At 55.6% G+C, this 57,671-nt stretch carries 41 protein-coding genes and 2 tRNA genes (2 of these 43 running past the window's edge); 24 read left to right on the top strand and 19 right to left on the bottom strand.

Annotated elements, in window-relative coordinates; genetic code table 11:
- From addB to trxA (TH468_RS05545), 3 genes are all read left to right on the top strand, one after another.
- Nucleotides 1-1,985 carry the 3' portion of a double-strand break repair protein AddB gene (gene addB, locus TH468_RS05555; protein WP_085642590.1) on the top strand. Its footprint begins 1,150 nt before the window's first position, so 1,985 of the gene's 3,135 nt are visible here — the last part of the coding sequence; the start codon falls outside the window, past its left edge; the stop codon is at nt 1,983-1,985.
- Entirely contained in the window at nt 1,982-5,443 is a 3,462-nt protein-coding gene (gene addA, locus TH468_RS05550) for a double-strand break repair helicase AddA (protein WP_085642589.1), read from the top strand. The genes addB and addA overlap by 4 nt, the downstream gene beginning before the upstream one ends.
- Before the next feature lie 104 nt (nt 5,444-5,547).
- On the top strand, nt 5,548-5,868 hold the full coding sequence (gene trxA / locus TH468_RS05545; protein WP_007088718.1) for a thioredoxin TrxA: 321 nt from the start codon (nt 5,548-5,550) through the stop codon (nt 5,866-5,868).
- A 99-nt stretch (nt 5,869-5,967) separates the two neighbouring features.
- On the opposite strand, the gene TH468_RS05540 is transcribed toward trxA (TH468_RS05545), so the two are convergent.
- The 8 genes from TH468_RS05540 to TH468_RS21575 all read right to left on the bottom strand — a co-directional run bounded on the left by TH468_RS05540 (nt 5,968) and on the right by TH468_RS21575 (nt 17,635).
- A complete protein-coding gene (locus tag TH468_RS05540; RefSeq protein WP_085642987.1) occupies nt 5,968-7,650 on the bottom strand; it encodes a methyl-accepting chemotaxis protein in 1,683 nt (560 codons plus the stop codon).
- A gap of 235 nt (nt 7,651-7,885) precedes the next feature.
- The gene (locus tag TH468_RS05535) at nt 7,886-9,571 is read right to left on the bottom strand and encodes a methyl-accepting chemotaxis protein (RefSeq protein ID WP_085642588.1); all 1,686 of its coding nucleotides are present in this window, start codon (nt 9,569-9,571) and stop codon (nt 7,886-7,888) included.
- A 263-nt stretch (nt 9,572-9,834) separates the two neighbouring features.
- A complete protein-coding gene (locus tag TH468_RS05530) occupies nt 9,835-12,312 on the bottom strand; it encodes a DNA translocase FtsK (RefSeq protein ID WP_085642587.1) in 2,478 nt (825 codons plus the stop codon).
- Between the two features lie 47 nt (nt 12,313-12,359).
- Nucleotides 12,360-13,565 carry an aminotransferase class I/II-fold pyridoxal phosphate-dependent enzyme gene (locus tag TH468_RS05525; RefSeq protein WP_085642586.1) on the bottom strand — a complete coding sequence of 402 codons (1,206 nt, stop codon included), beginning with the start codon at nt 13,563-13,565 and terminating at the stop codon, nt 12,360-12,362.
- Nucleotides 13,566-13,756: 191 nt separating this feature from the next.
- Nucleotides 13,757-14,995, bottom strand: coding sequence for an ammonium transporter (locus TH468_RS05520; protein WP_085642985.1), 1,239 nt, complete (start codon nt 14,993-14,995; stop codon nt 13,757-13,759).
- A gap of 345 nt (nt 14,996-15,340) precedes the next feature.
- Nucleotides 15,341-16,669: an ammonium transporter gene (locus TH468_RS05515; protein WP_051682296.1), complete on the bottom strand. Its 1,329-nt coding sequence runs from the start codon at nt 16,667-16,669 to the stop codon at nt 15,341-15,343.
- Between the two features lie 23 nt (nt 16,670-16,692).
- Nucleotides 16,693-17,031, bottom strand: a complete 339-nt coding sequence (locus TH468_RS05510) for a P-II family nitrogen regulator (RefSeq protein ID WP_007088725.1) — start codon at nt 17,029-17,031, stop codon at nt 16,693-16,695.
- A 127-nt stretch (nt 17,032-17,158) separates the two neighbouring features.
- Nucleotides 17,159-17,635, bottom strand: coding sequence for a hypothetical protein (locus TH468_RS21575; protein ID WP_168177085.1), 477 nt, complete (start codon nt 17,633-17,635; stop codon nt 17,159-17,161).
- On the opposite strand from TH468_RS21575, the gene TH468_RS05505 reads away from it, so the two are divergent.
- Together TH468_RS05505 and TH468_RS05500 are read left to right on the top strand one after the other, a co-directional pair.
- Nucleotides 17,564-18,772 carry a UbiH/UbiF/VisC/COQ6 family ubiquinone biosynthesis hydroxylase gene (locus TH468_RS05505; RefSeq protein WP_246832225.1) on the top strand — a complete coding sequence of 403 codons (1,209 nt, stop codon included), beginning with the start codon at nt 17,564-17,566 and terminating at the stop codon, nt 18,770-18,772. The genes TH468_RS21575 and TH468_RS05505 overlap by 72 nt on opposite strands.
- 203 nt (nt 18,773-18,975) lie before the next feature.
- Entirely contained in the window at nt 18,976-19,635 is a 660-nt protein-coding gene (locus TH468_RS05500) for an OmpW family protein (protein ID WP_085642983.1), read from the top strand.
- 112 nt (nt 19,636-19,747) lie between these two features.
- On the opposite strand, the gene TH468_RS05495 is transcribed toward TH468_RS05500, so the two are convergent.
- The 5 genes from TH468_RS05495 to TH468_RS05475 all read right to left on the bottom strand — a co-directional run bounded on the left by TH468_RS05495 (nt 19,748) and on the right by TH468_RS05475 (nt 22,611).
- On the bottom strand, nt 19,748-20,134 hold the full coding sequence (locus TH468_RS05495) for a gamma-butyrobetaine hydroxylase-like domain-containing protein (protein ID WP_085642584.1): 387 nt from the start codon (nt 20,132-20,134) through the stop codon (nt 19,748-19,750).
- A 14-nt stretch (nt 20,135-20,148) separates the two neighbouring features.
- The gene (locus tag TH468_RS05490) at nt 20,149-20,337 is read right to left on the bottom strand and encodes a Trm112 family protein (protein ID WP_062950936.1); all 189 of its coding nucleotides are present in this window, start codon (nt 20,335-20,337) and stop codon (nt 20,149-20,151) included.
- A 20-nt stretch (nt 20,338-20,357) separates the two neighbouring features.
- On the bottom strand, nt 20,358-21,044 hold the full coding sequence (locus tag TH468_RS05485) for an LON peptidase substrate-binding domain-containing protein (RefSeq protein ID WP_085642583.1): 687 nt from the start codon (nt 21,042-21,044) through the stop codon (nt 20,358-20,360).
- Nucleotides 21,041-21,967: a thioredoxin gene (trxA, locus tag TH468_RS05480; protein ID WP_085642582.1), complete on the bottom strand. Its 927-nt coding sequence runs from the start codon at nt 21,965-21,967 to the stop codon at nt 21,041-21,043. The genes TH468_RS05485 and trxA (TH468_RS05480) overlap by 4 nt, the downstream gene beginning before the upstream one ends.
- A gap of 134 nt (nt 21,968-22,101) precedes the next feature.
- Nucleotides 22,102-22,611: a prolyl-tRNA synthetase associated domain-containing protein gene (locus tag TH468_RS05475; protein WP_085642581.1), complete on the bottom strand. Its 510-nt coding sequence runs from the start codon at nt 22,609-22,611 to the stop codon at nt 22,102-22,104.
- A 217-nt stretch (nt 22,612-22,828) separates the two neighbouring features.
- Here TH468_RS05475 and TH468_RS05470 point away from each other — a divergent pair.
- The 4 genes from TH468_RS05470 (at nt 22,829) to TH468_RS05455 (ending at nt 25,068) form a co-directional block, all read left to right on the top strand.
- Nucleotides 22,829-22,903 (top strand) — tRNA-Gly (locus TH468_RS05470).
- A 35-nt stretch (nt 22,904-22,938) separates the two neighbouring features.
- Nucleotides 22,939-23,013, top strand: a tRNA-Gly gene (locus tag TH468_RS05465).
- A gap of 69 nt (nt 23,014-23,082) precedes the next feature.
- Complete coding sequence (locus TH468_RS05460; protein ID WP_085642580.1) at nt 23,083-23,757, top strand: DUF488 family protein; 675 nt, start codon at nt 23,083-23,085, stop codon at nt 23,755-23,757.
- 153 nt (nt 23,758-23,910) lie between these two features.
- Entirely contained in the window at nt 23,911-25,068 is a 1,158-nt protein-coding gene (locus TH468_RS05455) for a calcium-binding protein (protein ID WP_085642579.1), read from the top strand.
- A gap of 12 nt (nt 25,069-25,080) precedes the next feature.
- Here TH468_RS05455 and fabI read toward each other — a convergent pair whose 3' ends face one another.
- Nucleotides 25,081-25,839, bottom strand: a complete 759-nt coding sequence (gene fabI, locus TH468_RS05450; RefSeq protein ID WP_085642578.1) for an enoyl-ACP reductase FabI — start codon at nt 25,837-25,839, stop codon at nt 25,081-25,083.
- Nucleotides 25,840-26,210: 371 nt separating this feature from the next.
- Between fabI and TH468_RS05445 the strand changes: the two genes are divergently transcribed.
- From TH468_RS05445 to TH468_RS05420, 6 genes are all read left to right on the top strand, one after another.
- The gene (locus tag TH468_RS05445; RefSeq protein WP_085642577.1) at nt 26,211-31,046 is read left to right on the top strand and encodes an NAD-glutamate dehydrogenase; all 4,836 of its coding nucleotides are present in this window, start codon (nt 26,211-26,213) and stop codon (nt 31,044-31,046) included.
- A 284-nt stretch (nt 31,047-31,330) separates the two neighbouring features.
- Nucleotides 31,331-31,984 (top strand): TetR/AcrR family transcriptional regulator, encoded by a 654-nt coding sequence (locus TH468_RS05440; protein WP_085642576.1) that lies wholly within the window; start codon nt 31,331-31,333, stop codon nt 31,982-31,984.
- 123 nt (nt 31,985-32,107) lie between these two features.
- Nucleotides 32,108-33,274: an efflux RND transporter periplasmic adaptor subunit gene (locus TH468_RS05435; protein ID WP_246832223.1), complete on the top strand. Its 1,167-nt coding sequence runs from the start codon at nt 32,108-32,110 to the stop codon at nt 33,272-33,274.
- 38 nt (nt 33,275-33,312) lie between these two features.
- The gene (locus TH468_RS05430) at nt 33,313-36,480 is read left to right on the top strand and encodes an efflux RND transporter permease subunit (RefSeq protein ID WP_085642575.1); all 3,168 of its coding nucleotides are present in this window, start codon (nt 33,313-33,315) and stop codon (nt 36,478-36,480) included.
- 180 nt (nt 36,481-36,660) lie between these two features.
- Nucleotides 36,661-37,602 (top strand): zinc metalloprotease HtpX, encoded by a 942-nt coding sequence (htpX, locus tag TH468_RS05425; RefSeq protein WP_085642574.1) that lies wholly within the window; start codon nt 36,661-36,663, stop codon nt 37,600-37,602.
- Between the two features lie 193 nt (nt 37,603-37,795).
- Nucleotides 37,796-39,373, top strand: a complete 1,578-nt coding sequence (locus TH468_RS05420) for a hypothetical protein (RefSeq protein WP_139834649.1) — start codon at nt 37,796-37,798, stop codon at nt 39,371-39,373.
- Between the two features lie 90 nt (nt 39,374-39,463).
- Here TH468_RS05420 and TH468_RS05415 read toward each other — a convergent pair whose 3' ends face one another.
- Complete coding sequence (locus tag TH468_RS05415) at nt 39,464-40,183, bottom strand: Bax inhibitor-1/YccA family protein (protein WP_063092477.1); 720 nt, start codon at nt 40,181-40,183, stop codon at nt 39,464-39,466.
- Nucleotides 40,184-40,486: 303 nt separating this feature from the next.
- On the opposite strand from TH468_RS05415, the gene TH468_RS05410 reads away from it, so the two are divergent.
- Complete coding sequence (locus TH468_RS05410) at nt 40,487-41,956, top strand: hypothetical protein (RefSeq protein WP_246832222.1); 1,470 nt, start codon at nt 40,487-40,489, stop codon at nt 41,954-41,956.
- A gap of 136 nt (nt 41,957-42,092) precedes the next feature.
- Nucleotides 42,093-43,709, top strand: a complete 1,617-nt coding sequence (locus TH468_RS05405; RefSeq protein WP_085642571.1) for an acyl-CoA synthetase — start codon at nt 42,093-42,095, stop codon at nt 43,707-43,709.
- 76 nt (nt 43,710-43,785) lie between these two features.
- Here the strand turns inward: TH468_RS05405 and TH468_RS05400 are convergent, their stop codons facing one another.
- Together TH468_RS05400 and TH468_RS05395 are read right to left on the bottom strand one after the other, a co-directional pair.
- Nucleotides 43,786-46,344 (bottom strand): ABC transporter permease, encoded by a 2,559-nt coding sequence (locus TH468_RS05400; protein ID WP_085642570.1) that lies wholly within the window; start codon nt 46,342-46,344, stop codon nt 43,786-43,788.
- Nucleotides 46,341-47,087, bottom strand: a complete 747-nt coding sequence (locus tag TH468_RS05395; protein WP_085642569.1) for an ABC transporter ATP-binding protein — start codon at nt 47,085-47,087, stop codon at nt 46,341-46,343. The genes TH468_RS05400 and TH468_RS05395 overlap by 4 nt, the downstream gene beginning before the upstream one ends.
- Nucleotides 47,088-47,270: 183 nt before the next feature.
- Between TH468_RS05395 and TH468_RS05390 the strand changes: the two genes are divergently transcribed.
- From TH468_RS05390 to thpR, 6 genes are all read left to right on the top strand, one after another.
- Nucleotides 47,271-48,029, top strand: a complete 759-nt coding sequence (locus TH468_RS05390; protein WP_246832221.1) for an arylesterase — start codon at nt 47,271-47,273, stop codon at nt 48,027-48,029.
- 913 nt (nt 48,030-48,942) lie between these two features.
- Nucleotides 48,943-49,644, top strand: a complete 702-nt coding sequence (locus TH468_RS05385) for a J domain-containing protein (RefSeq protein ID WP_085642568.1) — start codon at nt 48,943-48,945, stop codon at nt 49,642-49,644.
- A 124-nt stretch (nt 49,645-49,768) separates the two neighbouring features.
- Nucleotides 49,769-50,887, top strand: a complete 1,119-nt coding sequence (locus TH468_RS05380) for an FIST C-terminal domain-containing protein (protein WP_085642567.1) — start codon at nt 49,769-49,771, stop codon at nt 50,885-50,887.
- A 144-nt stretch (nt 50,888-51,031) separates the two neighbouring features.
- A complete protein-coding gene (locus TH468_RS05375; RefSeq protein WP_062950974.1) occupies nt 51,032-52,072 on the top strand; it encodes an NADP(H)-dependent aldo-keto reductase in 1,041 nt (346 codons plus the stop codon).
- Between the two features lie 50 nt (nt 52,073-52,122).
- Complete coding sequence (locus TH468_RS05370; RefSeq protein WP_085642566.1) at nt 52,123-52,989, top strand: pirin family protein; 867 nt, start codon at nt 52,123-52,125, stop codon at nt 52,987-52,989.
- A 68-nt stretch (nt 52,990-53,057) separates the two neighbouring features.
- Nucleotides 53,058-53,603 carry an RNA 2',3'-cyclic phosphodiesterase gene (gene thpR / locus TH468_RS05365; RefSeq protein WP_085642565.1) on the top strand — a complete coding sequence of 182 codons (546 nt, stop codon included), beginning with the start codon at nt 53,058-53,060 and terminating at the stop codon, nt 53,601-53,603.
- Between the two features lie 876 nt (nt 53,604-54,479).
- Here the strand turns inward: thpR and TH468_RS05360 are convergent.
- On the bottom strand, nt 54,480-55,184 hold the full coding sequence (locus TH468_RS05360) for a GntR family transcriptional regulator (RefSeq protein WP_085642564.1): 705 nt from the start codon (nt 55,182-55,184) through the stop codon (nt 54,480-54,482).
- Nucleotides 55,181-56,545: a formimidoylglutamate deiminase gene (locus TH468_RS05355; RefSeq protein WP_085642563.1), complete on the bottom strand. Its 1,365-nt coding sequence runs from the start codon at nt 56,543-56,545 to the stop codon at nt 55,181-55,183. Before TH468_RS05355 ends, TH468_RS05360 begins: the two co-directional genes overlap by 4 nt.
- A gap of 79 nt (nt 56,546-56,624) precedes the next feature.
- Here TH468_RS05355 and hutI point away from each other — a divergent pair, with 79 nt between their 5' ends.
- A protein-coding gene (hutI, locus tag TH468_RS05350; protein ID WP_085642562.1) for an imidazolonepropionase crosses the window boundary here: on the top strand, nt 56,625-57,671 show its 5' portion. The gene runs 180 nt beyond the window's last position; the window shows 1,047 of its 1,227 coding nt (coding positions 1-1,047); it begins with the start codon at nt 56,625-56,627; its stop codon lies beyond the right edge, outside the window.

Below are 57,671 nucleotides of genomic sequence, written 5' to 3'. Positions count from 1 at the left end.
GACTGGCACGGCGCGTGGCAACCGAACTTCGCCGCTGGGAGGTCGAGGTTGATGACTCGGCCGGTATCCCTTTGCACGACACCGCACCAGCCATTTATCTGCGCCTTGTCGTGCGCGCCGTGCAGGAACAGTTTGCCCCGGTGCCCTTGCTGGAGCTTCTGAAACATCCGCTCAGCGCGGCAGGCTTGCCGCCCGAACAGTTCCGTGTCCTGACCCGGCAGATGGAACAATATGTTTTGCGCGGTGCGCGTCCCGGTCCGGGTTTGGACGGGTTGCAGGTGGCGCTGGATGGCTGGCGTGACGAGACGATTGATCGTATCACCGCGTCCGGTGCGGATAATGCGGCCCCGCGGATTGAACGCATCCGCGATGATCATGCGCGACTTTCCGATCTGATTTCCCGGTTTGAAGACAGTCTTGCGCCTTTGCTCGATCTGATGGATGAAAAATCGATCTCGCCGGTGGGGGCCCTGCGCAGTCACATCATGGCCGCCGAAGCCCTTGCCGCAAGCGACGTGCAGGATGGTGTCGAACGGCTTTGGCGTGGCGAGGCGGGCGAAGCCCTGGCTGATTTCGTCCACGAATTATTGCAGGCCCTGACAGATTTCGTTCCGATGCCGGGTATCCGGTATGCAGCCTTTCTGGATGCCTTGATGGCTGATCGTGCGGTGCGTCCGCGTTATGGCAAACATCCGCGCCTGTTTATCTGGGGCACGGTCGAAGCCCAGATGCAACAGGCCGATCTGACCATTCTGGGCGGTTTGAACGAGGGTGTCTGGCCGCCCGAAGCCGGGGCCGATCCATGGATGAGCCGCCCGATGCGGCGTAATTTCGGCCTTCCGGCACCTGAACATCGCGTTGGTCAGTCGGCCCATGATTTTCAGCAGCTATTTTGCGCGCCAGACGTTGTGATGACCCGGGCCCTGCGCGTTGAAGGCACGCCAACTGTGCCGTCCCGCTGGTTGTTACGGATTGAAAACATTCTTCGGAAGTCGGGCGTTTCAATGGAAAAGCCGGATGCCCATGGGTGGCGTGCCTTGGCCGATCTGCTGGATGAACCGCGCGATGACATGCGCCGCAAAATTGGCCGCCCGGCCCCGACACCACCGGTTTCGGTCCGGCCGCAGCGCTTGTCGGTTACCCAGATTGAAACATGGATGCGTGATCCGTATGCGATCTATGCCCGGCATATCCTTGGTTTACTCAAACTTGACGGGGTGGACGAAGATCCCGGCGCGGCGGATTACGGCAACCTGATCCATGATGCCCTTGATCAGTTTATTTCGAGATACCCCGATCATCTGCCACCGGATGGCGAACAGGAATTGATCATGATCGGGCGGGCGGTGTTCAAACCGCTTGCGGCCCGGCCCGGCCTTTGGGCGTTCTGGTGGCCACGGTTCGAGAGGATTGCCCGCTGGTTCATCCAGACGGAAGCCGCGCGCCGGGATCATGTGCGCAGATCCTATACCGAACAATCCGGCACGCTTGAAACCGCGACCGGGTTCGAAGTTTATGCCCGTGCGGACCGGATTGACATGCTGCGCGATGGCGGGATCGCGATCATTGATTATAAAACCGGCATGCCGCCCAGCCAGACAGACGTTGCCAATGGCTTTGCCCCGCAATTGCCGCTTGAGGCCGCGATTGCGCAGGATGGCGGATTTAAGGATGTCCCTGCCGGTCCACCGGCTTCCATGGCGTTCTGGAAGCTTTCCGGTGGCGACCCCGCAGGTGAAATCCGCGAGATTGATACCAAACGCATGAAAACCACCCCGGCGGAGCTTGCACGTGATGCGGTGGCCGGGGTCAATGCACTTGCCACCGCATTTGACGACGAAAACACACCTTATCTGAGTGTGCCGCACCCGGATCATGCGCCAAAATATTCCGATTATGTTCATCTCGCACGCCTGCGCGAATGGATGGGCAGCGAGGATACGGAGCAAGAGGACAGCAAAGATAATGGGGCGCGCGACGCATGACCGAAATTCGCGGCACCGATCCCAATATCCTGCAACGCAATGCGTCCGACCCGATGGCCTCGGTCTGGGTGTCGGCATCGGCCGGTGCGGGCAAGACAAAGGTTCTGTCGGATCGGGTGTTGCGCCTGATGCTGTCGGGGACCGAACCCCATCGTATTCTGTGTCTGACCTTTACCAAGGCTGCGGCGGCGGAAATGGCCAACCGTGTCAATGAACGGCTGGGTCATTGGGCCACCATGGAAGATCGTGAACTTCATGACGATCTTTTCAATCTGGCTGGCACCGCGCCAAGTGGCGATGAAACGCGTCGCGCGCGCCGCCTGTTTGCATCGGTCCTTGATGCGCCGGGCGGGATGAAAATCCAGACGATCCATGCTTTTTGCCAGTCATTGCTGCGTCGCTTCCCGCTTGAGGCCGGTCTGGCACCGCATTTTGAAATCATGGATGACCGGACTGCGGCCGAAACCATGGCCGATGTGCAGGAAGAAGTGCTGGCTTTTGCCCGAAATGGCCGGGACGACGATCTGGCGGATGCCCTGTCGGTCGTGACCGGACAGGTCCGCGAAGGTGCCTTTGGCGAAGTCATGGGGGAACTGGCGCGTGAACGTGGCCGTTTGAAACGCATGCTGGCCCATCATGGTGGTGCCAACCGGATGCGCGATGCGGTCTACGCAGCCCTTGGTGTTCCGGTCGGGCAGGACGAGGATGCTGTATTGCGCAGGGCCCTGTCTGATGATGCGTTTGACCGCGACGGCCTGATGCGCGGGTTGGCCGCGTTGGAGGCCGGGACCAAAACAGATCAGGACCGCGTCCCGGCACTGGCGCAATTCCTTGAAAAAACCGGTATCGAGGATCGGCTGGCGGTATTTTCAGATTATCGCGGTGTTTTCTTTACCGCCGCGGGCGAACCACGTGCCAAGCTGATCACGAAAAAGGCCGCCGAAAATCACCCGATGGGAGCCGACGCACTGGAAGCCGAATGTGCGCGCCTGATCGAAGTCGACCGTTTGCGCAAGGCCGCAGCCCTGGCCGGGGCCACGGCGGCCCTGATCAGCATCGGAAATGCGATGCTGGATCGTTATGCCGCCAAAAAGGCCCTGCATGCCCGCCTTGACTATGATGATCTGATCCTGACAAGCCTGCGGTTGTTGCAACAACAGGCCGGGATTGCCGGGTGGGTTTTGTTCAAACTCGACGAAGGTCTTGACCATATCCTGATTGACGAGGCACAGGACACCAACCCCGAACAATGGGAAGTGGTGCGCATTCTGGCCGAGGAATTCTTTGCTGGTGCCGGGCAGCATGATGAAAAACCACGGACAATCTTTGCCGTTGGGGATGCGAAACAATCGATTTACAGCTTCCAGCGCGCCGATCCCGAAAAATTCACCCAGATGCGGGCCTATTTCCGCGAACGAGCACGCGAAATCGAAGCCGAATGGCGCGAAGTCCCGATGAACATATCCTTCCGTTCGACCGATGCGGTTTTGGGCACGGTAGACCGGGTTTTTGCCGGGATGATCGCGAAGCAGGGGGTCGGCGACGATGGTGCTGATGTCAGCCATAGTCCGTTCCGCGTCGGGCAGGCCGGGCGGATTGAATTATGGCCTGCGGTCGAACCGCAGGAACGTGACGCCGAAGACCCATGGACGCCACCAACCCGCATCGTGCGCCTCGAAGACCCGGAAATCAGGCTGGCACGGGTCATTGCCGGGCGTATCCGCCATGCCATCGATACGGGCGAGAAACTGATATCGCGGGATCGTCCGGTGCGGGCAGGTGATTTCATGATCCTGGTGCGGCGTCGTACCGCCTTTGTCGATGAGGTCGTCAAGGCGCTGAAGGAACGAAACGTTCCGGTCGCCGGTGTGGACCGCATGCAGATCACCGATCAGCTTGCTGTGATGGACCTGATCGCCTTTGGCCGGTTCCTGTTGATGCCCGAAGATGACCTGACGCTGGCCGAGGTGCTCAAAAGCCCGCTGATCGGGTTTGATGATGATCAGCTATTTGCAGTCGCCCATAACCGTCCGCGCACCCTTTGGCTTGCCTTGCGCGAAAAGGCGGGCAGTGATGATGCCAATCCGGCTTTCCTTTCGGCCTATCAATTCCTGTCGAAATGGCTGGGGCGGGTTGATTACGAACGGCCGTTCGAACTGTTTGCCGAACTTCTGGGCGGGCGCGGTGATGATGCGCGCGGGGTGCGCGCACGGTTGGTCGGGCGGCTCGGGATCGAAGCAAACGACCCGATTGACGAACTCCTTAACCTTGCCATGGGCTACGAAGCCGATCATGCGCCGACCTTGCAGGGGTTCCTGCACTGGCTGATGGCAGGCGACGCCGAAATCAAGCGTGACCTTGAACAAAGCGGCCGTGATGAGGTCCGGATCATGACGGTGCATGGGGCCAAGGGCCTGCAGGCGCCCATCGTATTCCTGCCCGATACCATGCAGGTACCAACACAGGCGCCCAACCTGTTCTGGCAGGAAGATCGCGACCTGATGTATTGGCTGCCACGTGTGGCATTGGAAACCGATGTGGTGTCGCGTCTGCGTGACGGTATCGCGATCAAGCGCGATCAGGAATATAACCGCCTACTGTATGTGGCGCTGACGCGCGCCGAAGACCGGCTTTATATCTGCGGCTGGCAGGGCAAGCGCAAGGCACCCGATCATTGCTGGTACAATCTGTGTCAGCAGGCCATGGAGGGCTACGCCCGATCCGAGCCGTTTGATTTTTCCGATTTTTCCGGGTCCGGCTGGACGGGGGATGGCTGGGTATGGGAAACCGATCAGCGCGAAGCTCCCCGGGCCGACAAGGTCGAAACCGCAAGCGGTGCGACAGATTTGCCCAAACGGACCCTGATTCGCGATATCGCCCCGATCGAGGCCTTTCCGCCCAAGCCATTGGCACCCAGCCGTCCGCTGGAAGAAGAACCGTCTGTGCAATCGCCATTGGGCGGTGACCAGGGCCAAAGCTTCAAACGCGGGCTTCTGATTCACAAGCTGCTTGAATTGCTGCCGGACCTGCCTGATGCCAAAAGGCGGGCGGCTGCCGAACGCTTCCTTGCTCAGCCGGTTCATGCGCTTGATGCAGACCAGCAGCGCGAAATCACCAATGAAACAATCGCGATTTTTGAGAATCCCGAATTCGCACCTGTTTTTGATGCCGGATCAAAGGCCGAGGTGCCGCTGGTCGGGATCGTCGGCGGGGATGTCGTTTCCGCACAGATTGACCGTCTGGTCGTACGTGAAAACGAGGTGATGATCGTTGATTTTAAAACAAATCGTCCGCCCCCGCGCGATGTCGAGGGGACACCACGTGCCTATCGTCGGCAGATGTCGATTTACCGGGCCGCATTAAGCCAGATGTATCCGGACAAACGCATTCGCTGTTTCATCCTTTGGACCAATGGACCATGGATGGTAGAGCTGCCTGAACACATCATGAGACTGTAACGCGCTTGACGTTTGCGTCAGTGCTGCCTACCTTTGCCTCCATACAGCGGATCGAGGTGAGCGGTTTACCCCACTTGGCCTCGTAACAACCAGGAACTGATAGTATGACCACGATTAAAGTATCCGATACTTCGTTCGATTCCGACGTTCTGGGTTCCAACGACCCGGTTCTCGTCGATTTCTGGGCGGAATGGTGTGGCCCGTGTAAACAGATTGCGCCGTATCTGGACGAAATTGCTGGCGAACTGGGCGGCAAGCTCAAGATTGCCAAGGTAAACATCGACGAAAACCCGAACACCCCGGCGAAATACGGTGTGCGCGGTATCCCGACCCTGATGATCTTCAAGGGTGGCGAAGTTGCAGCGATGAAAGTTGGCGCGCTGCCGAAAAGCGCTCTGGTTGACTGGATCAATCAGTCGATCTGATCATCTGATCGGTGACGATCTTAAAACATCAAAAGGCGGGCTGTGTCATGCAGCCCGCCTTTTTCTATGACCTGTAATCGGAGACCTGTATCAGATTGATCATGCCGCCCGGATGTTGGCCAGGAAATCGTTGATTTGAGACATCAGGACGTGTGACTTGTCGCTAAGGCTTTCCGCAGCATCCATGACTTCACCAGAAGCGCCTCGTTCGTCTTCGGCAGAGTGCCTGAGGCCGTTGACATTGCGTGACACTTCCTTGGTTCCCTCGGCGGCTTCGGACACATTACGGGCAATTTCACCCGTGGCGGCATCCTGTTCGCTGACGGCTGCGGCAATTCCACCTGCAACTTCGTTCAATTCGTTCATCCGACCCGAAAGGTGCTGGATAGCGCCCAGCGCATTTTGTGTCGATGACTGGATATCGTTGATCTGGGTTGCGATGTCTTCGGTTGCGCGGGTGGTTTGATTGGCAAGGTTCTTGACCTCCGCGGCCACCACGGCAAACCCTTTACCAGCTTCTCCTGCCCGTGCTGCTTCAATGGTCGCATTCAGTGCAAGAAGATTTGTTTGTTCTGCAATCGACTGGATCAATTCAACAACTTCGCCAATCTTGTCGGATGCATTTCCGAGTGCAGCAAAGATAGAGCTGGCTTCCTCGGCTTCTTCGGCACCCGACTGGGCAATCTGCGAACTACGATTGACCTGAAGTGTGATTTCATCGATCGCGGCGGCAAGCTGTTCGGCGGCGGAAGCGACAGTGTCCACATTTGCCGACGCTTCTTCTGTTGCCGCCGCAACAGCGGTGGCTTGGTTGGTTGTCGACACCGATTGATCCATCATGTGGCTGGCTGTGCTGCGAAGCTGCGTCACCGCTGCATTAACAACTGTAAGGTTCCCGGCAACCTCTGTTTCAAAGTTGCGGACCATTGCATCGATCTTTTTGGCACGCTGAAGCTGTGCTTCCTGGTTTTCCTGCTGTTCACGTTCAAGTTTGTCGGCTTGAAGACGATTCTCGCGGAAAATCAGCAATGCCCGTTGCAGGTCGCCAATTTCATCTTTGCGATCTGAATTTGTGATGGCGATTTCGGTATTGCCGTTTGCCAGATTGTTGATCGCGGTGGTAATCGATTTAAGCGGACGAGATGTCGACCGGTCGATCATGACGCCGAGTACAGCGATGATGAAAAGCATGGCAAATGCGACCACAATGTTGGCAATCGCGCGCTGCCAGAATAATGCATCAACATCATCAATATAAATGCCGGTGGCAACGATCCAGCCAAACGGCGCGACTTTGGCATAGGAAAGTTTGGGGAATGTGCCTTCCTTCCCCGGCTTGTTCCAGGTGTACGGGACAAAAACACCGTCGCGCTGTCCGGCAGCCTTTGCCAATTCTACAAACAGGGCAATTCCGTTCGGGTCCTTGATGTCACGGCCTTGCTTGCCATTCAACTGTGGCTGGACAGGGTGCAAAACAATTCTGGTATCCGGCTTGAATACAAAAACGTAATTGTCATCGCCAAAACGTTGCGCATTCAAGGCTGCTAGCGCCTGCTCTCGGGCATCTTCATCCGACAATTGTCCGTCTTTGGAAAGTTGCTGATAATGCTCCAGAGTCGTGTTGGCCATTTCAACAACATTGCGAACAGTGTTTTTACGATCATCAACCATGGTCGCGCGAAGGTTGATTAAATCAATTGCTGAAAGAGTGGTCAACGCAAGCGCAACGAGCACCAGAACCAGTCGTAGTTTTGTCGATATGGAAAGATTGGATAGGGTCATGAGCGTTTCCAGATAAGCCGTTGGTGGCATTCACGCCTCATCTCCAAAGCGTGTGGGGACGATGTTTCTGCCTGTTGTGTTATTCTTTTCCGGTTTTAGGCTTTTTCTAGACTGGAAATCTTGCGATAGATCAAAATCAACTGAAAGTTGCTTTTTGTCTTTTCCGAATGTGCCGTCCTAAAATACGTTGACGGTTTTCAGGACGGCACAGCTGAAAGTTCCGTATCAGATTGGCTTATGCCGCCCTGATATCATTCAGAAACTGTTTGATTTGCTCCATCAGGTTCTGCGATTTGCTGTTCAGGCTGCCGGATGCCGCCAGAACCTGACCGGATGCTTCACGTTCTTCTTCGGCGGCCTTGCGCAAGCCGACGACGTTTTGCGCGACATCCTTGGTGCCGGTTGCGGCTTCGGCAACGTTGCGGGCGATTTCGCCGGTTGCTGCATCCTGTTCACGTACGGCGGCGGCAATGCTTGCCGAAACCTCGTTCAGTTCCTTCATCCGACCCGAAAGGTGCTGGATCGCGCCCAGTGCATTCTGGGTCGATTCCTGAATGCCGCCGATTTGACCTGCAATGTCTTCGGTCGCGCGCGTGGTCTGGTTGGCAAGGTTTTTGACCTCGGCCGCAACCACGGCAAAGCCTTTTCCGGCATCACCGGCACGGGCGGCCTCGATTGTGGCGTTGAGTGCCAGAAGATTGGTTTGCTCGGCAATCGACTGGATCAGTTCAACCACTTGCCCGATTTTGTCGGAAGCCGTTCCAAGTTCAGCAAAAATCGTACTTGCGTCATCGGCTTCGTTTGCACCCGACTGTGCGATATCAGAGCTTCGCGAAACCTGCGACGTGATTTCATCGATGGATGCCGCAAGCTGTTCTGCCGCGGCAGCAACGGTATCGACATTGGCTGCTGCCTGTTCGGTTGCCACGGCAACGTTGGCCGCACGGCCCGTGGTTTCGTCAGACTGGCTGGCCATGCCTGTTGCCGTGGTGCGTAATTGCTCCAACGCGCTGTGAACCGTCGACAGATTGCCTTCGACTTCGATCTCGAAACTTTTAATCAGCTTTTCGATCTTTTCTGCGCGGGCAATCTGAATCTTGTGTGTATCTTTCTGCTCCTGTTCAAGCTTTTCGGCCTTTTCGCGGTTTGACCTGAAAACATCAAGCGAGCGGGCCAGCGCACCGATTTCATCACGTCGATCTGTTTCGTTTGTGGTGACGCTGGTATCGCCTTGGGCCAATCTGTTAAGCGCCTCGGTGATCATTCGCAAGGGTCGGGTTGTTGATCTGTCAATCGCAAGTCCAGCCATTCCGATGACGATCAGCATGGCAATCGCAACAGCGATGTCATTGATGGCGGTTTGCCAGAAAATGTCATCAACATCATCGATATAAACGCCGGTTGTTATCACCCAGCCCCACGGCTTGAATGTTTCGGCATAGGCCAGTTTGGGAAATACCCCGTCATGCCCCGGTTTGTTCCACTCATAGGTCAGGAAACCGCCTTCGGGATTACGGGCCGCCTTGACCATTTCATCAAGGATCGGGACACCGTTGACGTCAATTACCTGTTTGCCGTTCTGACCGTTCAGTTTTGGCTGGATCGGATGCAGGATAACCTTGGTATCAAGACCCAGTACAAAGACATAATTATTGTCAGCGTAACGGGCATTCTGAATAAACTCTGTTGCACGGGTCTGCGCTTCTTCGAGGGTGATCTCACCGGATTTGGCGAGCTGATCATAATGGCTAAAGATCGAACGGGTCATATCGACGACTTGCCGGACATTGGCTTTCTTTTCTTCGACCAGTGCAGATCGCAGGGTCACAAGATCAAAGACCGCCAGACCTCCCAGCGAAAAAGCCGTCATTACCAGTACCATCCGCAATTTGGCGGAAAGCGAGAAATTGGAGAGTTTCATCGGGTTCTCCGTATTTGGATGTAAACGGCGGAAACTGCATGCAGCAAAAGCTGTCAGATCAGCATAGCTGCAACATAGGGTTGTACAGATGTGCGGTTTTATAAAAAGAGCTTTGCCATTTGTTCCTGATCGAAATCAGAAAACCCGTGATAAAATGAAGAATCCTCAGTGAAATCAGTATCGCGGCGAGATCCGTAAATGAAAGAGGGATGCACATGGCATCCCTCTTTCATTTGTTGATGATATTTTTGGTTGCAGGAGGATCAGTATTCGTAAGGTGATCCGTCCATGTTTTCCATCAGGACTTCACGTTTGCCGACATGGTTGGCCGACGAAACAATGCCGTTTTCTTCCATCTGTTCGATGATGCGGGCTGCGCGGTTATACCCGATAGACAATTTGCGCTGGATAAAGCTGGTGGATGCCTTCTTCTCGCGCAGGACAATGCCGACAGCCTGATTATACAGATCATCATCCGATCCATTCCCACCGCCGTCTGAACCGCCGCCACCGGCCATATAAGCCGCGACCGGATCTTCTTCCGGTTCTTCGGTAACGGTTTCAAGATAGGCCGGATCGCCCTGATCGCGCAGATGGGCGACGATGCTTTCGACTTCCTCGTCCGATACAAACGGACCATGGACGCGCTGCAATCGGCCGCCTTGGCCCATATACAGCATATCCCCCTGACCCAGAAGCTGCTCGGCACCCATTTCGCCAAGAATGGTCCGGGAATCGATTTTCGATGTCACGGAATAGGAAATTCGGGTCGGGAAGTTTGCTTTGATCGTACCGGTAATAACGTCCACCGACGGGCGCTGGGTCGCCATGATCAGGTGCAGGCCAGCGGCACGGGCCATCTGTGCCAGTCGCTGGATCGATGCCTCGACATCCTTGCCCGCCACCAGCATCAGATCGGCCATTTCGTCGACGATAACCACAATAAACGGCAGTGGCTCCATCGGCAGTTCCTGATCTTCAAAGATCGGTTTGCCGGTTTCGGGATCAAAGCCCGTCTGGACGCGGCGCGTCAGCTGTTCGCCCTTGGCGGCTGCTTCCTTGATGCGTTTGTTATAGCCCGCGATGTTACGCACACCGACCTGGCTCATAGCGCGATAACGGTCTTCCATTTCGCGCACCGCCCATTTAAGGGCAACAACCGCCTTGTGCGGGTCGGTCACAACCGGCGTCAGAAGATGCGGGATACCGTCATAAATCGACAGTTCCAGCATCTTCGGATCGATCATGATGAAACGGCATTCTTCCGGCTTCAGGCGATAGAGCAACGACAGGATCATCGCGTTCACACCAACCGATTTACCCGAGCCGGTGGTACCGGCAATCAGCAGGTGCGGCATCTTCGACAGGTCGGCAATTACCGGTGTGCCGCCGATATCCTTGCCAAGGCTCATATTGAGTTTGCCGGTATTCTTTTCGAAATCGCTTGATGCCAGAATTTCGTGCAAATGTACGGTTTCGCGGCGTGCGTTTGGCAATTCGATACCGATGACATTGCGCCCCGGTACCACCGCGACACGGGCAGCAATCGCGCTCATGGAACGTGCGATATCATCGGCCAGACCGATCACGCGTGATGACTTAACGCCTGCTGCCGGTTCAAGTTCATAAAGGGTAACAACCGGCCCGGGGCGAACCTGAACGATTTCGCCCTTGACGCCGAAGTCCTGAAGAACGGTTTCCAGAAGGCGGGCATTTTGCGCCAATGCTTCCTGATCAATCTGGGTTGCGTCTGCCGGGTCGGGTTCATGCAAAAGGCTAAGCGGCGGGAATCGGTAATCGTCTGATCCAAGATCAAACGACGCCTGACGCTGGGCCGATGCTTTTTCGCCGGGCTGCAATTTTGCCGCCGGTGCGGCGACGATATGAACCGGCGGGGCGTGGTCGGCTTCATTGTAATCATCATCGAAATCATCGTCGTCATTGTTATGCGACGATGTTGCGGCTTGCAGGCGGGTACTGATGGCAGCACCGAGGCCGGGTTTCCTCTTATCAAGTGACGGTTCCTGACGCATGCGCGGATTACGGGCGGCTGTCCGTTCGCCCGGGCGGTCATCTGTTGAATTGCCAGGAATGCCGCGGCCGATTGCGGAAATGATACCGCCTGCGATACGCGACAGGATCGAGCCGACTTTCTGCCATTCAGACATGTGATAGGCCATGCAGAACATGGTCAGGAAAAGACCAAGTATCATTGCAATCAGCGCAATCAGCGGACGTGCACCTGGCACGCCAATCATTTCGAACCCGTATTGAAGCTTGGAAAGCAGTAGATCACCGGCAAAACCACCAAACCCGACCGTGAGCGGCCAGTGCATACCCGGTCGGACCGCGGCAGCCGCGGTGGCGACCATCAGCAGGGCAAGCGGTAAAACCAGAAAACGTGCCCACATCCAGTTGAACGGCCGAACCGCAATCAGCCGCAGACCCCAGCCGAGGATCAAGACAGTAAGCAGCGCCGATGCCAGACCAAGCGTGCGCAACAACAGATCGGCGGTATAAGCCCCGAATGTTCCAAGCGGGTTAAAGATCACATCGCGATCAGCCGCATGGTTGAAAGACGGATCACCGGGATGAAAACCGATCAGCATCATGAAAAGTGCGATTGCTGCGCCAACCAGCGCAAGCCCGCAAAGCTGCAATCCGCTTCGTTTCAGCAGATTGACAAGACTGCCCGGCATAAAGGCGGTGCTGCGTGCGAGAAGGTTGGACTGACTGCTCATCGGGGTATCCGTTGTCGTTTCGTCGCTGTTGATCGGGTAGACTTGGTTCAGCTCAGAGCATCGGCGATACGTCGAAGCCCTTCGCGGGTGGTTTCAAGGTCATGAACAAGGGCAATGCGGATAAAGCGTTTTCCTGGATTGTTGCCATCTGCATCCGTGATCGACAGATAACTGCCCGGAATGACTTTTACCCCGGCTTCCATCCATATTCTTTTGGTTGCTGCTTCATCATCACCGACATCAAGCCACAGGAAAAAGCCCCCCGGCGGGCGATAGAAACCAAACCGGTTGCCAAAAATTTCCTGCGCGACATCAATCTTGGCGCGATAAAGATCACGGTTTTCCGATGCGTGGGCATCATCGGCCCACAGTTCGGCGGATGCGGCCATGATCGGCATCGGAATCGTCGCCGAGCAATAGCTGCGCAATGCGTTGAAGCGTTTGATAATCACGGGATCACCGGCAACGAACCCTGAACGAAGGCCCGGCGCGCTGGATCGTTTTGACAGGCTATGGAAAACAACGACATTGTCCATGCGTCCCTGTGCCGCACAGATTTCAAGGGCACCAACCGGGGCCTCACGGTCATAGATATCGGCGTAGCATTCATCCATCGCCAGAACGAAATCATGTTCCTGCGCCATTGCAATAATGCGTTCAAGATAGTCGCGTGATGCAACGGCCCCTTGCGGGTTCGCCGGTGAACACAGGAAAAACAGGCGACACGCCTTAAGCGTTTCGATATCGATCTGATCAAGGTCAGGCATGAAACCGGTTTCCGGATCTGCTGCCAGCGGCACCATTTCCGCATCATTAAGGACTGCCGCACCGCAATAGACCTGATAGAACGGATTGGGCAAAAGAACCTTGGGTTTCGGGCCGGGCTGATCCTGCGGAATGACACAGGTTGCAATCAGATAAAGGGCCTCGCGTGTTCCGGCGACCGGCAGGATATGAGCATCCCGATCAATCATGCCATCCGGCAGGTCATAACGGCGGTCAAGCCATCCCTTGATCGCACTGCGCAGTTCCGGCGTGCCGTTTCCGGGCGGGTATTTGTGCCAGAGGCTGGCGTATTTCACCATGGCCTCGGTGATCATCGCGGGGGGCTCGTGCTGCGGCTCGCCAATCGACATCACCAATGGCGTCTTGCCGGGTTCTAGCCCTTGTAACAGGGCAGCAAGCCGTGGGAACGGATAGGCGGGCAATTGATCAAGGCGCTGGTTAAACATCGCGTTCGGCATTCCGGTCATGAATGGATCCGTCACATATCAACAGGCGTCAAAATGCAGGTATCCGCAAAATGTGGGCAATCTCCCCTGACTTTACCCCTATGCCAAAAATACAAAGAAAGATTTAAGGGCAAGGGTTGGAATAACGAAAAAGCCCGGAAAGATGCGCTTTCCGGGCTTTTGACAGAAAATCTGGGCAAAGAATTGGCAGATCAGCTTGCGCGCAGATCATCCTCGGGATAGGCGCCGATTTTATGGATCGATATATCTGCACCATCGAACTCGTCTTCTTCGGACAGTCGAAGGCCGATGGTCCGTTTGATCATGCCGTAAACCACAAATCCCGAAATTGCGGCAAAGCTTGCTCCGATCAACGATCCGGCAAGCTGGGCGCCGAATGAAACGCCCCCCATGCCGCCAAGGGCTTCGAGCCCGAAAATGCCACATGCGATGCCCCCCATCAGGCCGCACATGCCATGTAACGGCCAGACACCCAGCACGTCGTCTATCTTCCATTTTGCCTGACACTGATTAAAGCCCCAGACAAACAGAACACCCGCAATACCGCCAGTCACCAATGCGCCGATCGGGTGCATGACATCCGACCCGGCACAAACGGCAACCAGTCCTGCAAGTGCACCGTTGTGAACGAAACCGGGATCGTTACGTCCGGCGACCAGTGCCGTCAGAATGCCCCCAACCATTGCCATCAGCGAATTGACCGCGACCAGCCCGGTAATGCCGCTAACCGATTGGGCCGACATGACGTTGAAGCCAAACCAGCCAACGCAAAGTACCCATGATCCGAGTGCCAGAAACGGGATGTTGGAGGGCGGAATACCAACCAGCCCGCCGGTTTTGGTGTAACGCCCGCGCCGGACACCAAGCGATATGACAGCACCCAGTGCGATCCAGCCGCCAACAGCATGGACAACAATGGAACCTGCAAAATCGTGGAAAGGTGTGCCAAAGGTGGCCTCAATCATATCCTGGAAGCCAAAACTATTGTTCCAGACCATGCCTTCAAACAGCGGATAAAAGATGCCAACCAGAATGGCGGTGGCAATAAGCTGGGGATAAAACCGCGCCCGTTCGGCGATACCACCGGAAATGATGGCAGGGATTGCGGCGGCAAAGGTCAGCAGGAAAAAGAATTTGACCAGATCATAGCCGCTGGACGCGAAAGGATGCTGTCCGTCAACCATCGCAGATCCGCTAAGAACCGCGGCATTGCTAAAGAAATCAACTCCATAGGCAACGCCATAGCCGATGAAAAAATAGGCAATGGTGGAAACGGCAAAATCGACGATGATTTTAACCAGGGCGTTTACCTGGTTTTTCTTGCGTACGGTTCCGACTTCAAGAAAGGCGAAACCGGCATGCATGGCGAGCACCATAATAGCGCCCATCAGGACGAAAAATACGTCCGAGGCGGTCTGGAATGCCTCCATCGGGCAACCCCCATTTGTTAAATGCGTTTCCTCACGGTCCGGTCTGCGGGGCGCAGCCGGATTCTTGTTCAGGGGCCCCAACATCAATTTCTGTGCCAACAGGGTAATATGATTGATTGGGACAATGGGAAACGGGGCTTTGCCGGGGGAAAATCGATCACGCTGATATCCGGCGGCGTAACAGCCGGATCGGATCGCTTGCATGTCTTGTGATCATAATTGTGCCTAAAAAGGCAGCATGGGAAGAATACAAAAAGCCCGCCAATGGGAAATGCCAAGGCGGGCCAGTTGGTCTGACAGGCTGGGTGCCATGCGAACATGGCACCCGTCAGGAAATCTGATCGCTTAGAAGCGCTGCGAACCTTTACCGAATTCAGGATAAGCTTCGAGGCCAAGCTCGACAGCATCGCTGCCCAGTGCTTCTTCTTCTTCGCTAAGGCGAATGCCAACCGTGAATTTCAGGATCAGCCACACGATTGCTGATGCAACAATGGTGAAGGCACCCATCGCAACAACACCGGTCAGCTGAACACCAAACGATGCACCGTCATTGGTAAACGGAACAGCCATGGTGCCCCAGATACCGCAGACAAGGTGAACCGAAACAGCGCCGACAACGTCATCGATTTTCAGTTTGTCGAGCAGCGGAACTGCAACAACAACCAGAATACCGCCGATGGCGCCGATGATGATGGCGGAACCGATGGTCGGGGTGTCCGGGCCAGCAGTAATCGAGACCAGACCAGCCAGTGCACCGTTAAGTGCCATGGTAAGGTCGACCTTTTTGTAAAGGATCTGGGTCAGGATTGCTGCGGCAACAACGCCACCGGCAGCAGCCATCGAGGTGTTGCCATAGATGTTGGCAATCGCGATAACGTCAGCAGCCGAACCCATTGCAAGCTGCGAACCACCGTTGAAGCCGAACCAGCCGAGCCACAGAACGAAGGTACCAAGTGTTGCCAGCGGCAGGTTCGAACCGGGCATCGGATGAACCGAACCGTCCGCACCATATTTGCCTTTACGTGCACCAAGGATGATTGCGCCGGTCAAAGCCGCCCAGCCACCAACCGAGTGAACAATGGTCGAGCCTGCGAAATCGGCAAAGCCCATTTCAGACAGCCAGCCACCACCCCAGGTCCAGGAACCGGTAATCGGATACATAATACCGGTCAGGACGACGACGAAAATCATGAAGGGCCACAGTTTGATACGTTCGGCAACGGTGCCGGAAACGATCGAAGCTGCGGTTGCAACGAACACCATCTGGAAGAACCAGTCGGAGGTTGCCGAATACCCGCCAGAGAAATCGCCACCAAGTGCAGCAGCGTCATCAGCGCTCCACAGGCTGAGCGAACCGATCCAGCCGGAAACGTCCATATACATAAGGTTATAACCGATCAGGTAATACATGATACCTGCAACGGCGAAGAGGGCGATGTTTTTGAAAAGAATGGTCGATACGTTTTTGGTCCGCACCAGGCCGGATTCCAGCATGGCAAAGCCGGCGGCCATCCACATCACCAGCGCACCGCTAAACAGGAAGCTGAAGGTGTTGAGGATGTATTGGGTCTCGGCCGGAACGCCCGCGTCCTGAGCAAAGGCCGGTGATGTGATTGCCAGCGCAGCGGCCCCGGCAAGAGCGGCAAAGCCGGTTTTCTTCATCGGAATGTTCATAATGTCTCCCCTTGTCTCTGGACTTACAGGGCGTCGTCGCCGGTTTCGCCCGTGCGGATACGTACCGCCTGGCTCACATCAAGAACGAAAATCTTTCCGTCCCCAATTTTCCCGGTCTGAGCAGTTTTGGTGATGGCTTCGACAACCTGATCAACCAGATTATCCGTGATCGCGACTTCCAGCTTCACTTTGGGCAGGAAGCTGACCATGTATTCAGCACCACGATAAATTTCGGTCTGGCCTTTCTGGCGGCCAAAACCTTTGACTTCAGTCACCGTCAGGCCCTGAACGCCAAGCGCACTAAGTGCTTCGCGGACTTCATCGAGCTTGAATGGCTTAATGACAGCAGTAACGAGTTTCATAATATTGCGACCTCCCGGCATATCCGTTGAGTACCGACGTGGTAATCACGATTTCGCAGTCGCAACCTACAAACCAAGAATCGTGCCAGATTCGAAATTCATCTTTTAAGTGATTGAAATAAAATGATTAAGTGTGGTTAACGGGTAAGTCTTCACCAAAGGCGAGTGGGTTGGAGAATACAAAATGTGCATAGATTTTGGCGCTGTTTAAAATTTGTGCATATTTTTTAATCAACCTTGACGCTCTGGAAAATCCGTTTTTAGTCAATGCGATGTCGCTGCCTGTGGGTTTTGCCGGGATAACCCAAGGTGCATGATCAGGGATCAGGACCGATAAAACCTGGGTTCTTCCACCAATTGGGTGATCAATTTGTCGCTCTGGCTTGTGATGAAGAGGTCCGCGGGTTAAATCAGAAGCACCATTCGGCAGTTTTTGCGTATAACCTGTTGGAAAGTGATATGGCTTTGCGGCGATCTCTGATGTCTGCGGCCACAGAAGAAAGTAAGGGTTTGCATAATGGGTGCTTCGGAAATGATCCAGACCGATGTCATTATTCTTGGTGGTGGCCTGAATGGTGCTGCGATGGGGCTTGCTTTGGCTCATGGCGGTATTCGATCTGTTGTCATTGACCAGGCTGACCCGAAAACCATCCTCACTGCCAATTATGACGGACGTACTTGCGCCATAGCTGCGGCTTCCCGGTCCGTGCTTGATGTGATCGGTGCATGGAAATACATGGCGGACGAAGCCGAACCGATCCTTGATATCAGGATTGCAGACGGCGTAAGTCCGCTGTTCCTTCATTATGATCATAAAGATGTCGGAAACCAGCCTCTGGGCTACATCGTCGAGAATCTGATCACGCGTGGCGCGCTTTATCGGGCTATTGCCGAAACCGATCTGGTCGAAATGATCGCACCGGCACGTGTTGAAACCATTGCACGTGATCAGGGCGGCATGACGGTTACATTGTCAGATGGCCGGTCTATCCGCGGCGCGTTGGCCATTGGCGCCGAAGGGCGCAATTCGATGCTGCGGAATTGGGCGGGCATCAAGACCTACCAATGGAGCTACAAGCAAAGTGCGGTGGTCTGTACGGTCAAGCACAAGGTGCCCCATAACGGTCTTGCCGTGGAGCATTTCCTGCCCGCTGGCCCGTTTGCGATTTTGCCGATGACCGATGATCGTTGTTCGATTGTCTGGACGGAAACAACCGATCTTGCCAATTATCTTGTCAATCTGGACGAGGAGACGTTTGTCGACGAACTGCATCGGCGATTTGACGGCTATCTTGGTGATCTTGAAGTCATTGGCCCGCGTTTCTGTTATCCGCTTGGCCTGCAGCATGCCTATCGCTACACCGACCCGCGTATTGCCCTGATCGGGGATGCGGCACATGGCATGCACCCGATTGCCGGGCAGGGGCTTAATATGGGGATACGCGATGTCGCCGCCCTGGCGGAAATTCTCGTCGAAGCCCGCCGCCTTGGCCGCGATATCGGTGGTTCTGATGTTCTGGCTGAATATGAACAATGGCGCCGGTTTGACAACACCGTGATGCTGGCGGTGACCGATTTGACCAATCGGCTGTTTTCCAACGATGTTGCACCGGTGCGCTGGGCGCGCGATATCGGGCTTGCTGTGGTTCAGAAAATCCCGCCGCTCAAAAAGACTTTCATGTCCCATGCCATGGGATATGCCGGGACTCTGCCGCGCCTGATGCAGGGTAAGCCTCTTTAGATCCTCGCCACGTAGATGCTGATTGACGCAAAAGGCGATCTTTTATCTCCAAAGATCGCCTTTTGGTTTGGTTATCTGCGCGCAGTTAATAACAATTCAAAATTGTGTCGCTTTTTGTCGTGCTGTGTTGATTTGAGTCAAGCTTTTCGCATTTGCGAAGATGCAGTGTCCCCGTGACGTATTTTTGAATGCAGGGGATAAACATGACACTTACCCGGAAATTGATGGCCACTGTGGCCAGCTGTGCTGTTGTTGGCACGATGATGATTGCGGCAACTGGCGCACAGGCGCAGGAAGCGGCATTTAAAACGAAACAGGCAGGCGATATTGTGATTCGCGGTCGTGTTGTCGGGGTTGTTCCGGACGAAGACATCACCAGCGGCACGCTTGCGGGTGAAGGCAAGGTTGATGACGATGTTATTCCTGAAGTGGATTTTTCCTACTTCATTACTGATAACATTGCGCTGGAACTGATCGCTGGTACCTCTCAGCATGACGTGACTTGGAATACCGGGTCCAGCAATCTGGACCTTGGCAGTGTGCGTCTGCTGCCGCCGACTTTGACCGCACAATATCACTTCATGGCTGATCAGCGTTTCAGCCCGTATATTGGTGCCGGCATCAATTACACATTCTTCTATGACAGCAAACCGGGTCAGTTCAATTCCGTCAAATATGACGATGGCTTTGGCTATGCCTTCCAGGCCGGTTTTGACTATGCGATCTCCGGTCCGTGGTCGCTGAACGTTGATGTTAAAAAGATTTATCTGAATACCGACGTGTCGGTAAATGGTGGCGCCACCAAAGCGGATGCCGATCTTGATCCGTGGCTGTTCGGTGTTGGTGTCGGTTACCGCTTCTGATCACTGCCGACGGCAAACTTTCCGGTTTGTTGTCTGATCCCAAGAACGGTCCTGTCACATGGCAGGGCTGTTTTTTGTTTATGGGGCCGGATCAGAGGGGGGGGCTGATGCCTTAACGCCGTACGGGATCGCGTGACAGGCCACGCATCTCGAGTGCACGAAGGTAATCAGTCCAGAGCTGATCCTGATTGGCATGCAGGTCACGCAGATATTGCCAGCTGTACAATCCGCTATCATGCAGATCATCAAATGTAAGGCGCACCGCATAGTTCCCGACCGGGACGATGTCGATAATGCCGACATGGCGACGCCCGGGGATGATTTTCTTTTCGGACGGATGATGTCCCTGAACCTCGGCAGACGGGCTTTCGACCCGCAGAAGTTCGGCACTGAATTTTGACGTCAGCCCATCATCCCAGATAATTTCCAGAATGTGGTCGTCACGCAGATAGTTGATTTCAACCGGACTGAACCGCGGGGTAAAGCTGTGTTCCGACATGAAAGCCGTCACAATCAATCTTCGATGACGCGTGCTTCGTCGGGCAGCATGATCGGAATGCCGTCACGGATCGGATAGGCAAGGCCCGCCTTAACGCTGATCAGCTCATTCTGTTCGCGATTATATTCCAGCGTTTCCTTCGTGACCGGGCAAACGAGGATTTCAAGCAGTTTCGGGTCTACCGGGCTATGTGTCGCGGTCATTGTCTGGCCTTCATATCACTTTAATTGGTGGCTGTTTGCGGGGCCCGTGGATGGGCCGCCATTTCCAGTAAGGTTGTCAGCATATCGCCGCGATCATACAGGCTTGCGCATTCGAGCAAAGCCTGTTTTTCAAGCGGGCTGAGCCGGCATCCCATTGCGATGGCGGTCACCAGCATTTCATCATCGGTATCGCTGAGCGTATCCCAGCAGGAACGCAATGAATGCTGGGCAAAATAGCCTTCCATCGCCTGTCGAAGACGATCGCGATCGATGGGCTGCAAATCCGGCGAGGGCAGCAGCAGGTCATCCTTCCATGCCGCAAAATCACCCAGAACGGCACGATATCCGCCTTTTTGCATTGGCAGTTCTTCGATGATGTTGAATCTGCAAACACCCGTCAAAGTGATCAGGAAACGACCATCATCCGTTTCGCTGAACGCCGTGATGCGACCCGCGCAGCCGGTCTGGAATACCGGCGGGTTGTCGGGGTCCATGTGATAGGTGTTCCGTCCGTCCGGACGTGGCTGAACCATGCCGATCATGCGGTCCTGTCCCAGTGCATCCGTGATCATGTTCAGATAGCGGGGCTCGAAGATATTGAGCGGCAGATGGCCACGCGGCAGCAAAAGCGCGCCACTTAACGGAAAAACCGGCATTGTATCTGGAAGATCCGAGAAGCTGGGATCAAAAGGACCGCATATGCTCATGAAAACAAAACCGTCGAGAGTGCGCGGCGCCCCGCAACGCTGGCCGGGTCCATCGGCCCCCAGGCCTCGAAAAACTTGATCAGCTGGGTGCGACCGGCATCGTCGTTCCAGCCGCGATCCTTGCGAATGATCGCAATCATGGCGTTGACGGCTTCATCACGCTTGTTCGTGGCAAAGCAGGCCATGCCCAAATCAAACTGTGCCTGCAGGTCTTCCGGATTGGCGGCCACTTTGGCGCGCGCAACATCAAGGTCTTCCTTGCTGTAGCCGGTTTCCGCCAGTTCAAGCGCACTGATCGCGGATGCAATTGGTGCTTTCAGGCGATCCGCTTCGGCCATGTTATCCACAAAATGGCGGGTTTCTTCAATTTCACCCATCGCTACCATGCAGCGGATCATGCCGCCGATTGCTGTTTCGTTTTGCGGTTCACGTTCAAGGACGCCAACATAAAGGCCGTGGGCTGTTTCATGGTCGTCATCTGCAAGTGCGCCTGCCGCCTGATCCAGAATTGCGGCAATCGGGCTTTCGATCGGGCCGCCTGCTAGGCGCTCGTAAAAGGCGCGGACTTCGCTTTCGGGCTGCGCACCCTGAAAACCATCAACCGGACGGCCGCCTTTGAAGGCATAGACCGTCGGAACCGATTGGATGCGCAATTGCATCGCCAGTTCCTGGTTTTCATCGATATTGACCTTGACCAGCTTTACGCGCCCGCCAGCTTCACGTGTGACCTTTTCGATGGTCGGGGTCAGGCTTTTGCATGGACCGCACCAAGGGGCCCAGAAATCGACGACAACAGGCACTTCCATCGAGGGTTCGATGACGTCCTGGACAAAGGTTTCTACGCCGCTGTCCTTGATCAGGTCTTTGTCCTGTCCGGCGGTGGGGGCGGCATTCGCAGCGGTGGCGTCAAGAATGATGGACATTATCGTTTACTCTCTAATTCTGAATTCTAGATGATGCCGCAACCGCTGTTCGACAAGGGGCTCCAGCATAACATTAGGAAAATCTTATAGTTTAATGTTTCGCGGTAAAAGGCTTTATGAGCATTTGTTCGGAATCAGAACGAACCAATTTCCTCGTCAAAATCAACAATTCTGATTTCATAGCCAAGACTGGTGATAAATCGAAGCAGATCATCCGATTGAATTGTCGTGGTTCTATCATTCCGCAAGGGGTGGAAGTTAAGAATGTCGCCTTTGGCCAGCTTCGCATCGAGGGCGAAGTTAACCTTGCGCGAATGATCGTTGATCAGGGCAAACGGCGTGACCGATCCCGGAATGACGCCAAGCGTTTCAAGCAGCAGTTCCGGTTTGCCAAACGAAAGGCGCGCGCAGCCCAGTGTCTTGTGCAAATGGTTCATGCGGATTTCGGTATTTTCCTCAGCCACGACAAGCCACAGGGCATCCTTCTTGTCTTTGACAAAAAGGTTCTTGGAATGAAGGCCTGGCAAATCCCCGCGCAGCTTTTGCGAATCCTCAACCGTAAACAGGGGGACATGCTCGTGCGTGCTGGTTTTGATCCCAAGATTTTCGAGATAATCGAAAAGTGCGGTTGATGGATCACTCATCCTGTTTTCCTTCTGGCTGGGTCGCGCGAAGATGGTCAGATTGCAATTAGGACGCAAATTGCAGCATGTTGGCGTGATTTCCCCGTTTTAAGGGTAAAAAGTCAAGGAAAACCGCCATTTTGGATGTGGCGGCGATTTGATGGAAAAAAGGGTTGCAATCACGTTTTGTTGGGCTATTATCCGCGCCGCTCCACAGGGGCAGGAAATACTGATGAATGCGGGCGTAGCTCAGGGGTAGAGCATAACCTTGCCAAGGTTAGGGTCGAGAGTTCGAATCTCTTCGCCCGCTCCATCAGGTGGTTTCCTTAATCATGCTTTCATGATGATGCGGGCGTAGCTCAGGGGTAGAGCATAACCTTGCCAAGGTTAGGGTCGAGAGTTCGAATCTCTTCGCCCGCTCCATGATGAAAGTTAAAAAAGGCTGTCCTTTGGGGCAGTCTTTTTTGTTTCGGTCTTGCGGTTCCTTGTCAGATGTCGTTTTTTGAAAAAATGCACGACAATCAGGACAACGATTACCCCCAAAACATTATCTGGACCGTCGGTTATGCCGGGCATGACCGGGACAGTTTGCTTGCCCTTTTAAAAGGGCAGGGCATCACGGCGGTGGCCGACATCCGGACTTTCAGGGGATCGAATTACTGGAAGGCATTTGACACCGATACCTTTGGCCCGTTCCTGCGCGAGAACGGTATTGCTTACGTTTTCATGGGGGATGTTCTGGGCGGAAAGCCGCAGGACCCGACATTGTATCCCGATGGTCGGCTAAGCTACGACCTGATGGCAGCGCGCCCGGAATTCAAAGCCGGGATTGATCGTTTGATATCAGGTGCGGGCAAATACCGAATCTGCCTGATGTGTGCGGAAAAGGATCCGCTGGACTGCCATCGCACATTGCTGATCGCGCCGGCGCTCAAACGTGCCGGGTTTGATTTGCGGCATCTGGTTTCCGACGGGCGTGTTGAAACCCAGGCCGAGACGGAAAAGCGCATGATTGCGATCAATAGCGGCGATACGGCAGATTTGTTTGCTGCCAGCGCACCGGATCCCGATGCAGAACTGGTTCTGGCCCTTCAGAAGCAAATTGTAAAAGCGGCCCCGCTTGCTGATGACGCAATAAAATCCAGAAAACGGCAGAATAATTTCTAATATTTCATGTATTAAAACACGTTATCGCCATTTTTTGAAAATGGTCATTTTGTATAATTCAAGTTTATATTTCATTCTATTTTACGAATGTTGATGTGTGCGGGAATATATATTTAAATCTGCAGTTGATGTTGTCAGTTGCAGGAGGGCGTTATGGCACTCGTTACCGGAACAGAAGGCAATGATAGCATTGTCGGATCAGGTGATAATGACACGATTTATGGGCTGGCGGGCGATGATCAGCTTTATGGTGCTGGCAGAGATGACGAGCTGACAGGCGGACCGGGGGCGGATTTGCTTGACGGTGGCCCCGGAGGACGTGATAGCGCCAATTACGATACCGATACCGCAACAGAAGGCGTCATTGTTGATCTGCAAGCCGGAACCGGTCATGGCGGCGAGGCGCAGGGTGACCGGCTTGTTGGCATCGAAGTGGTTGAAGGAAGTCCGTTTGACGATACTGTAATCGGCGATGACGCAAGCAATGTGCTTTGGGGGCGCGGTGGCAGCGATTTGCTGCTGGGCGGTGACGGGGACGATTTCCTGTATGGTGATTATCTGGGCAATGATCCCGGCAATGACACCCTTCTGGGCGGTGCGGGGAACGATACCCTCACGGGACGCGAAGGCGAGGATACCCTGCTGGGCGGTGACGGGGATGATATGCTAAGCCCCGGTGCCGATGCGGACTATGTCGACGGCGGCACTGGAAGCGACACACTGCGTTACAATGGGGACAGCGGCGTTTCGATCAACCTTGAAACCGGTGTTTTTCAGGGCGGCGAAGCCGAAGGCGACGTTGTCCATGATATCGAAAATCTATACGGCACAATCCATGATGACCTGTTGATCGGCGATGCTGGTCGGAATGTTCTGCAGGGGCATTTTGGCGACGATATTCTGCGCGGTGGCGACGGGCATGATGTCCTGCACGGTGGAAATGGTCACGACATCATCGAGGGTGGTGATGGCAACGATTTCCTGCGCGGCAACAGTGACAGATATCCGCAGGATGATGGCCCCGACACGTTTTTGTGGCGGGTGTTCGAAGGCGGTGCCGAACGTGACCGGATTGCTGATTTTGAAACCGGCCCCGATGGCGACAGGCTCCAGCTCGGAACCGAGTTTCAGGAAAAAAGCGGCATCCATGACTTTGCTGATTTTCTAGAGCATGCAGAGGAAACGGACGCCGGGTTGTATGTCGATTTTAGTGATGGTCGGCATTACGATTATGGTGTCCTGATTGAAAATACCGATCTTGCCGATTTCAGCGAGGACAATATCGTGTTCGAGGACAGCATGATCGGTTAAAGGCAAATTGCTTTAGCCCATGATGTTATAGCCACCATCGATATGGATGACGTCGCCCGTGATCCCGCGTGACCGGTCACTGGCAAGGAAAGCGGCCAGTTCGCCTATCTCGTCGATGGTAACCAGCCTGCGTCCCGGTGCCCGGCTTTGGGCGGTGGTCATAAGGTTGTTGAATTCGGCAATGCCCGATGCCGCGCGTGTCAGAAGGGGGCCGGGTGAAATCGCGTGGACCTGAATGTTTTTCGGGCCAAGCTCGGCCGCCATGTATCGGGTTGCACTTTCAAGCGCGGCCTTGACCGGGCCCATGACCCCATAATGGTCAATAACCCGTTCCGATCCCATATAGGTGACGGTCAAAAGTGCGCCGCCGTCGATCATCAACGGCTCTGCACGCTTTGCCAGTCGCTGGAATGAATGGCACGAAATATCCATCGCGGTCAGAAAGCCGTCGCGTGAACAGTCGATCACGCGTCCATGCAGATCATCTCCAGGGGCAAATGCGATGGAATGCAGGACAAAATCCAGTTTTCCCCATTGATGGGAAATTGCCTCGAACAATCGATCCATCTGGTCTTCGTTCTGAACATCAAGCGGGGTGATGATCGTGGTGTTTAGTCCCTCTGCCAAGGGGCGGACATGCTTTTCGGCCTTGTCGTTCAGATAGGTGATCGCAAGCTCTGCACCCTCCCGGTTGAAAATTCGGGCACAGCCATAGGCAATCGATTTGTCGTTGGCAATTCCGACGATAAGGCCCTTCTTTCCTGCCAGCACTTGGCATCTCCTGCTTTGAGTTGTTTTGCGGATGCGAAGCGGACTCCTGATTCGCGCGCCAGACAAAGCTTAGATGATTTTGCGATGCAGCAAAGTGTAAAATTCTGTGACAATCCCCAAATGGAATACAGGGTTCCGTTGATCGGAACCTATTGAGTGAACGATTTTTTTTTGTGCAGAAGCATAGTTTTTAGGCAGATGATCCGCTATGTGTAGCCATGGAAGGAAGCTGCAGTTTTCCGTCATTTCCGGGTGTGGGGAACTTCAGGTTGTCTTCCCAAATACATGTGACATCCGAGGTGTGTAGTGCCGCCCGCAAAGGTCGGCACTTCGGTTCTGGCAAACAGAGCCGATAAAAAGGGAAATTGGACATGAAAGCCCGAAGCGACGACCCGAAACGGGAAGTCATCGACAAGGTTGTCGAACAGATCCAGCAACGCTTGACCGGTAAGATGGCGAAGGATGCAGAAGCATTCGTTCGCCTTTTTTACAAGGATGTACCGCCTGACGACATGGCAGGTCGATCCGTCGACTCGCTCTATGGCGCGGCACTGACATTATATAAATTCGCGCAAAAGCGCCCATCGGCCAATGCCGCCAAGATCCGGGTCTATAACCCCGATCTTGAAGAGCACGGCTGGAAATCCGATCACACCGTGATCGAGATGATCAATACGGATATGCCGTTCCTGGTGGATTCCGTAACGTCTGCCCTTAACGAATTTGACCTGACTGTCCATCTGGTCATCCATCCGATCATGCGTATCGAACGTGATGATCGTGGTGAATTGCAGTCGGTCGAAGCGGTCGAGAATTCGGATGCGCCACGTGAATCCGTGATGCATCTTGAAATTGACGAGCAAACCGACGAAGTCGTTCTGCGAAAAATCCGTGATCGTCTGGAAGACGTTCTTACCGATGTCAGTCTTTCGGTCGAGGATTGGCAGGCGATGCTGTCAAAAGTCGCTGAAGTTCTTGATGGCATCAGAACCGCGCCAACCGGTATTTCCGCCGAAGACCAGAAGGAAGCCCAGGATTTCCTCGGCTGGGTCCATAACGATCACTTCACCTTCCTTGGCTATCGTGAATATAAATTCAGCGGTACCGGCAAGAAGGCCAAAGTGGACGTGAATCCGCAAAGCCAGCTTGGGATTCTGCGCCGTGAAGGGACGCATATCTTTGACGAACTGCGCCAGATCGGCAATCTGTCGACCGAGGTGCAGGCCTTTGTCGCCCAGCCAAGTCTTCTGATGGTGACCAAGGCCAACAAGCAGTCAACCGTGCATCGTCCGGTGCATCTCGATACGATTGTCGTCAAGCAGTTCGATGATGAAGGCAAGGTTGTCGGTCAGCATCTGTTTGTCGGTCTGTTCACCTCGGTTGCCTACAACCTCAGCCCGCGCCTCATTCCGCTTCTGCGCATGAAGCTTGCCGAAACCATCAAGCGTGCCGGCTTCCCGCCTGCCAGCCATGATGCCAAGGCGCTGGTCAATATCCTTGAAACCTTCCCGCGCGACGAACTGTTCCAGATCGAACTTGATGATCTGTATCATATCTGCATGGGCATCCTGCATTTGCAGGAACGCCAGCGGATTGCCCTGTTCGTGCGCCGTGATGCCTTTGAACGCTTCGTTTCCTGCCAGGTCTTCTGCCCGCGGGACCGGTTCTCGACCAAGCTTCGCATGAAGTTCCAGTCGGTGATCGAAGCCGCCTTTGATGGCAAGGTGACGGCACATTACACATTGATCGGCGATAGTCCCCTTGCGCGGTTGCACCTTCTGGTCAAAACCACGCCGGGTGAATTGCCGGAATACAATGTTACCGATATCGAACGCCAGCTTGTTGAAACCGCGCGCGACTGGGCTGATACGCTCCGTCAGGTGCTGGTCCGTGAAATGGGCGAAGAACGCGGCTTGACCCTTTATCGTCGTTACGGCGAAAGCTTCACCGGCGATTATCGTGATCGTTTCGGTGTTGATACCGCGGCTCTTGATATCGACCGTATCGAGGATGTGATCAAATCATCGGACTTGCGGGTCAATCTGTATCGCCCGATCGAGGCGGCCGAGAATGAACTGCGCTTCAAGATTTATAATCCCGGTGCGCCGGTGCCCCTTTCCGATGTATTGCCGATGCTTGAAAATATGGGTCTTAAGGTCATTACCGAAAACCCGTTTAAGGTCGAGCCGCGCGATACGGATGTGAATGTCCGCATTCACGATTTCGGGGTGCTGGTTGACGGCGAATTCCACCTGCATGATGTGCGTGACAAGTTCCAGGAACTTTTCATTCGCATGTGGCACGGCGAAATCGAAAACGACGCCTTTAATCGTCTTGTTCTGCTGGGGGGCTTGCATTGGCGCGAAGTCGTCATCCTGCGGACCTATGCCCGATATATGCGCCAGATGGGATCGGCCTTCTCGCAGGATTACATGGCCAAAACACTGGCCAATAATGCTGGCTTGGCGGCAACGATTGTTGATCTGTTCATTGCGCGCTTTGATCCGGATCGTGATCCGGGGCTGGCCGTCGAAGCCGAGGCCATTGAAGGCGACATTATCACCCGCCTTGAAGATGTGATGAACCCGGACGAGGACCGCATTCTGCGCGCCTTCCTCAATCTCGTTCAATCAACGCTTCGCACCAACTATTTCCAGTATGGCAAGGACGGCAATCCGAAACCCTATCTGTCGGTAAAATTCAATTCCGGCATGGTCGAAGATCTGCCGCTTCCACGTCCTTGGCGCGAAATATTTGTCTACTCGCCGCGGGTAGAAGCCGTCCATCTGCGTGGTGGCCCGGTCGCGCGTGGTGGTATCCGCTGGTCGGATCGTCAGGAAGATTTCCGCACCGAAATTCTGGGTCTGGTCAAGGCCCAGATGGTCAAGAACGCGGTGATCGTGCCGGTTGGCTCCAAGGGCGGCTTTGTCGTTAAACGGCCCCCGGTCGATGGCGGTCGCGAAGCGTTCCTTGAGGAAGGCATTGCGTGTTATAAAACGCTGATGTCAGGCATGCTTGATATCACCGATAATATTGTCGGTGGCGACATCATCCCGCCGGAACGTGTGCGTCGTCTTGATGATGATGACCCCTATCTGGTCGTTGCTGCCGACAAGGGTACTGCAACCTTCTCCGACATCGCCAATGGTGTGGCCCGTGATTATGGCTTCTGGCTTGACGATGCCTTCGCATCGGGCGGCTCGCAGGGCTATGACCACAAGAAAATGGGCATTACCGCGCGCGGTGCGTGGGAATCGGTCAAACGTCACTTCCGCGAAATCGGCAAGGACATCCAGAAAGAACCCTTCACCGTTGCCGGTGTGGGCGATATGTCCGGTGACGTGTTTGGCAACGGCATGCTGTTGTCCGAACAGATCAAACTGGTTGCCGCCTTCAACCATATGCATATTTTTGTCGATCCAAATCCGGATCTGGCGAAAAGCTTTGCCGAACGGCAGCGCCTGTTTGATATGCCACGTTCAAGCTGGGCCGATTACGACACCAAGGTCCTCTCGAAGGGCGGCGAAATCTTTGACCGCAAGGCCAAGACGCTTGATCCCTCGCCTGAGGTTCGCAAGCTGCTTGATCTTGGCACCGGCAAGGTAACACCGGCCGACATGATGAAAGCCATCCTGAAATCCGATGTCGAACTTCTGTGGTTCGGCGGGATCGGGACCTATATCAAATCATCGACGGAATCGAATGCCGATGCCGGGGACCGCGCCAACGATGCCATCCGCATCAATGGCAAGGATATCCGCGCAAAGGTCGTCGGCGAAGGTGCCAACCTAGGCTGCACACAGCGCGGCCGTATCGAGTATGCCCATGCTGGTGGGCGTTTGAATACAGACGCCATCGACAATGCGGCGGGTGTCAACTGCTCGGACCACGAGGTCAATATCAAGATCCTTGTGGGCGAGGTAGTGGCCGCCGGCGACATGACCGAAAAGCAGCGTAACAAACTGCTGGTCGAAATGACCGATGAGGTCGGCGATCTGGTGCTGCGTGACAACTATCTGCAAAGCCAGGCGATCTCGAACGCCTTTGCCGGGGGCGGGGATGCGCTTGATGCGCAGGTTCGCCTGATCCGGATGCTGGAACGCGAAGGTCGTCTGAACCGGGAAATCGAATATCTTCCCGATGACGAGGAACTGGCACGTCGCACGGCCGCCCATCAGGGCCTTACCCGCCCGGAAATCTCGGTTCTGATGCCCTATGCCAAGCTATGGCTCTATGACGAGGTGCTTAAATCCGATCTGCCGGATGACCCGATTCTGGTCGAAGAACTGGTGCGGTATTTCCCGACGGCTGTCCGTAAAAAATACAGCGCGGCGATTTCCAGCCATCGTCTGAAACGCGAAATCATCGCGACCGTGGGGACCAACAGTCTGGTCAACCGCGTTGGCGGCACCTTCGTGCATGACATGATGGAAGCAACCGGGCTTTCGGCGGTGGATGTTTCGCGCGGCTATCTGATTACCCGTGCGGTTTTCGGCCTGCGCAAACTGTGGTCGGGTATCGAGGCCCTTGATAACAAGGTTGATGCCAAGGTCCAGATCGCGATGTTCTCCCACATCAACCGCATGGTCGAAGATGTGACCCTGTGGTTCCTGCGCAATTGCGAGGAATTGAATGTCGGGGCGAAGATCGAGCTGTTCCGTCCGGCGGTTGCCAAGGTGATCGAGGCCTTTGACGATATCGTTCCTGCTGATGCGGCCTTCCGCACGACCCTGGATCAGAAATCGCAATCCCTGATCGATCGGGGCGTGCCCGAAGATCTGGCGCGCCGTGTGGCGGCAATGCAGCAGATGGTCGCGGTTTGCGATATCGTCCGCATCGCCGAGGCAACCGGGCGTGATGTGATTGATGTCGGGGCAACCTATTTTGCCATCGGGGCACGCTTCCAGCTTGGCCTGCTGCGTGCAGCAGCCGAGTCCATAGAAGCCGAAACCCATTGGCAGAAACTGGCGCGTGCCGCCGCGATTGATGACCTGTTCGGTCATCAGCGCGAACTGACGCGTGTTGTGCTTTCTTCTGGCACGAACGGCACGGTTGGTGGTGATCTGGTCCGGAAATGGGTCGATGATCATCAGCGTGGTTGTGCGCGGTGTGATCAACTGATCGACGAACTGCGTGCCGCAGGGCAGATCGACCTGTCGATGATCACGGTGGCAAACCGTCAGATCAGGGCAATGGTCGGCGGCTGATCGGCCCGGCACGGATTTTCGCAAAAAGGGGGCGCTTCGGTGCCCTCTTTTTTTGACTTCGCCGGGGTGTGGATATCTCCCGAAATGTCAGGAGCACCCGGATGCCAGTTGGTTGGCAACTTTTTTAAAGCGGGTGCTGACCACGAAGTGATTGAATCGATTTAATTTACTGCCATTCTCCTGCCGTTTTTATATGATGAAAACCAAATGAAGTCAGGGGATGCCTTGAAAAATACCAACCGGTACGTATATTGAATACAGAAAAAGAGAAAAATGGTGTGAAAATGAGGAACGCTGCCGAGACCCGGACAAAATTGCTGGAGACCGCAATACAATTGCTATGGACCAGCAGCTATCACGATATTGGTGTCAGTGATGTCTGCAAGCATGCAGGGGTCACCAAGGGCGCATTCTATCATCACTTTGATAGCAAGGCCGCCCTGTTTGCCGCCTCTGCCCGCCATCACTGGGACAAGGGCAAGGACGAACTCAGGGCCATCTTTTCCCCTGAAATCGCCCCGCTTGATCAGCTGAACCGCTATATCGACCTGATCATGAACAAGCAGAAAAAGCAGGGTGCACCGGGTGATACAGAAGTCTGTGTCTGTCCCATCTTTACTGCCGGTGGCCAGGTCGGCCCCGAAGACATCGAAATTCAGGACTGTTCACGCGAACTGGCCGAGGAACAGATCAAGTATCTTGCCTCGATGATTCGCGGCCTTAAAGGCGAAGGCATGCTTTCGGGCGATGCCGACGTTACGACTCTCGCGCGGCTTGTTTTCCAGTATGTGCACGGTTTACTGACTTACGGCAAAGTTTTTAACTGTGCTGATACTGTTCGGTCTGATCTGCGTGTTGGCATCTGCCGAATCCTTGATTTACGCTGTGAATACAGGAAGGTAGAGACAGATAATACCTCTCTGTCGGCTGCCGAATAATTTGCAGAATTTAGAATTTCTGTAAATTTTTTTCATTTTGCCCTTGCTAACAAACCGATCGGTACGCATCTTCCCGCTATTCTGTCCGCGAATGCGCGGGTCACGCTATTGGGAAATGGAAAGATGCAATCACGATCCAAACTTAGAATGTTGCTGCCTGCCACAGCTGCAATCGTTGCGATTGCTGCCGGTGGTTACGGGCTGAGCACCATAGGCACCGCCGATGCCGACGAAGCCGTCGCACAGGCTGCACCGCAAATCACCCCCGTCACTGTCCAGGACGTGCACAGCCAGTCCGTCAGGCTTTGGAACAATTTCTCCGGCCGGCTGAGTGCGGTCGAGGAAGTCCAGCTTCGCCCGCAGGTCAGTGGTGCGATTGTCGATATCCGCTTCGAAGACGGCCAGATCGTCAAGGAAGGCGATATTCTGGCAGTCATCGATCCCCGCACATACAAGGCCGCCGTTGACGAAGCCAAGGCCGAACTGGCCGCTGCCCGCCAGACCCTGTCGCTTGCCGCCAAGGAGAAGGCACGCGCTGAAAAACTGGTGGCCAATGGCACCGTTTCCAAACGTGTCTTTGATGAACGCGTCAGCGCCGAACAGGTTGCGCAAAGTCAGGTTAACCGTGCGCTTGCCCAGCTCGAACTTGCCGAAATCGAATTTGACCATGCCTTCGTCAAGGCACCGATTGATGGCCGTGTCAGCCGGGTCGAACTGACCGTTGGCAATCAGGTGAATGCCGGGCCGAACGCACCGGTACTGACCACGATTGTCTCGACCGGTAAAATCTATGCCGATTTCGATCTGGACGAACAAACCTATTTCGCCAGCATCTATGACGCCAACAAGGTCGGCGGTGCAGCACAGCAAATCCCGGTTCGCCTGACTGTCGCCGGTGGCGAAACCATTTCAGGCTTCGTTCACAGCTTTGATAACCGGATTGATACCCGCACTGGTACCATCCGCACCCGTGCCCTGTTTGAAAACAGCAACGGCGCCTTACTGCCCGGAAGCTTCGCCAGCCTGCAACTCGGCACCTCGGCCGAACAGGATGTCATCCTGATTTCACCAGAAGCAATCAGCACCGATCAGGACCGTAAATTCGTTTACGTGGTCCAGTCGGATAACACGGTTGCCTATCGTCAGGTGACGTTGGGTTCCGAAGTTGACGGGCGCCGCATCGTGACATCCGGGCTTGAACCCGGTGACATGGTGATTGTGAACGGGATCATGAAAGTTCGACCCGGTATGCCTGTTGCTCCTGAAATTCTGCAGGCCTCGGCATCCTGACGGATGCTTGACTGCGCGCAAAGACTAGGCTGACCGTTATGCAGAATATATCCAGATTCTTTGTGGATCGCCCGATTTTCGCTGGCGTTCTATCCGTCCTGATATTGTTATCAGGTTTAATTGCCATGCTGAATTTGCCGATTTCCGAATATCCGGAAGTCGTGCCGCCGACCGTCGTGGTCGAAGCGCAATTCCCCGGTGCAAACCCGGCTGAAATTGCGCAAACCGTCGCCTCCCCGCTTGAAGAACAGATCAACGGGGTCGAGGGGATGCTGTATGTCAACTCGCTGGCAACGACCGATGGCCGTCTCAGCCTGACCGTGACCTTTGAAATCGGAACCGATCCCGATCTGGCACAGCAAAAAGTCCAGAACAGGGTATCGCAGGCCGAACCGCGTTTGCCCGATATCGTCCGTCAGCTTGGCGTGACGGTGTCAAAGCAGTCCCCGGATCTGACGATGGTGGTGCATCTGCTCTCGCCAAATGACCGCTATGACATGCTTTATCTGCGCAACTACGCGACCCTGAATGTCAAGGATCAGCTGGCGCGCATCAAGGGCGTCGGGCAGGTCGGTCTGTTCGGGTCGGGTGACTACGCCATGCGCATCTGGCTTAACCCGGACAAGGTTGCCGAACGCGGCCTGACCGCGGGCGATGTTGTTTCGGCCATTCAAAGCCAGAACGTGCAGGTCGCGGCGGGTACGATTGGCGGCGCACCGTATGACACCGGTGTGCAGTTCCAGTTGCCGATCAATGTTCACGGGCGCCTCGAAACGCCCGAGGAATTTGCCGAAATCATCATCAATCGTGACGAAGACGGCACTGTAACCCGTCTTGGCGATGTCGCCCGCGTGGAGCTGGAAGCCCAGCAATATGCGCTGCGTTCCCTGCTTGATAACAAATCGGCCGTCGCCCTTCCGATCTTTGCATCGCCGGGTTCCAACGCGCTTGAAATTTCAAGCAACGTTCGCGCAACCATGGCGGAGCTTAAGGAAAACTTCCCCGAAGGTCTTGAATACAGCATCGTTTACGATCCGACCGTCTTTGTTCGAAGCTCGATCAAGTCGGTGATCAAAACCCTGCTCGAAGCCGTCGCCCTCGTTGTTGTGGTGGTGACAATCTTCCTGCAGACATGGCGTGCCTCGATCATTCCGCTGCTGGCTGTGCCGGTGTCGATTATCGGGACATTTGCCCTGATGCTGTTGCTGGGGTTCTCGATCAACGTACTGTCGTTGTTCGGTCTGATCCTCGCCATCGGGATCGTGGTCGATGATGCCATTGTGGTGGTCGAAAACGTCGAACGTAATATCGAACGTGGTCTGTCACCGCGCGATGCAACCGTGGCCGCGATGCGCGAAGTGACCGGGCCGATCATTGCGACCTCGCTCGTGATCACCGGCGTCTTCGTTCCGATTGCCTTCATCAGTGGTCTGACCGGTCAGTTCTATCAGCAGTTCGCCCTGACAATCGCCATCGCAACGATCATTTCAACCATCAACTCCCTGACGCTCAGCCCGGCTCTGTCGGCACTGCTGCTGAAACCTCATGACGCACCGAAAGACTGGCTGACCCGTGCCATGGACTTTGTCTTTGGCTGGTTCTTCCGCTGGTTCAACCGGTTCTTCAATCGCAGTACGGAACTGTATGGCGGGGGTGTCAAACGGCTGCTGGGGATGAAAACCATCATGATGGCGGTTTATGCCGGATTGCTGGTTCTGACCTGGCAGGGTTTCCAGATTTTGCCGTCCGGCTTCATTCCGTTGCAGGACAAGCAGTATCTGGTCAGCTTTGCACAATTGCCGCAGGGCGCGACACTGGACCGCACCGAAGAAGTCATTCGCGAAATGTCTGAAATCGCATTGGCGGAACCCGGTGTTGAAAGTGCCGTGGCCTTCCCCGGCTTGTCGATCAACGGCTTTGTGAATAGCTCAAGTGCCGGCATTGTCTTCGTGGCGCTGACCGACTTTGCCGAACGCAAATCCGATGATCTGTCGGGGCTGGCGATTGCCGGAAAGCTGCAACAGAAATATGCTGCCCTTGACGAGGCCTTTGTTGCCATCTTCCCGCCACCCCCGGTTCAGGGTCTTGGCACGGTGGGCGGTTTCAAACTGCAGGTGCAGGATCGCAGCGACCAGGGATATCGTGCGCTTGACGACGCCATGAAACAGGTACTGGCCAAGGCATGGGCCGCACCTGAACTGACTGGTGTGTTTTCAAGCTACAATATCAATGTCCCGCAATTGCAGGCCAATCTTGACCGTACAAAGGTCCAGCAGCTTGGCATTCCGGTCGATGAAATCTTCCGGACCATGCAGATCTATCTGGGCTCCATGTATGTCAACGACTTCAACCAGTTCGGCCGCACCTATCAGGTGATCGCACAGGCGGACAAACCCTATCGCTCAAGCCCCGAAGACATCCTGCGTCTGCAAACACGCAACGCGGATGGGGATATGGTGCCGCTTGGCAGTGTTCTTTCCGTATCGGAAACATTCGGTCCAGATACCGCCATGCGTTACAACGCCTTCCGTTCGGCTGATCTGAACGGCAACGCCGCACCGGGTTACTCCAGTGGCGAGGCCGAGGCCGCGATTATCAAAATCCTGGAAGAAACATTGCCGCCGGGAATGTCCTATGAATGGACCGACCTGACCTATCAGCAGATTCTGGCGGGTAACACGGCAATCTTCATCTTCCCGATCTGTATTCTGCTGGTCTTCCTTGTTCTGGCGGCCCAGTACGAAAGCCTGACCTTGCCGCTGGCGGTCATCCTGATCGTCCCGATGAGTACGCTTTCGGCTGCCTTTGGTGTCTATCTGTTTGGGGGTGACAACAACATCTTCACCCAGATCAGTCTGTTCGTTCTGGCCGGACTGGCATCAAAGAACGCCATCCTGATTGTCGAGTTCGCCCGCGAACTTGAACATCAGGGCCGGACAACCGTTCAGGCGGCAATCGAAGCCAGCCGCCTGCGCCTGCGGCCGATCCTGATGACGTCGCTTGCTTTCATCATGGGCGTTGTCCCGCTGGTGATTTCAAGCGGTGCGGGTTCCGAAATGCGCCAGGCCATCGGCATCGCCGTCTTCTCGGGGATGCTGGGTGTGACCATCTTCGGTCTGATCCTGACACCGGTGTTCTACGTGCTGGTGCGCAAGATGGGCCGACGCAACGAGGTTCGTTCACTTGATGGGGCTGACGCGCAGTAGCCCGCAGAGTAACGAAAACCGTTGCATAACAGCCGGACCATAAAGTTCCCCCGACCCCGTGGTCCGGCTGTTTTCTTTTCTTTCCTGTGACGTTGATCTCATCGAATTCCGGTCGTGCTTGCCTTGGCGTAACTTCTCCCTATCTTCTGGCCGGAGTATTCGTCAAAGGAAGTGTCGACCATGAATTATGTGCGTACAGGTTTGCTGCTGGCCGGTTTGACTGCGCTGTTTGGTGTGGTTGGCATGATGATTGGCGGGCAACAGGGCATGATCATCGCATTGCTGTTTGCCGGGGCGATGAATGTGTTTGCCTATTGGAATGCGGATTCCATGCTTCTGCGCATGCGTGGCGCAAAACAGGTGGATGACCGCACGGCACCTGAACTGGTATCGATGGTGCGCGAACTGGCGCAAAATGCCGGGCTGCCGATGCCCAAGGTCTATGTGATCGACAATCCCCAGCCCAATGCATTCGCCACCGGGCGCAATCCCGAAAATGCAGCCGTCGCCGCAACCAGCGGCCTGATGCAGTTGCTTGATCGCAACGAGATTGCCGGTGTGATGGCCCATGAACTGGCTCATATCAAAAACCGCGATACCCTGACCATGACCATCACCGCCACCATCGCCGGGGCGATTTCGGCCTTGGCCAACTTTGCCATGTTTGCCGGGATGTTCGGCGGTGGTCGCAATGACAATAACAATCCGCTCGGCGGGGTCGGGATGATCCTTGTTGCCATTCTGGCACCGCTTGGCGCGATGCTGGTGCAAATGGCAATCTCGCGTACCCGCGAATATGAGGCCGACAAGATCGGGGCGGAAATCTGCCGCCATCCGATGTGGCTGGCATCGGCGCTGAACAAACTCGACAAGGGTGTTCGGGCCATTCCCAATATGGATGCCGAACGCAATCCGGCGACCGCGCATATGTATATCGCCAACCCGCTTTCGGGCAAAGGCGTGGACAGTCTGTTCTCAACCCATCCGAGTATGTCCAACCGTATTGCCAAATTGCGTGAAATGGCGGGCGCGCCACAATCGGCAACGACTGCACCGGCAAAATCCGGTCCGTGGTCCGGGGCGGCAAAGGACCGCCGGGTGCGTCGTCGTCCCTGGAATTAATCTAAGTTACTAAAATTTGGGGGGATTTCCCGACCCCGACCTATACAAACCTCGCTATTTTTATCCTTCGGTATGGTGTGAAATGCGATGGCGTATGATTGACGCCGCCGCCGCCGCACGAGAATATATCACAATCGTCTAAGTCAACCTCCGGCAACGGACGGATGGCAACAGATGTTTGAGAAGGGGATAAATGGCGGGCTTCTGGTCTATGGTCGGGCTTGTTTTCAAGTCCATCTTTACAACCGGGGAAACGGTTGAAAACGGTTCTGCGTCGGTCGACGGACCGGACGAACGCGTCGAACCATGCCTGTATGCCGTTGCCCACTTTGTCCCCGAAGATCCATCCGGAACGCCATTGCCCGATCAGGTTGGTGACTGGGTGAAACGCACCCTATCGGATATCCCCGATACTGCGCCACTGTCGTTGGGACGGCATTTCACAATCAGCACCGATATTGCCGATGCCTTTCAGGCCGTGCGCGAAGCCCATGCCGGTGTGTTGAATATCGCCCGGCGTCAGGATGCCACGGCGGTATTCTGGGGGCAGACCAATCCGCTAAGCGGATTGCTGGAAGTTCATTTCAGCAACGATATGCTGGTTTCGCCCCTTTATGAATTGCTGCTGCCATTGGTTCACACCTTCCGTCAGCCACAGCATAAAGATACGGCAGCGGCCCTTCATATCCTTCTGACATGTGAATTACTGGCGCGTGCGCGTGGCCGTGATCTGCGCGCGTTGCAGGTGGCACGCCTTGCGTCTCACCTTGATGACCTTCAGGAACGGATCAATAACGGCGAAAACTTTGCCGATGTCGGGCAGGGCGTGACAACCGCTTATGCCTTTGGCGCGGTTATGCTGGCCGAAACGGGTGAACGCAGCTATTGCCTCAGCGCCATCCGGGCAATTGAACCGATTGTCCGTCAATTCCTGACCCTGGCCACGGAAACGCCAAAAGACACCAAAACGATCAAAAAGCCGACCGGTCTTCTACATGAACGGATCGTTCAGCAGGAAACCGTTGAAACCATAAGAAAAACCGAAGACATGTTGCGCGGGGTTGCGGATCTGTCACTGATTGATCCGGAACGGTCGGCGATCATGGCGTTGTATGGCACGCTTTTGAACTGGTCGATGGTAAGCAATATGAACGCGCGTTCAGGCGCAACAGCCATTGGCGTCTGGAAGCTTCTGGAACGCCGGTTTGAATTGATGGCGGGCACGCCGGTTTCGCGCGCGAATGCCATTGGCAAACTTGGCGAAGCCACGATGATCCATGCCAAGGAAATTGATGATATCGAAATGGCCGAAACGGCCAGTGGCCATTATCGTCGGGCGCTGGGACTTGTGAATGCCAAGGCCCACACCGTTTTATATGCCCAGATTGCCTATGGTCTGGCGGAGTCTGTTGTCGCCCAGTCCACGATTGGCAGCATCGGTGTCGTTGCCGAACAGGTTATTCCGGTCTTTCAGGCGGCTCTTAAAGTCTGTTCAAGACGCGATCATCCCTATCTTTGGGGGCGGGCGATGTTCGCGCTTGGCAGTGTGCAGTTTTCCCTCGGTGCTGCGGAAAAGGACCTTAAGACAATTTCGCATGCACGGATGAATTTCTCTCAGGCTTACGAAGCTTTCGACGAGGCTGCTGCACGCGGGGCGGCGCGCGCTGCCTCGGGCAGTTTCACCCGTGCCGAAAACATGATGCACCAGCTTTCGCAACGCCAGGCCGTAATCGATGCGACTGGCGGCGCAGGAGAAGCCAAGGCTTCGTAAGGGATTTCCGGCAATTCGAAATCAGACAAAAGAAAACCCCGCAGCCTTTCGGATGCGGGGTTTTCCGACTGCGAATGCCGGGGATCAGTTCTATTCGCGATTACCGAAGAACTGAAGCAGCATTACGAACAGGTTCACGAAGTCCAGATACAGCTGCAGGGCGCCAAAGATGGCTTTTTTGCCTGCGGTCGCCTGATCATCGTGCGCATGATAGCTTTCCTTGATCCGCTGGGTGTCATATGCGGTCAGACCGGTAAAGATCAGAACACCAGCACCAGAGATCACGAACTGAAGCATCGTGCTGCCCAGGAAGATGTTCACGACACTGGCCAGGATGATCCCGATCAGACCCATGAACAGGAAGCTTCCCCAGCTCGACAGGTCTTTCTTCGTCGTATAGCCGTAAAGGCTCATCGCGGCGAAGGTGCCTGCGGTGATGAAGAAGGTCCGCGCGATGCTTTCACCCGTGTAAACGAGGAAGATCGACGACAGCGACAGACCCATCAGAGCCGCATAAATCCAGAATGTGGTTTGTGCGGCACCAAAGCTCATCTTGTGGATGCGGAAGCTCAGGAACAGGACGAGGCCGATCGGGGCCAGCATCACGATCCAGTGCAAGCCGGTTCCGAAAATCGCCTGCATCAGGGTAGGGCTGGTCGACACAGCCATCGCGACGATACCGGTCAGGGCAAGTGCAGATGCCATATAGTTGTAGACACGCAGCATATAGGCGCGGAGACCTTCATCAATCTCGGCCGCCGACCGGCCAACCGAGACGTCATAGCCGCGTTGACGCGTTTCAAAAGCCATTGAAATCCCTCTTTGATCCATAACGGGCAGAATGTTCATAGAACTCTGCAATGCTGAAAATATGGCAGGATTTCCGTGAAAAGCAACGGTTTGGCCAATTGTCCTGCCCTTGGGACTGACAATGTTGTGATCTTGTTCACTCTGTCCCGAAGTGCGATTTTTTGGCCGTTTTGGTCTATAATTGCGTATCCTTTTACAGGATCGGTACTGTTGCGGGCGGTTTTGCCCCGGTTTGGGTCGTCGATGGGAAAAAAAGTTTTCGATAACAACGGCATATTGAAAACCTGTGGATCGAACATATTCTTGTTCATCTCGCGGGCGGGGCGTGCGTCGTTGCTCGGTCTTGTCCTGTCGCTTTTCGCCGTTTCCGTCGCATCGGCACAGAATCCGAATTTCGTTGCCTCCAAAAAGGCAAACGAGGTGCCGGTATTTGATGCGGTTTATCCCGAAGATGAATTTTGTGCGACGGCGGGTGTCGGTGGCCTTTGTGCCGCCGAACCGGTGGATGTGCCCGAATTTGACGCCAATTTCATTTATCGTTTCGTTGCCTACGAAGCACAGCGGCCGTTTGACCGGTTTTCATGGCAGGCAATGGTTTCGCTGGTCTGGCCTTACGATGGTGACGGGAATCCGATTGATGCCGGTTACCGGCACCCCGATGCCGGGCGTGCATGGTGGGAAACCTATCGTGACAAATATTCATTGTTTGCCGGGGCGTCGGCGCCCGATGATCAATGCCGCAAGGACCTGCCTGACGGATCTTTGCTGCTGTCGGCCTTTGTGCAGGCGTCCGGTGACGTTCTGATTGATCAGGCGGGAAACTTCGTTCTGTACGAAACACGCGTGAATGATATTGCCGCTGATTATATCCGTTGGAATGGCCTTGATAGTGCTGCTGGCCGCATGGCCTTTGCCCAAAGCGGCCAGTCTGTCGCCTTCCCGATTCTAAAGCTGTCTGCGGGGGCGGGAGCCCCATCGCTTGAAAATGCCAATCTGCTGGCCAGCGACAAGACGGCTTTCAAGCCCGGCGCGCAGATGATCAAGTTCGCCTGGCGCATCATGACCGATCCCGCCGATCAGGAACGCTATTATACAAAACCGGCCCGGATCGCCGTTGCGGCAAAGGATGCCATTGATGGCAGGGCCAAATGTCTGGATGTGACGGTCGGGATGCTCGGTTTGCACATCGTTCAGCGTGTCAAAAGCGGCAATGGGGATCGCTGGATATGGTCGACTTTCGAACATGTCGATAACGCACCACTGGCATCAAATGCACGCCGCCCCAACAGCATCATCGCCAATGACCTGTTCCCCGACGGTTGTCTGGGCCCAGACAAAACAGATCGTGATTACGTTTTTTATGACGGTGTCGAGCGTGCCGACCATCTTGCCAATCAGATCGTACAATCCGATTTACGCTGGGCGGACGAGCCACCCTATGCCCGTGATCCGGATGGCAATCGCGTCACTGCGCCCGATATCGTCCGTTGCTGGCGGCTTTTTTCCGGAACGGCAGAGGCGAATTTCGTCTGGCAGCGGAAACTGGGTGACAGTGTCTGGAAAAACTATTTTCTGGTCGGCACCCAATGGATCGGAAATGGGGGCGGGGCCCCGTTCGGGGTGGGGGAAGTTCCCCGATTCTTAAGTAACGTCGCCCTCGAAAGCTTTATTCAGCATCAAATGGATGGCACCTGCCTTGGATGTCATTCCACCGCGTTTACCGACGCCGGACAACCGTCCAATTTTACCTTCCTGCTCGATCCGGGTCGCTAGCGGGTACTGCGTCATGTGGTGCCGGTCGGATCACGACAAAATGGTTCATATTTGCCGATGCATCGACTAGCATGTGCCGACCAAAACGTCGTGAAATCAAAAAATCAAAAAGACGTGGCGGATACAGGGAGGAAACATGCTACCGGTTCGTGCGGATTACGCGTCGGTGCGTTCGGATTTTGTCTGGAACGTGCCTACTTATTTCAATATCGGTGTTGATGTTTGTGACAAATGGGCAGACGATCCGGATCGTCTTGCGCTGATGTATCGCAGGCGCGATGGGTCGCGACGCGATTACAGCTTTGCCCAGCTCAAACGTCTGTCGAACCGTTTTGCCAATGTCATGCGCCGTCACGGCATTCGTCGCGGGGATCGGGTCGGTATTCTGTTGCCGCAAAGCCCCGAAACCGCCGTGGCCCATATCGCCACCTATAAAATGGGTGGCATTGCCGTGCCGCTCTTTGCCCTGTTTGGCGTCGAGGCCCTTGAATACCGGCTTGGCAACTGTGCCGCAAAGGCACTGGTGACCGATCAGGAAGGGGCGCGCAAAATTGCTGAAATCCGTGATCTGCTTCCGGCCCTTGAATATGTCTATGTCATTGATGGCGCGCCTGAAGGCTGTTTTGATTTCAAGGCTCTCTCGGCCGAGGCCAGCGACGATTTCGAACCGGTCAAGACGCGGGCTGATGAACCGGCCCTGATCATTTATACATCCGGCACCACCGGCCAGCCAAAGGGCGCGCTGCATGCCCATCGCGTGCTTTTGGGTCATCTGCCCGGTGTGGAAATGTCGCATGACTTCTTCCCGCAGGATGGCGATGTTATGTGGACCCCGGCCGACTGGGCATGGATCGGCGGGTTGCTTGATGTCCTGCTGCCGGCCTGGCATCACGGCAAACCGGTCGTGGCCCACCGTTTTGAAAAATTCAGTGCCGAGGCCGCCTTTGACCTAATTGCCGAATATGGCGTGCGCAATACCTTCCTGCCGCCAACCGCGCTCAAGATGATGCGCGCCGCCGGTGATGATGTGGCGGTAAAGTTCAAATGCAATATACGTTCAATCGCAAGCGGTGGGGAAACATTGGGTGCAGAACTTCTGGATTGGGGGCGTCGGGTGTTTGGCGTCACCATCAACGAGTTTTATGGCCAGACCGAATGCAACATGGTGGTCAGTTCCTGTCAGTCGATCATGACCCCCAAACCCGGCGTCATGGGCCGCGCGGTGCCAGGGCACGAGGTCGCGGTGATCGATATGGCCGGGAATGTGCTGTCCGCTGGGGAAATGGGCCGGATTGCGGTTCGGTCACCCGATCCGGTGATGTTTCTGGAATATTGGCGTAACCCCGAAGCCACCCGTGATAAATTCATCGGGGAATGGCTTCTGACTGGCGATATGGGCGAACTTGACGCCGATGGCTATATCCGTTTTGTCGGGCGCGATGACGATCTGATCAGCTCGGCAGGCTACCGTATCGGTCCGGGCGAGATCGAGGATTGCCTGATCGGCCATCCCGCCGTGCGCATGGCCGGTGTGATCGGCAAACCCGACGACCAACGCGGCCAGATCGTTAAGGCCTTCGTCGTGCTGGCCGACGGGGTCGCACAAAGCCCGGAGCTTGAGGCCGATATCCGTGATTTCGTCAAAACCCGTCTGGCGGCGCATGAATATCCGCGCGAAATCGCCTTCATGGACCAATTGCCAATGACGACAACCGGCAAGGTTGTCCGTCGCGCCCTTCGCGATCTGGCATAATTCCAGCCGATACCAGATCAAAATGAAAAGGGCCGGTTTGTAATGAACCGGCCCTTTTTGTTGTTCTGTGCTGATGTTACTCGTTGCGCAAAAGCGGTGCCGCCGGGCTGCGTAACGCCTGCCAAGTCCCGATGAAGCCCGCCGACAGGGTCGCCGCCAGGCCAATCGCAATCGGCCCAAAGATCGTCATCGGCAGGAACGTCCAGCTCGCTTCCATGATCAGCACCAGAACCGACCAGGCCGCAAGACTGCCAAACAGGGCGGCAATCACCCCGGTGGCAAGGCCCAAAATCCCGTATTCCAGCGCATAGGCATAAAGGATATTGCCGCGCGTCGCCCCAAGCGTCTTGAGGACAACCGCATCATAAATCCGCTTGCGCCGTCCGGCGGCAACCGCTCCGGCAAGGACCAGAACCCCGGCGACAATCGCGATTGAACTGGTCGCGTTAAGCGCCGTTCCGATCCCGGCCAGAATGGCATTGGCGGCCTCAAGCGCCTCGCGCACCCGGATGGCCGACACATTGGGGAAATCCATGCCAATCATGCGATCAACCGGTTCTTCCATGTCGCGCGGCATATGGGCGGTCGCAATCAGGCTATAGGGCGCCTTGTCGATCAGGCCCGGCGAAAACACCATCGCGAAATTCATCCGAAGGCTCTGCCATTCGATTTCGCGCCAATTGGCAATTTCGGCGGTGATATCCCGGCCCAGCACATTGACGGTCAATGTATCGCCGGGCTCCAGCGAAAAGGCCTCGCCAATATCGCGCGAGATGGAAACAAGCGGTTTGGCCGCATCGTCATAATCGGCCGGCCACCATTCCCCGCGCACGATCTGGGTTTCGGGCGGCGGGCTTGCGGCAAAGGTCAGGCCACGATCCCCGCGCAGGAACCAGCGATCATCCCCCGGACCAACATCATTGGCATCCACCCCGTCAATCGCAACCACCCGACCGCGCAGCATCGGTGTTTGTTCGATATCCGAAACATTATCTTTTTCAAGAAGCTGCGTTTTGAACTGATCCATCTGATCAGGCCGAATATCAAGGAAGAAGAAGGCCGGGGCCGAGTCCGGCAGATTTTCGTTGATCTCGTGATCAAGGTTGCCCTCGATCCCCGAAATCGTCACCAGAAGCGTCAGACCAAGACCAAGCGACAGCGCAATCGGCACCGTGCTGGCACCCGGCCGATGCAGGTTCGCCAGTGCCAGACGGCTAAAGGCATTCCGTCCGCCGGTCATCCGTTTTGAAAGCGATACAATTGCCTTGCCCGCGGCGGCAAAAACCGCAATCGCCAGAAGCGATCCGGCGATAAAGCCAATCGCGATCTTCTGGTCCGTTGCGGTAAACACGGTCAGCAACAGCAACAGGATAAGCGGCACACCAACATAAGGCAGATCGCGCTTACTTAACGCGCTGCCATTCATCAGTCCGGCACTGGCGCGGAACAATCGGGCAGCGGGAATTTCACGTGCACGCAAAAGCGACGGCATCGCAAAGACCAGTGTGGTCAGAACGCCAAACGCCGTCGCAATCAGAAGCGATGGCAATGCCGGGCCCAATGTCACATCAATCGGCAAACGCCCGGCCAGAAGCGGCGCAATGACCGCCGGTGTGACCGCCCCGATCAGAAGCCCGATGCCAATCCCGACAAGCGACAGCATCAGGATTTGCAGGAAGTAAATCCGCAACACCAAACCATGTGATGCCCCGATGGATTTAAGCGTCGCGATAACGGATGTTTTGCTTTCGATATGGCTGCGCACCGCATTGGCAACACCAATCCCGCCAACCAGCAATGCCGAAAGCCCCACCAGTGTCAGAAACAGCGTCAGCCGTTCGATAAACCGCCGCAGGCCCGGATTGGCATCCGATACATCACGCACGCGCCACCCGGCATCTTCAAACTGCGCGTCAAGCCGGTCGCGAAACACCTTTGGCGTTTCCGCATCATTCAAATCCAAAGCGTAATAATAATTGATCAGGCTGCCCGGCTGCACCAGTCCGGTCTCAGAAAGGGCATCCATCGACACCATCAAACGCGGGCCGAAATTGAAAAAGCCAACCGCCTTGTCGGGTTCGGTCGCGATCACGCCACGGATCTGGACATCAATATCGCCAAGGCGAACCGTATCGCCAACCTTGATCTTCAACCGTTCCAGAAGCCCGGCCTCGGCAACACCGCCCCAGACACCGTCCTTTTTGGCAAGTGCGCCGTCAAACGCAATACCGTCGGCAAGTTCCATCTCGCCAAACAGCGGATAGACATCGTCAACCGCCTTAAGCTCGACCAGCCTGCGCTGCTCCGGCCCATAGGCGGTGGCGCGCATGGTCGCAAGCTCGCCCATGCGTTCGGTATTCTCCGAAAGCCAGGTCTGCTGTTCCTCGCTGGCGGGCATATGCACAAGGCGAAGCTCGACATCCCCGCCCAGAAGGGCACGGCCATCGCGCTCAAGCGCATTTAAAACGGATTCCGAAACGTTTCCGACCGCGGCGATTGAACCAACGCCAAGTGCCAGACAGGCCAGAAAAATGCGAAAGCCCGAAAACCCGCCGCGCAATTCCCGTCGGCAGACCCGCCAGGCAATCGACCACAGCTTTTCCGCCCCGTTGGTGGATTGGGAAATACGGCTCATATGTCGGCATCCTGTTGCGTAACGATTTCCCCGTCGCGCAGCATGATCGACCGGTCGCACCGCGATGCCAGCCCCGGATCATGCGTAATCAGAAGCAATGTCGAACCCTTGCGTTTCGCCAGATCAAACAGCAATTCGATAATCGTTTCACCCGTGGCCCCGTCAAGGTTGCCGGTCGGCTCATCCGCAAGAAGCAGTTCCGGGTCGGTCGCAAGCGCACGCGCCAAAGCCACGCGCTGCTGCTCGCCACCACTCAACTGCCCCGGATAATGCCCGATGCGATGACCAAGTCCGACGGCCTTAAGCTCCGCCTCGGCGCGCTCAAACGCATCCTTGCGTCCGGCAAATTCCATCGGAAGGGCCACGTTCTCAAGGGCGGTCATGGTCGGCACAAGGTGGAAGTCCTGAAACACGATGCCGACATGATGGCGGCGATAAAGGGCCAGACCATCTTCATCAAGCTTGCGCAAATCCTCGCCACAGATATTGATCGTGCCCGCCTGCGCCTGTTCCAGCCCGGCAATCACCATCAAAAGCGATGTTTTGCCCGATCCGGACGGCCCGACAAGGCTGACACGTTCGCCGGCATCAATCTGGATATCGACCCCTTTGAGGATATCAACAATCCCCGCCGGTCCCTTAAGGCTCAGCTTAAGCCCGGAAACATCGACGGTACGCTGACGCCCGGCCTCGGTCGTGGCCGTGTTTTTATCCGCGATAGTGGCAGTTTCGGTAACACTCATTACAGGTCCAATCGGGCTAAGGCATTGCAAGGTTAGGCAAACGGGTTAAATAACTGTACGGAATTTAGTATCGACGGTTCAAACTTGTTTATCCGAAGGGAGCCAATAGGTAACCAATGAGTGACCAGCAGGTAACCAACGGGTAACCGTCCGTGCAGGATGACAAAACATAAGGTGAGATTTGTGGCATATACGCTGTTCGGGCAAGACCCGGCTGTTAACCAGTTCACTTTCAAACAAAAAACCGGACTTTTGGGTCGACTTTCCTACCGGTTGTTCCGCTGTGCCGGTATGGCTTTCGGCATTCTGATCGGCGCCATGAGCCTGTTTGGCATTCATGATGCCCAGGCGGCTGACAATGCCGCAAACACTGCTTCGGGCAATGCCCCGCAAACCCTGATGCTTTATGGTGACAGCCTGATGGCGGGTTACGGCCTCTCGCACGAGGATGGATTTGCCCCACGGCTTGAAGCCGCCCTTCGCGATGCCGGCCATAACGTCAAGGTCATCAACAGTTCGGTTTCCGGCGATACGACGGCGGCGGGTCTTTCGCGCCTTGAATGGGCGCTGGTTGATGATCCCGATGTGGTGTTGCTGGAACTGGGTGCCAATGACGCGCTTCGCGGGGTCGAACCATCCCAGACCCGCGAAAACCTTGATGAAATCATCGGCAAACTGCGCGACCGCGATGTCGCGGTCCTGCTGGCCGGAATGATGGCACCACCCAATATGGGCAAGGAATACGGGGCTGAATTCAATGAAATCTACCCCGAACTGGCGGCTGAATATCAGTTGGCCTTCTATCCCTTCTTCCTTGATGGGGTCGCCGCCGATTCCAGCCTTAATCAGGATGACGGCATCCATCCCAATGCCGACGGGGTCAAGGTGATCGTTGAACGCATCCTGCCGCAGGTGATTAACGTGCTGGAAGCCGATTCCTGATTTTGCAGATCATCTGACGATCCAAAGGCTGTGACGCCCGTCACAGCCTTTGTCGTTTTTGGGCGGATTTCTGAAAAACCTTTCAATAACAATATGGTAAAGGGTGTCAAAATGCACCCGGACGGGTGTGGAATCGCCCCGCAGGCACGGCAATTTCGTCGAAATCCAATCAAAAAACTACATTCGTAGATAGAATTAGGAAACAAACCGAAACGATACTCTCGCCATAGCCGTGATCAATGACGATGAAACTGGAAATTCCGATTTAATCAAATTAAATCAATTGTTTGATGTGTTCCGGACAAGGGTTCAAAGTCATCAAAACGGACCCGAAAACGGGCAAAAACCGCTCAAAACACTTGATCAGGTGTGAAATTAACACACCATTTACTTTCGGTTATGTTTCGAATATTGCCACCTGCAACTGCATTTGTAGGTAACACGCTTTGGCATGACCACGACGCAGCAGACCGGCACACCGGATGGATGAAAATGCCGGAAGCCCACCCAACTGCAATGCACTTCCGGAAATTCCGAATAATCATTTTATAACAATGAATTAGCCGAAAATTGCCGCGTTCCCTTGTGCCCGGAAGGCCGTCGCGGATTTTTGCTGTTGAAACACCAAAGATGCGCCCGGCGAATTTCTGCAAAACCAAAAATATCATTTAATATCAATGCCTTAAACTGGGTTGTCTTCTCAAGATATCAACCAAAACCCGCCGATTTTCCCTGTGGATGAATCGGAAGCGATTCAATTTTGCCTACAAACGCAGTTGCAGGCCGAGTCCCCGACCGCTACACTTTGCCTCAACATGCAGTTTCACGAGCGGCAATATCTGAAAGCGTGATATAACAGGCTGATTTTACAACTAAAAATTGGCCGGGGATGATGAGGGGGCGATAAGGGGCGATGGCAACACAATCTGTCAAACAATCCTATACCATTCCGTGTTCATCGGTTTTCCGTGATGCCGTTCTGGCGCTGGCGACCAAGCGCGGTGTGAATGCCGCCGATCTGGCGCGTTCCGTCATGCTGATTGTGCCCGAAGGCGCGATTGAGGATTACGAGGACCCCGGCGATCCGCCCCCCGGTGACCGCGAAACCATCGTCCTGAAATCCGGCCCCGCCGAAGGCCGTCCCTGGCGGCGCAAACCAAGGCTGCAACTGCGTTTGCCACCGGGGCATTCAATCATCACTGTGCGCAAGGCGCTCAATATGGCGCTGCATTTCGACAAGGGCGAGGTCAAGATGCGCGTTGAAAAGGCCGATATCCTTGCAGCCGAACGCAAGGCACTGGAAGAAGCCCACGCCATCAGAAAACGGCAGGCCGAACCACCCGTCGAGCTTCTGCAATCGCGCGAGGAACTTGAACGTCTGCGCGCCATTGTCGATAATCTGGCGTTCGAACCACTTGATCGTGGGGTCACGACCTTTAACGAAGCCCTACATGTCATGGGCTTTGCCCCCAATGCCCGGCCCGACATGAAGTCCATCCGCACCAAATATCGCATTCTGGCCGCCATTCACCACCCCGATAGCAATTATGGATCGCACCAGCGCATGACACAGCTTAATGCCGCGATGGACCTGTTGCGCCGACATATTGCCTGACGGGGCAGGGCTGAAATCTTTGGTCGCCCATTGTGAATGGTCCACCGGAATGCTTAGATAACCACAAGACCAAGAGAACGGACCGCCACATCATCAGGCAGGTTTTCAAAAAGCGGGAGAATGCATGACGGCTGAATTTCATGCGGCACATGCCAGCGGGGAAAATTGGGCAGCAGTCGCCACCGAACTGGCCGATCAATTGCAAACACAGCCATTGCCGCAACAGGCACTGGCTTTTTTATATGTGTCCGAGGCACTGGCCGCCGACCTTGGCAGCATCCTGACTTTCCTGCGCTCCCGCCTGTCGCTTGAACACTGGGTCGGCACCGTCGGGATTGGTGTGTGCGGGTCTGGCCGCGCCTATTTCGGCGTGCCGGCGGCATCCGTCATGGTCGCCCAGATCGACCCGGACGATTTTCATATTTTCGAACCGCTTAAAACCGATGCCGATCTTGATGCGCCGGAATTGCAGCGCGCGATTGACCGCCTGCAACCGATATTTGGTCTTGTCCATGGTGATCCGGCAGCACCCGAAAGTCTCGCAACACTGTCCGAACTGGCACGCATCGGATCAACCTATCTGGTGGGCGGCATTGCATCGGGCGAACGCGGTGCCCCGCAAATTGCCGACAGGGTCGTCGAAGGCGGCCTTTCGGGGGTTTTGTTTGCCGACAAAACGATTGTGCAGGTCGGCATCAGTCAGGCCTGCACACCGGTCGGGCCCGTTCATCGCGTGACCGAGGGACGCGAAGGAATTATCGCCACCCTTGATGATCGCCCGGCGCTGGAAGTCTTCAAATCGGAAATGGAAGCCGATGGCAGCGAACAATCCATCGCCTCGGGCCGCTATCACGTTGCCCTGATGGTGCCGGGGTCGGACACCGGCGATTTTGTTGTTCGTAACCTGATGGGGGTCGATCCGCACAACAACCTGATGGCCATCAGTGGCGATGTGCAGGTGGGCGATACCATCCGTTTTGTCCGGCGTGATGGTGTTGCCGCCGAACAGGATCTGCGGCGCATGCTGGCTGATCTGCAAAAGCGCCTGCCCGGCAAACCGCGCGGCGCGCTGTATTGCAGTTGTGTCGCCCGCGGGCCGCATCTGTTTGGTACCGAAAGCCGTGAAATGATGATCATCCGCGATGAAATCGGCGATCTGCCGCTTACCGGATTTTACGGCAGTGGCGAGGTCTGCAATGATCGCTTTTACAGCTATACCGGGGTTCTGACCCTGTTTATCTAGGCTCTAATCGGTCGAAATTTCATTGCAATTCCATGATGTTGCAAGAAAATTTGCGCTAAAAGCTTTCATCACTCCGCGACCGGGATATATTCATACCATTGAAAATAAAATGCGCCCAATCAGGGCGCAAAAGGGGATTGATCTATGGAATATCGTCGATTGGGACGAACTGACATCAATGTCAGTGTCATTTGTCTGGGCACCATGACCTGGGGTCAGCAGAACAGCCAGGACGAAGCTTTCGAACAGCTCGATTACGCCACCAGTAACGAAGTCAATTTCATCGATACCGCCGAAATGTATCCGGTTCCGGCGATGGAAGAAACCTTCACCAAAACCGAAACCATCATCGGCAACTGGCTTGAAAAACGCGGTCGCCGCGATGATCTGGTGATCGCCACCAAGATTGTCGGCCCGGCCGAACGTTTTCCCTATGTCCGGGGTGGCCCGCGCCTGACCCGCGCGCAGATCAACGAGGCGATTGACGGTTCGCTCAAGCGCCTCAAAACCGATTATGTCGATATCTATCAGCTCCATTGGCCGGACCGGAATTCCAACTTCTTTGGCAAGCTCGGTTACGTCCATGACGCGAACGAGGAATTCACCCCGATCGAGGAATCCCTCGAAGCCCTGCATGATCTGGTTCAGGCGGGCAAAATCCGTCATATCGGCCTGTCGAACGAAACCCCGTGGGGCTTGATGAAGTTCCTTGAACTGGCCGAGAAAAAAGGCTGGCCGCGCGTGGTTTCGGTGCAAAACCCCTATGGGCTTTTGAACCGCACCTACGAGGTTGGTCTGGCGGAATGCTCGATCCGCGAAGATGCCGGTCTTCTGGCTTATTCGCCGTTGGGCGGTGGCGCATTGTCGGGCAAATATATCGGCGGTGCGCGGCCTGAAGGCGCGCGGACAACCATCTGGCCGCAATATTTCGGCCGTTACCTGACGGAAAATGGCATCAAGGCGACAATGGCCTATGTCAAACTCGCCAAGGATAACGGTCTTGATCCCGCACAGATGGCGCTGGCCTATGTCAATACCCGCCCGTTCCTGACCGCCAACATCATTGGTGCGACCAGCATGGAACAGCTCAAATCCAATATCGGCTCTGCCTATGTCGAACTGTCCGACGACGTTCTGGCCGAGATCGAGAAAATCCAGACCACCTGGCCGAACCCTTGCCCGTAAGGCAGGTACGAACCAGATTAGTCTGAGATACATTTAGAAGGAGGCGGCGCATGTCCACACTGATCTCTGGCAAGGAAGCCAATCTTGGTCCCCTGTCCGTGCGCCGCGTCCTGCCACATCGGGATGTCCGGTCTGTCGGTCCGTTTGTGTTTTTTGATCGCATGGGACCGGCATCGTTCGAACCGGGGCAGGGTGTTGACGTTGCCCCGCATCCCCATATCGGGCTTGCCACCGTCACCTATCTTTTCGACGGTGCGATCCGCCATCATGACAGCCTTGGCAGTCTTCTGGAAATCCAGCCGGGCGATCTCAACTGGATGAGTGCCGGGCGCGGCATCACCCATTCCGAACGCGAAACCGATGCGGTACGCAACAGCCATCATAAACTCGATGGCCTGCAATTATGGGCGGCCCTGCCCGAAGACGAAGAAGAATCCGATCCGGAATTTTTCCATATCGCCAAGGACGACCTGCCGATTATCGAGGATGCCGGTTTGCATATGCGCCTGATCGCGGGCGAGGCCTTCGGCAAAACCGCGCCGGTTCCGGTCAAGTCCAAGCTGTTTTATCTTGATGTCCGCATGGATGCCGGCGCGCAGCTTCTGCTGCCCGGTGAAAATCAGGAAGCCGCCCTTTATGTCGTTTCCGGCAGCCTGCGCATTGATGGCGATCTGTATGAACCCGAAAACTTCATCTATATCGCGCCGGAAGAAATTCCCGATATCGTCGCCCAATCCGATTGTCGCGTGATGCTGCTCGGCGGGTTGCCGGTCGGCTATCGCCATATCTGGTGGAACTTCGTTTCCAGTTCCAAGGAACGGATTGATGCGGCCAAGGCCGACTGGGCCGCGGGCCGCTTCTCGCAAATCAAGGGTGAGGACGACATCATCCCGCTTCCGGGCCGTTCGACCGGCTAAGTGCCGCAAGACGGCCCGATCCGCGACAAAATTTCCACCCGCCAGGTTTCCGTGCGTGAGTTCCGAATATGCGTTTGTTTGTTGGCGTCGAAATACCGGCTGATATTGCCGACGACCTTTACCCGTTGGCGCGCGGGATCAGGGGGCTCGATGCCCAGACCCCGGAAAACATGCACATCACGCTGAAATTCATCGGCAATGTCGATCCCGGTCTGGCCCGTGAAATCGATGCGGCCCTGTCCGAACTCCCGTTCGAACCGTTCGATCTTCGCGTGCAGGGCCTTGGCATCTTTGCGTCTGCCCGCAAACTGCGCATTTTCTGGGCCGGTGTCGCCGATCAGCCCGCCTTGCACAGTCTTGCAAACCGGGTGGAAAAGGCATTGCTTCGTCTCGAAGAATGCCCGGACATGGACATGCGCAAATTCAACCCGCACATCACCCTTGGCCGCAACCGCGACGCCGCCCGTGCGACCGTCGAACAGGCGGTGGCCGACAATATCGACCTGACCTCGCGCAGCTTCACCGTTGATCGCTTCTGCCTCTACGAAAGCCACTCCACCGCCGATGGCCCGGAATTTCGGGTGGTCGCGGCCTATGACGGATCAAACGGGTAAGGCTTCCATTGCCCTGTTTTCCCCCAATGACCACGGCAACATGACAGCGACAACAGCAGGACATCCAACCCCAAACCGGGCACCCCGCAACTGACGAAGCCCGAACAAACCTGGGGTCCCACAGACGACCATGATGCTCACGGCCTGCGCCACAGCGACTTCCGGCGAGGCAGGACTTCGGGCAACGCCGGACAAATCCCCACCTTTCGCCAGCCTCACCACCAGACGCCCCCAGCCTCGCTACCGGTTCCGGCCCCTTCGCCAATGTCACGACCATAAAGCCCGGACAAACCTCGGGCCTCCAGCAACCTCGCCAACTGACGCCTCACAGACCGCCCACCGGCTCGTTGCTCGCTCTGGCCACGGCGGCAACCTGCCACGCCGCCATCCAGACACACCTCGGGCGGCTGCCATTTTCACCAGCAGACGGATTTCGGGCATACTGCCCCCAGCCTGTCTACCACCGACGGGCCACAATCCGATGCCGTCACTGCTGCCATCGCTGCCGCTTCCGGCAAATCCGGGGTCCTTCCCCGATAAGACGCACCTCTCCCGTCATGACAAATAAGCGTTTTCGAAACCTGTTAGCGTCTGGTCAGAATGCCACCGTAATGGCTCCGCCATCCGCCGCCCCATATCCTGCGGACTACTCCGCTGCCCTGCCTCAATCCTTGCCGCTGCATCCTGATCACCTCTTTGATCCGGCTCCAAACGCAAAAACCCGCAAGGCACAAGGCCTTGCGGGTTTTGGTCCGGGCGCTTTTCTCCCGTTGACTTGACTCTTATGGCACAATTAAAAGAACAAATCAAGAACTTTTTCAGGAAATCTGAAAAAGGGGCGGATATGCGCATAAACCAAAGGCTCTTCGGGAGGATCTAAAGCGCCGTATGCATCCGATATCCCGGCGCAAACACCAGCCGGGCCGAGGTAATGCCCTTTTCCCCTTCCCAGGTTGTGCGTTCGATCAGGAACAGCGGTTCATTCTTTTGGGTGCGCAGGATTTTGGCTTCGTTTTCGGATGCCAGCACAGCGGAAAATGAAATGTCGCCCTTGGTGTAGGGGGCATGAAGCACCAGCCATTCATTGGCACTGATCTTTGACAGATCAGCATCAACAATTTCCGGCGTGGCGGCGACCGAAACCCAGCGTTCTTCAAACATATAGGGTTTGCCATCCGCCAGATGCAGCGACGTGATATGCAGCATGTCGCTATTGGCGGTGACGCCCAGATTGGCGCAGATTTCCGGCGGCGGCGTGCGGCGTTCGCTTAGCAGCAGGCCATAGGTATATTTCTGGCCGCGGCCCTCGATCTCAAGCCGTATGACCGGGATGTCAAGCCGCGCACGCCGGACCGGGTGGGCGGCGACACGGGTTCCGGCCTTGCGGCGGCGATCAAGGAAGCCCTCGGCGGCAAGTTCACGGAGCGCCCGGTTGACGGTCGCACGTGCGCAGCCCAGTTCCTCGGCCAGTTCGACTTCCTTGGGGATCTGGTCGCCGGGCTTCCATTCACGGGTGTGAATGCGGCGCAGGACCTCGTCATGGACCGATTGCCAGTTTGTCAGTTCCGTGGTGGTGCTCACACCGCTTCCTTGAGTTGTTCCATCACCTTGCGATACCGGCCTGTGATCGTATCATGTGCGATATGGCGGCCCTCGGTCACGACATGGCGACCGGCCGACCAGACATCACGCACCATGCGATCATCTCCGGCAAAGACATATGTATCGAGGATCGTATCGCCTGTCCGACCGATAAGGTCAACTGCCGTGCCATCAAGCGCCATCAGATCGGCCAGCGCACCAACCTCGATCCGGCCGGCATCGCGGCCTGCGGCTTGTGCGCCGCCTTTGGCAACCGCATCAAACAACCGGCGTGCGGTGGATTTTTCCGGGGTGGCAAGAGCAGCACGCGATCTATCGCGAAGACGCTGGCTGTATTCCAGTGTCCGGAGTTCTTCGGAAAGAGCGATACGGATGTTGGAATCCGATCCGACACCAATGATGCCTCCCGCATTCAGGTAGCGCACACCATCAAAAATACCGTCGCCAAGGCTGCTTTCGGTGATCGGGCAAAGTCCGGCAACCGCCCCGGTTCTGGCGAGTCCAAGCGTCTCGTGTTCCTGCATCTGCGTGCAATGGATCAGGCACCAGTTTTCACCGACATCGGCATTTTCAAGCAGCCATTCGACCGGGCGCTTGCCCCAGGATGCCTCGACCTCCTCGACCTCGGCGACCTGTTCAGCCAGATGCATGTGAACAGGGCCGTCCTTTGACAGGCGCGTGGTGGCGATCAGATCCTCCCGCCCCACGGCACGCAGCGAATGGGGGGCAACACCCATGCGGGTGTCGGACGGCAGGGATTTTAACGCCTTTTCGCTTTCCTCATACAATTTGGCAAAGCGTTCCGGATCATTGCCAAACCGGATTTGTCCCGCGCCAAGCGGGCGTTTGTCGCAACCGCCGAACTGGTAATGCACCGGTAGAAGCGTCAGGCCAATACCGGTTATGTCTGCCGCCGCCGCAATGCGTTCGGCCATCTCGGCGATATTGTCATAGGGGACACCGCCCGGTTGATGGTGCAGGTAATGGAACTCGGTATTGTTGGCGTAACCGGCTTCGAGCATTTCCATTTGCACAAAGGCGGCAATGTCCTGCACGTGATCCGGGGTGAGCTGATCCAGGAAGCGGAACATCAATTGCCGCCATGTCCAGAAGGTATCACGGGGATCGGGGCCGCGTCTTTCGGTCAATCCGGCCATCGAACGCTGAAACGCGTGACTATGCAGGTTTGATATCGCGGGCAGAAGCGTGCCAACGCGGTTTCCGGTGGCAGGAGAATCGGCCTGAACCCTAGTGATTCTGCCGCTTTCATCGATCTCAATCAGAACGTTGTTTTCCCAACCCGAAGTCGTAAGTGCCTGATTTGCCCAGATAACCGTCATTGCCTATACCCGTCTTGACAGTGATATTATGTACGTACATATTATATTTAATAACAGACTTATCAAGGGTGAGCTTTACATGCTTTTGGGAAATGCGAAAATTGTCGCGATCGATAAAGCGCCGGGCAAAGATCAACTGTCATATTGCATGATTGATAATGGTGCCGTCGCGATCGAGGGCGAGAAGATCGTCTGGGTCGGCGATGCCGACGCCATCCCCGAAGACTATAAAGACAGCAAAAAATTCCCTTATCGTGACCTTGGCGGGCGGTTGGTCACACCGGCCCTGATTGATTGCCATACCCATGTCGTGCATGGCGGCAACCGCGCCGTTGAATTCGAAATGCGCCTGCAAGGCGCAAGCTACGAGGAAATCGCCCGGGCAGGCGGCGGCATTGTCTCAACCGTAAGCGCAACGCGCGCCGCCAGCGTTGAAGAATTGCTGGCAAGTGCCCTGCCGCGGGTTGATGCACTGCTGGCCGAGGGTGTTTGCGTGATCGAGGTCAAATCCGGCTACGGTCTGGACCGCGACACGGAACTGAACATGCTGCGCGCAGCTCGCGCGATTGAAAAACATCGTTCGGTCCGGATCAAAACGACCTTTCTTGGTGCCCATGCCACCCCGGCGGAATTCAAGGGGGAACCGGATCGCTATATAGACGAGGTCTGCATCCCGACTTTGCGCGCCGCCCACGCCGAAGGGCTGGTCGATGCGGTTGACGGTTTCTGCGAAGGCATCGCGTTCGATACCGCACAGATTGCGCGCGTGTTCGATGTCGCCCGCGCGCTTGGCATCCCGGTCAAACTGCATGCCGAACAGCTTTCAAATATCGGCGGTACCAAACTGGCGGCAGATTATGGTGCGCTGTCGGTTGATCATGTCGAATATGCCGATGAAGAAGACGCGATGGCGATGGCCAAATCCGGGTCGGTCGCGGTCCTGTTGCCCGGCGCGTTTTATACCCTGCATGAAAAACAGTTGCCGCCCGTCGTCGCCTTTCGAAAGCATGGCGTGCCAATGGCGGTCGCCACCGATTGCAATCCGGGCACGTCGCCACTGATGTCGATCCTGCTGACGATGAATATGTCCTGCACGTTATTCCGCCTGACCCCCGAAGAAGCCTTG

The organism is Thalassospira sp. MCCC 1A03138 (assembly GCF_002115785.1).
In the GTDB taxonomy this organism is placed as follows: domain Bacteria; phylum Pseudomonadota; class Alphaproteobacteria; order Rhodospirillales; family Thalassospiraceae; genus Thalassospira.
Note: the sequence above shows the minus strand (reverse complement) of the source record. Positions and strands in the feature narration are given on the sequence as shown.

What these genes read in the sequence shown, in the direction of transcription:
- thpR (WP_085642565.1), top strand. Translation starts at nt 53,058, where the DNA reads ATGCGTTTGTTTGTTGGCGTCGAAATACCGGCTGATATTGCCGACGAC.
- TH468_RS05370 (WP_085642566.1), top strand. Translation starts at nt 52,123, where the DNA reads ATGTCCACACTGATCTCTGGCAAGGAAGCCAATCTTGGTCCCCTGTCC.
- TH468_RS05535 (WP_085642588.1), bottom strand. Translation starts at nt 9,571, where the DNA reads ATGAAACTCTCCAATTTCTCGCTTTCCGCCAAATTGCGGATGGTACTG.
- TH468_RS05485 (WP_085642583.1), bottom strand. Translation starts at nt 21,044, where the DNA reads ATGAGCATATGCGGTCCTTTTGATCCCAGCTTCTCGGATCTTCCAGAT.
- TH468_RS05455 (WP_085642579.1), top strand. Translation starts at nt 23,911, where the DNA reads ATGGCACTCGTTACCGGAACAGAAGGCAATGATAGCATTGTCGGATCA.
- TH468_RS05445 (WP_085642577.1), top strand. Translation starts at nt 26,211, where the DNA reads ATGAAAGCCCGAAGCGACGACCCGAAACGGGAAGTCATCGACAAGGTT.
- TH468_RS05400 (WP_085642570.1), bottom strand. Translation starts at nt 46,344, where the DNA reads ATGAGCCGTATTTCCCAATCCACCAACGGGGCGGAAAAGCTGTGGTCG.
- TH468_RS05460 (WP_085642580.1), top strand. Translation starts at nt 23,083, where the DNA reads ATGTCGTTTTTTGAAAAAATGCACGACAATCAGGACAACGATTACCCC.
- TH468_RS05380 (WP_085642567.1), top strand. Translation starts at nt 49,769, where the DNA reads ATGACGGCTGAATTTCATGCGGCACATGCCAGCGGGGAAAATTGGGCA.
- TH468_RS05385 (WP_085642568.1), top strand. Translation starts at nt 48,943, where the DNA reads ATGGCAACACAATCTGTCAAACAATCCTATACCATTCCGTGTTCATCG.
- TH468_RS05405 (WP_085642571.1), top strand. Translation starts at nt 42,093, where the DNA reads ATGCTACCGGTTCGTGCGGATTACGCGTCGGTGCGTTCGGATTTTGTC.
- addA (WP_085642589.1), top strand. Translation starts at nt 1,982, where the DNA reads ATGACCGAAATTCGCGGCACCGATCCCAATATCCTGCAACGCAATGCG.
- TH468_RS05395 (WP_085642569.1), bottom strand. Translation starts at nt 47,087, where the DNA reads ATGAGTGTTACCGAAACTGCCACTATCGCGGATAAAAACACGGCCACG.
- TH468_RS05540 (WP_085642987.1), bottom strand. Translation starts at nt 7,650, where the DNA reads ATGACCCTATCCAATCTTTCCATATCGACAAAACTACGACTGGTTCTG.
- TH468_RS05520 (WP_085642985.1), bottom strand. Translation starts at nt 14,995, where the DNA reads ATGGAGGCATTCCAGACCGCCTCGGACGTATTTTTCGTCCTGATGGGC.
- TH468_RS05515 (WP_051682296.1), bottom strand. Translation starts at nt 16,669, where the DNA reads ATGAACATTCCGATGAAGAAAACCGGCTTTGCCGCTCTTGCCGGGGCC.
- trxA (WP_085642582.1), bottom strand. Translation starts at nt 21,967, where the DNA reads ATGTCCATCATTCTTGACGCCACCGCTGCGAATGCCGCCCCCACCGCC.
- TH468_RS05505 (WP_246832225.1), top strand. Translation starts at nt 17,564, where the DNA reads ATGATCCAGACCGATGTCATTATTCTTGGTGGTGGCCTGAATGGTGCT.
- TH468_RS05440 (WP_085642576.1), top strand. Translation starts at nt 31,331, where the DNA reads ATGAGGAACGCTGCCGAGACCCGGACAAAATTGCTGGAGACCGCAATA.
- TH468_RS05525 (WP_085642586.1), bottom strand. Translation starts at nt 13,565, where the DNA reads ATGACCGGAATGCCGAACGCGATGTTTAACCAGCGCCTTGATCAATTG.
- TH468_RS05430 (WP_085642575.1), top strand. Translation starts at nt 33,313, where the DNA reads ATGCAGAATATATCCAGATTCTTTGTGGATCGCCCGATTTTCGCTGGC.
- trxA (WP_007088718.1), top strand. Translation starts at nt 5,548, where the DNA reads ATGACCACGATTAAAGTATCCGATACTTCGTTCGATTCCGACGTTCTG.
- TH468_RS05530 (WP_085642587.1), bottom strand. Translation starts at nt 12,312, where the DNA reads ATGAGCAGTCAGTCCAACCTTCTCGCACGCAGCACCGCCTTTATGCCG.
- TH468_RS05490 (WP_062950936.1), bottom strand. Translation starts at nt 20,337, where the DNA reads ATGACCGCGACACATAGCCCGGTAGACCCGAAACTGCTTGAAATCCTC.
- htpX (WP_085642574.1), top strand. Translation starts at nt 36,661, where the DNA reads ATGAATTATGTGCGTACAGGTTTGCTGCTGGCCGGTTTGACTGCGCTG.
- TH468_RS05510 (WP_007088725.1), bottom strand. Translation starts at nt 17,031, where the DNA reads ATGAAACTCGTTACTGCTGTCATTAAGCCATTCAAGCTCGATGAAGTC.
- TH468_RS05375 (WP_062950974.1), top strand. Translation starts at nt 51,032, where the DNA reads ATGGAATATCGTCGATTGGGACGAACTGACATCAATGTCAGTGTCATT.
- TH468_RS05355 (WP_085642563.1), bottom strand. Translation starts at nt 56,545, where the DNA reads ATGACGGTTATCTGGGCAAATCAGGCACTTACGACTTCGGGTTGGGAA.
- TH468_RS05495 (WP_085642584.1), bottom strand. Translation starts at nt 20,134, where the DNA reads ATGTCGGAACACAGCTTTACCCCGCGGTTCAGTCCGGTTGAAATCAAC.
- TH468_RS05420 (WP_139834649.1), top strand. Translation starts at nt 37,796, where the DNA reads ATGGCGGGCTTCTGGTCTATGGTCGGGCTTGTTTTCAAGTCCATCTTT.
- TH468_RS05435 (WP_246832223.1), top strand. Translation starts at nt 32,108, where the DNA reads ATGCAATCACGATCCAAACTTAGAATGTTGCTGCCTGCCACAGCTGCA.
- TH468_RS05475 (WP_085642581.1), bottom strand. Translation starts at nt 22,611, where the DNA reads ATGAGTGATCCATCAACCGCACTTTTCGATTATCTCGAAAATCTTGGG.
- TH468_RS21575 (WP_168177085.1), bottom strand. Translation starts at nt 17,635, where the DNA reads ATGAGCCAAAGCAAGCCCCATCGCAGCACCATTCAGGCCACCACCAAG.
- TH468_RS05415 (WP_063092477.1), bottom strand. Translation starts at nt 40,183, where the DNA reads ATGGCTTTTGAAACGCGTCAACGCGGCTATGACGTCTCGGTTGGCCGG.
- TH468_RS05500 (WP_085642983.1), top strand. Translation starts at nt 18,976, where the DNA reads ATGACACTTACCCGGAAATTGATGGCCACTGTGGCCAGCTGTGCTGTT.